The following is a 57,340-nucleotide window of genomic DNA, read 5'->3' as shown; positions in this document are numbered from 1 at the left end:
TAGCCGGGGACCTCGCCCACGATCAGTAGCCCGCCCGACGTCTGGGCATCGGCCAGCAGCAGCAGGTCGTCCTCGGTGACGTCCGATCCCGGGCGCAGGTGCGGACGCACCCAGTCCAGGTTGCGCCGCGTCCCGCCGGAGACAAACCCGTCACGCAGGGCGTCGAGTGCGCCGTCGACAAGCGGTACGGCGCCGCGGTCGAGCACCGCACCCACGCCGGAGGCCCGGCACATCTTGTACAGGTGGCCCAGCAGCCCGAAGCCGGTCACGTCGGTGGCAGCCCGAGCGCCCGAAGCCAGGGCGGCGTCGCAGGCGTCGCGGTTGAGTGCGGTCATCGAGGCGATGGCCGCGGCGAACACCTCACCGGTCTGTTTGTGCCGGTTGTTCAGCAGGCCCACGCCGATGGGCTTGGTCAGCGTCAACGGCAACCCGGGCGCGGCGGAGTCGTTGCGCAACAAACGCTTCGGATCGGCCACGCCCGTCACCGCCATGCCGTATTTGGGCTCGGGATCGTCGATGGAATGTCCGCCGATCACCGGGCAACCCGCTTCCGATGCCACCGCCAGGCCGCCGCGCAGCACTTCGGTCATCAGTTCCATGGGCAACGTGTCGCGGGGCCAGCCGACCAGGTTGATCGCGACCACCGGCCGTCCGCCCATGGCGTACACATCGGACAGGGCATTGGCCGCGGCGATGCGGCCCCAGTCGTAGGCGTCGTCGACCACGGGGGTGAAGAAATCGGCCGTCGACAGCACGGCAAGGTCGTCGCGCACGAGCACGGCGGCGGCGTCGTCACCGTCATCGAGCCCCACCAGGACGTTGTCCGCGGATTGGCCGACCAGCCCCCTGACCGCCTCTTCCAACTCACCCGGCGGAATCTTGCAGGCACACCCACCGCCGTGGGCGTAGCTGGTCAGGCGCTGCACACCAGTGGAACCCATGGCGCCAATGTAGCCGTCGGACGCTAGGTTTAGGGGCGGAGGTGTCTGGGTCCTGGTGGGCTCCCCGGTCTTCAAAACCGGTGAGGCCGAGTATCTCGGTCTGGCGGGTTCGATTCCCGTCCACCTCCGCCAGATGTCGTGGTGGGCACTTCAGGAGGGCACGTGAGCGAGCTGGACCCGCGTCGGCTCATTCCGCGTACCGATCAACTGCTTGCGCTCCCGGAGGTCCGCGACGCGCGAAACCGATTGGGCGACAGTGCCGTCCGGGCGGTCGTGACGCAGACGCAGGAACGGGCCCGGCGCGGTGAGTTGCCGCCTGACGAGGTTGTGAAAGTGGTGGTTGCCGCGCTGGCCGGGCGGGCGCCGGTGTCGCTGCGACCGGTGCTCAACGCCACGGGCGTCGTGGTGCACACCAATCTGGGCCGGGCGCCGCTGTCGGCTGCGGCAGTCGACGCCCTGGTCGCGGCCAGTGGGTACGTCGACGTCGAGATGGACCTGAGCACCGGCACCCGATCGAAGCGCGGTGTCGCGGCCCGGGCAGCACTGCTGGCGGCGTGCCCCGCGGCCGAGGACGCGCTCGTCGTTAACAACGGCGCCGCCGCGCTGGTCTTGGCGACCACGGCGCTGGCGGCGGGGCGTGACGTGGTGGTCAGTCGCGGCGAGCTCATCGAGATCGGCGCCGGTTTCCGGTTGCCCGACCTGATCGCGTCGACGGGAGCTCGGCTGCGCGAGGTGGGCACCACCAACCGCACCCACCTGCGGGACTACGCCGACGCCCTCGGGCCGGACACCGGCTGCGTTCTCAAGGTGCACCCGAGCAACTTCCGGGTGACGGGGTTCACCTCGGGGGTCTCGTTCGGTGAGCTTCGGAACATGTTGCAGGACAGGGGCGTACCTCTTGTCGTCGATCTGGGTAGCGGGCTGTTGGCGCCCGACCCGTTGCTACCCGACGAACCCGATGCCGCGACCGCCCTGGCCGCCGGCGCCGATGTCATCACGGGTAGCGGCGACAAACTGCTCGGCGGTCCGCAGGCCGGCATCGTGCTGGGGCGCGCCGACGTGGTCACCCGCATGGCTCGTCATCCGCTCGCGCGGGCCGTGCGCGCTGACAAGCTGACGCTCGCCGCGCTGGAGGCCACGCTGTGTGTCGGTCCGGTGCCGGTGATGCAGGCGCTGCACGCCGACGCGGACCGGCTGCGGGTCAGGGCTGACCGGATCGCTGATGCCGTCGGCGCGGACGTGGTGCCGCACGACGGGCGCGTCGGCGGCGGCGGCGCCCCCGGCGTACCGCTGCCCGGGTGGGCGGTCCGGTTGCCGGAGACGGTGGCGGCGGCGCTGCGGACGGGTGACCCCGCCGTGGTCGCCCGGGTGCACGACGGCGCGTGCCTGGTCGACTTGCGCTGTATTCCGGAGGACGACGACGCGCGCGTCCTCGCCGCCGTTCAGGCCGCACTGGGTGGCTGACGGTGACGTATGTCGTAGCAACAGCCGGTCACGTCGACCACGGCAAGAGCACCTTGGTACGTGCGCTCACCGGTATGGAACCGGACCGGTGGGCTGAGGAGCGCCGTCGCGGGCTGACCATCGACCTCGGCTTCGCGTGGACCACATTGCCGTCGGGCCGGGACGTGGCATTCGTCGACGTGCCCGGCCACGAACGATTCTTGGGCAACATGCTGGCCGGCCTCGGGCCTGCGCCGGTGGTGTGCTTCGTGGTCGCCGCCGACGAGGGGTGGCAGGCGCAGTCGAGCGATCACCGAGATGCATTGGCCGCGCTGGGGATTCAGCACGGACTGATCGTCGTCAGCCGCGCCGACCGGGCGCCGGACCGGGTGGACGCGACGCTCGCGCAGGCCCGCGAAGAACTCGCCGACACCGGGCTGCGCGACGCACCGGCCGTCGTGGTCTCGGCCATCAAGGGCACCGGTCTGCCGGAACTGCGCGTGGCCCTGGACGACGTGCTGGCTGCGGTGCCGGCGCCGTCGGCCACTGCGCGCGTGCGGTTGTGGGTCGACCGGTCGTTCACCATCACCGGCGCCGGGACCGTGGTGACCGGAACCCTGGCCGCCGGCACCGTGGCCGATGGCGACCGGCTGGCCTTGAACGGCCGTGACGTGGTGATCCGCGGGCTGCAATCGCGCGGCGAGTCCTCCGCCACGCTCGGGCCGGTGACCCGGGCCGCATTGAACCTGCGCGGCGTGTCCGCGGAACAGGTCCACCGCGGCGACGTGCTGCTGACGCCCGGAGCCTGGGAGACGACCCGCACGCTGGATGTCCGGCGCGTGAGCGGGGCGGCGTTCACCGACGTTCCCGAACAGCTCACCGCGCACGTGGGAACAGCGACGGTGGAGGCCAGGCTACGGCCGTTCGACGATGATCATGCCCGGCTGGTGCTGGACCGGGAGTTGCCGCTGGTGCTCGCCGATCGGCTCGTATTGCGACAGCCGGGTGGCCGCGTGCTGGGCGGCGCGCAGGTGCTGGACGCCGACCCGCCGCCGCTACGCCGTCGCGGCGACAGTGCCCGCCGTAATGCGGTGCTGGCCGCCATGGACACCCGCGGCGACGTGCTCGGTGAGGTGACCCGCCGCGGCATCGTGACGGTAGATCACCTGCGCCGGTTGGGATTTGACACGTCCGACCCGCCGGCCGGCGTTCACGTGAGCCACGGCTGGTGGATACTTGCCGCGACCTACGAGGCGTGGCAGCAGCGGCTGCGCACCGCGGTTCAGGACCTGCATGACCGGGATCCCCTGGCGGCAGGACTGTCCCGCGGCGCCGTCAGCGACTTCCTGGCCTTGCCTGATGCGGCACTGCTCGACGACATCAGCCGTGCGGCAGGCATAGAGCAGGCCGGGGGTCTTTTTCGGCTGCCAGGACGTTCGACCGATCTCGGCCCGGCCGAGGCGGCGCTCACCGAGCTCACAAAACGGCTGCAGGACAATCCCTTTCATGCACCGGAAGCCGATGACCTGACGGCCTTGCGGCTCGGTACGCGCGAGCTCGCGGCCGCCGAACGGGTCGGTCGCTTGCTCCGACTCGGCGACGGCGTCGTCCTGCTGCCCACCGCGCCCGCCCTGGCGATGCGCGAATTGGCCCGGCTGGCACAGCCTTTCACCACCAGTGCGGCGCGGCAAGCGCTCGGGACCAGCCGCCGCGTGGCGATCCCGCTGCTGGAACACCTGGATTCCCGTGGCTGGACCCATCGCGTCGACGCCGGCCATCGCGAGGTCGTCCGCCGCTGAGACCTACCCGAAGACGGGGAAGCTGCGGCGCTTGGCCAGCCGGTCCATGCCGGACTGGATGGCGAACTGCACCTCGTCGTACACCTTGTCGACGTAGGCGGCGTCGTTCGCGCGCTCGGGGTCGGTGTCGACGTAGATGGGGTCGAGCAGTTCGGTGCGAATCTTCGCGGGCAGCGGCAGGTGCATGGGCAGCACCTCGACGGCCAGCGGGAACGGGAAGCCGGCGATGATCGGCATGTTGGCGCCGCGCAACCGCTTGCCCAGGCCGCTCCACTTGGCCAGGAACTTGCCTTCGTTCAGCACGAAGACGGTGTCGTGGCCACCGATCGTCGCGACCGGCACGATCGGCACACCGGACCGGATCGCCTGTTTCACAAAGCCTTTGCGCCCGGCGAGGATCGCCTTGTCGCGGTCGCGCCAGTTGCGCATCGCGTCCAGTTCGCCGCCCGGCCACACCACGACGTCGCGGCCGGCGGCCAGCGCATTGGTGACTCCGTCGCGTGACGCGGGGATGACGCCGACGGCGCGGAAGTAGTCACCGAGACCGGGGGCACCCATCAGCACGTCGTGCGCGGTGCCGTGCAGGATGCGCTGTCCGTCGAAGTAGGCCGCACCACCGATGACAGTCATTCGACGGGTTGCCTCTCTGGTGCGGATTGTCGAGCCTGTTATAGCAGGTAGGAACCTTGCCGCTGGGGTCGATGGCTACGTTACGGAGGCCTGGGGACGGACGCGACATCCCCGGCAGCCGAAGATCCGACGCAATTACGCGGATATGTTGTCGCGAGAAGCCAACGTCAGTCCCCTGGTTTGACAGGTCGGAGGAACGTTGCTGCGGAGAGGCTAGGGCCGGTGCCGTGGGTCGTAGTTGTGCGTCAGTGTCTCGGGTTCAGCGACCGCGAAGTCCCCGTCGGAGAACGTGTACCGGTACCAGGGGGCGTCGTCGCAGCGGCCCAACTGGGGACGCAGATTGCTGAATGCCCGGTAGATGGTGGGGTAGGGCTGGCCGTTGAAATGCTCCAGGATTTCCTTCCACGCCCGCGGTTTCTCCCGGATGAGGTCGGCCATCGCGGCAGTCAGGTCGTCCTCTGGCAGCGTCACGACGTCGGCCGGCGGGTCGGGCAGCACGAATACCGAACTGCGGTCGAAGCTGGTGCGCGTGAACTGCGGTCCCATCGGGATGGTGCAGTCTAAGCCGATCTTCGACGCGGTGCCGGGTGCGACGTCGGACCCGATCATCGGGTCGACGGTCATGGTGTTGCCGCCCGGTAGCAGCACCGTGTCGAGGTGTGGCATGTAGCGGAACGCCATGGCGAGCTGTACGGCGTTGTCGTCCCAGATGTCGATGTCCTCGTCGAACACCATCGCGATCTTCGGCAGCGCCAGCTTGGAACAGGTCAGCATGATGCCGAGGGCCTGCTTGGCATCACCGCCGCCGTTGGGCTTGATCTTGGCGTAGGCGATGTTCGAGAGCCCACCGAGCGGGCAGCGGACCTCTTTGACGTCGATACCCGCGAACTTCAAGGCGCCGAAGATATCTGCCTCCACCGCCGGCAGCTGCAGCATGTTGTCGGTGTACCAGGGATGCGCGCCGCCGATGGTGGCGTGCTGGAAGATGCCGCCCTTGCGGTACGTCATGGCCTTCACCACGGCGCGGTAATTGTGTTTGATGCCACCGCCGTACATGCCGCTGAACTCGCCGTAGGGGCCCTCGTCGTGCGTCAGTCCTTCCGAGGCCATGAGCTCGCACTCCAGCACGATCTCGGCATTCGCGGGTACCAGGACGTCGATGGTCTCGCACTTCACCAGCCGGGCCGGGTGGCCGTAGAAGCTGCCCAGCACCTCGAAGTCGTCGGTGTCGGCGGGCACGCCCGTCAGCGACGCCACCTTGTCGAGGATGGGCCCACCGAGCACGATTGCGACCTCGAGGTTCTGCCCTTTCTCCTGTGCGGCAATGGCATTGATGCGTGCCCGGTGCGAGGTGCACGTCATGTCGAACATCTTCTCGGTCTTGGACCGGAACATGCTGCGGTAGATGCCCCAGTCGTGGATGCCGGTGTCCGGGTGCCGGCTGACCACCAGATTGTCGTTGGTGTACGCGTGCCCGTCGCGGTCGTGGTGCAGGAAGAGCGGCAGCCGCGTGAGGTCGACGTCATCCCCGGTCAGGATGACTTCCTTGCACGGTGCGGTGTCGACGATCTCCGGTTTGATGCGGCCTTTGGCGAGCTCGCTCATCATGAAGCCGCTCTGGCTCTTGTCACAGCCCAGGCCCCACGCGTACTGATCCTGGTTGGAATAGGCGTTGGCGAGGAACTGGAATTCGCAGTCCTTGACGTTCTCGACCAGCACGGCCGTCAGCGGGTTGGCCTCCATCACCGCGGGGAGTTCGTCGACGCGCTTCTCCTCGGTGACGCGAACCAGCAGGCCCGCCTTCTCCATGTCCTCGACGAACTCGGTCAGGGTCTGCTGGGGCATCTCACATCCTATTCAGAAGTGGTTGCGGGATGGGTCTTTTCGTCGAGTTCCGGGAAGTCGTATTCGCGCCACCCGGGCACGTCGGCGACCTCGACGACGCGGCCGCCGTGTTCCTCCAGTGCCGGCCCGCACACGTCGCCGACCTTCTTGACGATGGTGCCGTAGGGATACGTCGCATCCATACCGATGGCGGAACCGGTGCGCTGATCCTGGGGCAGTGATTCGTCGGCCGTCGGGTCCAGCGGGCCGCCGGGCAGGCTGTCGATGATGATGACGTCGCGCGCCGGCTGTGTGCGAAATGCCATGGCCCACTCGACCTGTTCGGAGTCGTAGACGTCGATGTCGGGGTCCACCACGACGACCTGCTTCGGCCGCAGGTTGCTGCCCATCGCGGCCAGGATGAGGCTGCGGGCCTCGCCGGCGTAGCGCTGGCGCATGGAGATGACCACACGGAAGTAGACGCCGCCCGAGGCGGGGATCGACACCTTCTCGATGGTGGGGAACTGCTGGCGCATCATGTCGAAGAACGATGCCTCGAACGAAAGCTGCTTGAGGATATGGTTTTCCGTGGTCGGTCGGCCGGTCAGCAGGGCCTGGAAGTACGCGCCGTTGCGATGCGTGATGGCCGTCGGCCGCACCAGAGGTTTCTGCGACGCCGGTGTGTAATAGCCGGTGTATTCACCGAGCGGTCCTTCGGTGACGGTCTCGGTGAAGTCGACCTCGAATTCGATGACGACCTCGGCATGTGCCGGCACCGATACGTCGTTGGTGCGGCATTTCACCAACTCCACTGCCGCGCCGCGCATTCCGCCGACGACCTCCCAGTCGTTGGTGTCCTCGGGCACCTGGATGGGTCCGGAGTAGGCGATCATCGGGTCGACCCCGATCACCAGCGACGCGCGGAAAGTCTTGTGCCCCATGGCCCGGGCCTTGGCCTGGTTCTTGGCGAAGCGGTGATTCGGGATCGCCATGAGCGTCATGGTCTTGCTGTCGATGATCTCGCAGCGGTAGTGCCCGATGTCCGGCACACCGGTCTCCGGATCGTGGCTGACGACGATGCCCGGCGTGATGTACGGGCCGCCGTCATCCGGGCTGTACTTCGGCACCGGCAGGATCGACAAGTCGATGTCGTCGCCGAGGATCACGTTCTCGTGCACCGGACCGTCGTCGACGTACTTCGGGGGAATGCGGGTCTTCAGCCGATTCACGATGTCGCCGAAGGCGTTCTCCTCGGTGCAGCCGTACGCCAGCAGCGCCTTGGCGCGTGAGTTGTAGATGCCACCGACCAGCGGGAACTGAGTGCCGTTGTTGTTGAACACGATTGCCGGGCCGCCGGTCGCTGCGCTCTTGCGCATGGCCTTGGCGACTTCCAGCTCCAGGGCCACCGGCCGGTCGACTTCGATGAGTTGCCCTTGTGCGCGCAGTGCCGTGAGAAAGGAGCGGAAATCGTCGAAGGGCATCGTTCAGTGCCATCCTTACTGTGGTCCTGCTCGGCTGCGGCAAATATCTGTCTACTACGACTAGCCAGGTCGGGCACCCGAACACCACAATTGGTCACCGTGCAGTTACCAGATTTTGCTCTGCGGGTGCATCGCCAAGACGGCGTCGAGCAGGCCTGCGTGCTGCTGCAGGACCGCTTCGGTCTTGATGTGAACGTGCTGCTGTTCGCGGCTCGGGTGGGCGTGGCCGGTCAGCTGACGACGGAGACGCTTGCGGCCGCGAGTGAGCGGGTGGCGCAGTGGCACGCAGAGGTCGTCCGCCCGCTGCGCGCTGTGCGACGGCGGCTCAAGTCAGGCCCGGCGCCCGCGCCCAGCCCGGCCACCACCGAGCTGCGGGAGCAGCTCAAGGACTTGGAGATCCGCTCCGAGCTGATCGAACTGTCCGAGTTGGATGCGCTGGTGCCCGATGTGGAGCCGGCTGGTGGTGACGCTGTGGTGCGGGTCGTCGAGGCACTGACGTTGGTGGTGCGGGCGCAGTCGGACCGGCCATTGACCAGCGACGAGGACGCTGCGGTGGCTACCATCGCGGCAGCGGCTGCAGGAGTAGGGGACTGATGAAGCGACTGATCGTGGCGATCTCCGGTGCGTCGGGCGCCATCTACGGCATCCGCGCGCTGGAGTTGTTGCGCGACGTCGCCGACGTGGAGACGCACGCCATCGTCACCACCGCGGCGCACCGCACCATCGCGCAAGAGACCAAGTACACGCACGAGTACGTCCGCGATCTCGCCGACGAGGTGCACAACCCGCGGGACATCGCCGCGACGGTGTCGTCGGGTTCGTTCGTCACGGCCGGCATGCTGGTGGCGCCCTGCTCGATCAAGACCCTCAGCGGAATTGCGCAGTCCTACAACGACTCTCTGGTGGTGCGGGCCGCCGATGTCTGCCTCAAGGAGCGGCGCCGCGTCGTGTTGCTGCTGCGCGAGACACCGCTGCACGCCGGGCACATCGAGTTGATGGCGCAGGCGACCCGCAACGGCGCCATCATCATGCCGCCCGTGCCGGCGTTCTACACCGTCCCGGAGACCCTCGACGACATCGTCAATCAGACCGTCGGCCGCGCCCTCGACCTGTTCGACATCGCGCTGCCGGACGTCAAGCGCTGGCATGGCATGACGGTTGAGTAGTCCCGCGAGCTGGAGGCCCGGCCTCGCGTTGATCGTGCGTCCAGGTTCGCCGCTACTCGTATTTCTTCTGCTTCAGCGCACAGTCAACGCCCACAAGGCATTTGCTTGCCAATTGCCCAGCAGGCGGAGACTCGCGACTGTGCCGCCGGAGCGTCTCAACCGTGGATGTGACGATCTGTACGCACCCTCGACTCGAAGCTCCCCGTGAGACGCAAAACTGCCCCTTCTCCAGAGAGAAGGGACAGTTTCACGTCTGCTCGCGCAGGAACTAGACGATGTAGCTCGTCGCAGCCTGCAGGTGCTCGATGGCCTCGGCGGCAATGCGCGGTATGAGTTCGGAGCAGGCTGGCAAATCCGCCACGATGCCGGCCACCTGGCCCGACGCCAGCACACCCGCCTCGGTGTTGCCTTCCACCAGACCGGCTTTCAGCAGCATCGGGGTGTTGGCCGCCATGACGACCTGCGACCAGGTCAGATCCTTGCCGTGGCGCATGGCCAGGCCGTCCTTGACCATCGACCGCCAGGTCATGCCCGACATCTTCTTGAACTTCTGTGCGTTGCCCACCGCGGCGACGAAACCGCGTACCGGAGAACCGCTTTCGAGCCTCTCGACCAGCCCGGTGCGCAGCACGCGGTGCGGCATGCCGTCGACGCGGGTCGACACCACGGTGCCGTCCAATGCGGCTTCCAGGTAGCGCTGCTTGACGGCATCGGGCACCGTCGAGTCCGAGGTCAGCAGGAACCGCGTGCCCATCGCGACGCCGGCCGCACCGTAGGACAGGGCGGCCGCCAGGCCACGGCCGTCGAAGAAACCACCCGCGGCGATCACCGGCATACCGGTGTCCTTCACGGCGTCGAGCACCGACGGCAGCAGCAGCGTGGTGGCGATCGGGCCGGTGTGGCCGCCGCCCTCGCCGCCCTGCACGATCACCGCGTCGGCGCCCCAGCTCGCCACTTTCTTGGCGTGCTTGGCCAGGCCGACCGACGGGATCACCACGACGCCGGCATCTTTGAGCTTGGCGATCAGCTCGGGCTTGGGGGCCAGGGCGAAGGAGGCGACTTTGACTCCTTCGCGGATCAGGAGGTCGCAGCGGGCGTCCGCATCGCCGGCGTCGGCACGCATGTTGATGCCGAACGGCTTATCGGTGGCCGCCTTGACCTTGGTGACGGCGGTCTGCAGCTCGTCCAGCGTCATCGTCGCCGACGCCAGGATGCCGAGACCGCCGGCGTTGGAGGTGGCCGCGACCAGTCGCGCGCCGGCCACCCAGCCCATGCCGGTCTGCACGACCGGGTACTCGATGCCGACCAGTTCGGTCAGCGGCGTCTTGAGGGTAGTCATTACGCCTTGACTGCTTTCACTTCTTTGTCCCGCAACGACTTCGGGTCGATGACCTCACGCAGCAGCTGCAGTTCCTCGGCGGTCGGCAGGCGGGTCTCGCCGGCGGCGTCCAGACCGTGCACCTCGAACGAGGTGTTGTCGGCGACCTCGTCGGCCGTCACACCCGGGTGCAGCGACACCGCGCGCATCTGGTGCTCGGGGCCGTTGAAGTCGAACACACCCAGGTTGGAGACCACCTGGTACACGTTCAGGAAGCGGTACGCCGGGTTGGCCGGATCGACCTTGTCCCAACCGATTCCGGAGACGATGTCGACCGACTCGGCGAACACGCGCTTGGTGTGGTTGCCCACGAAGTAGCTGGTGGCGTGGTTGATGCTGTTGCCGGGCGCGCCGCGGACACCGAACATCTGGCGCGTCGGCTGCTGGATGGGGCCGAAAGCCGACAGGTTCTGGTTGCCGTAGCGGTCGATCTGGTTGGCGCCCATGACCACATGACGACGGCCCCAGGCCAGCGTCTCGAAGACGCGGTTGAACGGCATCCAGCCCTCGACGGCGAACGGGGCGCCGATCGCCGGGGTGTCGGCCAGCATGCGGGCCTCGCCGTCGGTGATCACGATGTCGGGGGAGAAGGTCAGCCGGGCCAGACGGGCACCGATCTGCACGACGGTCGTCATGGGGCTGGCCATGATTTCCCCTGCGTCACGGAACAATTCGGCGCAGGCGACGGCACAGACCTCGGCGCGGGTTGCGTCACTCACTTGGCGGCCTCCTTCTGGGCCTCGGCGAACTTACGGACCGCGGCCTGGTAGTCGGCCTCGGTTCCGGACAGATAGGTCTTGACGAACTCGGCCCAGGTCTCGTCCGAGCCGGCGGCTTCGGCGTAGTGGCGCTGGAACTTCTCGTCGCGCCGGTAGTCGGGCTCGTTGGTGGTGAAGTGGGCGCCGTTCGGGGCCTCGACCACGGTGTCGACCATCATGCGGTTGATGATCTGCTGCTGCGGCACAACCGACTTCACCAGTTCCTCGGTGGAGACGATCTTCTCGACCGACAGGTGGCGGCGCTCGGCCGACATCAGGAACAGGTCGTCGAAGTAGGGGTCGATGCCGGTGTAGGCGGCGTTGCCCTTCACGTCGCCCAGGTTCATGTGCACGAACGCGGCGTCGAGGTTCAGCGCCGGCATGGCGATGAGTTCCTCGTGCGCACCGTCGGTCTCGTACGGCGAGGTGACGGTCTTGAGTTCGTCACCCCAGAAGGTGCGGACGTCGCTGCCCAGGCCGGCACGGATCGGCAGGAACGGAAGGCGTTGTGCGGCAGCCTGCAGGCCGCAGCGCAGCATGCCCTCGTCCATCTCGCGGGCCTCGATGGCGCCTTCGGTGCGGCGCCGCGCGAACCACGGGTCGTAGAACGGCGGCGAGTCCAGCGACACGAAACCGTAGTAGGCGCGCTTGACCTTGCCTGCGGCACAGAGCAATCCGAGATCTGGACCGCCGTAGGTGACGACGGTCAGGTCGGTCACGTCGGTGCGCAGCAGCGCGCGCACGAACGCCATCGGCTTGCGGCGCGAACCCCACCCACCGATGCCGATGGTCATGCCGCTTTCGATCTCGGCTACTGCCGCATCGAGAGTTGTTGTCTTGTCTGCCATATTATTTCGACCCCTTGTTGGTCCCCGCGAACTCGTCGCGGTGTTCGTCGGACACGCCGGACAGATTCAGTTCGAAGGTGAAGCCCTGCTCCATGCGGTAGCGCGCGTTGACGGGCTGCACGTCGATGAAGTTCAGCGCCTCCTTGGCGGCGCGGATGACGCGGGTGTCCTTGCTCGCGATGTCGCGGGCGACGCGCAGCGCGGCCTCGTCGAGCTCTTCGCGCGGGACGACCTCGTGCACCGAACCGAAGTGCTGCAGCGTCGTCGCGGGCACTGTGGCGGCGGTGAAGAACAGCCGGCGCATCATGTGCTGCGGGACCAGGCGCGACAGGTGGGTGGCCGCGCCGAGGGCGCCGCGCTCGACCTCAGGCAGACCGAACTTCGCATCGTCGGAGGCGACGATGACGTCGGCGTTGCCGACCAGGCCGATGCCGCCGCCGACGCAGAAGCCGTTGACGGCCGCGATGACCGGGACCTGGCATTCGTACACCGCGCGGAACGCCTCGTAGCAACCGCGGTTGGCGTCGATCAGGGCGCCGAAGCCCTCGGTGTTCTGCATTTCCTTGATGTCGACGCCGGCGTTGAAGCCACGTCCCTCGGCCCGCAGGATCACCACGTGGGTGCTCTTGTCGCGCCCGGCGGCGGTGATCTGGTCAGCCAGTTCGAACCAACCGGCCGACGGGATGGCATTGACCGGCGGGTAGTTCACGGTGACCGAGACGATGCCCGGTTCGACTGTCTTGGTGGTGATGGTCATCAGTCACTTCCTGGGGGACGGGTACCTAAGCAAGCACTTGCTTGGTACGCTAGCACAGTGACTGCTGGAATCAATCTGCAATTGGCCGGGCGCGTGGTGCTGGTCACCGGCGGTGTGCGCGGCGTCGGCGCCGGCATCAGCGCGGTGTTCGCCGAGCAGGGCGCCACCGTGATCACCTGCGCGCGGCGCGAGGTCGAGGGGTTGCCCTACGAGTTCCACGCCTGCGACGTCCGCGACGACGCCGCGGTCAAGGCGATGATCGACGCCATCGTGGCCAAGCACGGCCGGTTGGACATCGTGGTCAACAACGCCGGTGGCTCGCCGTTCGCGCTGGCCTCGGATGCGTCGGCCAAGTTCAGCACCAAGATCATCGAGCTCAACCTGATTGCGCCGCTGCTGGTTTCGACGCACGCCAACGCGGTGATGCAGCAGCAGGACACCGGCGGCGTGATCGTCAACATCTCCAGCGTCAGCGCGCACCGGCCGTCCCCGGGCACCGGTGCCTACGGCGCCGCCAAGGCCGGCATCGACAGCCTGACCACGACGCTCGCCGTCGAATGGTCGCCCAAGGTCCGGGTGAACTCCGTGATCGTCGGCATGGTCGAGACCGAGCAGTCCGAACTGTTCTACGGCGACGCCGAGTCGGTCGCTGCCGTGGCTGCCACGGTGCCGCTGGGGCGGCTGGCCAAGCCGGCCGACATCGGCTGGGCCGCAGCATTTTTGGCCTCCGAGGCCGCGTCGTACGTCAGCGGTGCGTCCCTCGAAGTGCATGGCGGCGGGGAGCCGCCGCAGTACCTGGAAGCGTCAAGCGCCAACAAATAAGGAGAGATCAATGGGATTGCTCGACGGCCGCGTGGTCATCGTGACGGGTGCCGGTGGCGGCATCGGGCGTGAGCATGCGCTCGCGTTCGCCGCGGAAGGTGCCCGCGTCGTGGTCAACGACATCGGCGTCGGCCTGGATGGTTCGCCCGCCGGCGGCGGCAGCGCCGCACAGAACGTGGTCGACGAGATCGTCGCGGCCGGCGGCGAGGCCGTCGCCAACGGCTCGAACGTCGCCGACTGGAACCAGGCCGCGGCGCTGATCCAGCAGGCCATTGATACATATGGCGACCTACACGTTCTGGTGAACAACGCCGGCATCGTCCGTGACCGCATGTTCGCCAACGCCACGGAAGAGGAATTCGACGCCGTCACCGCGGTGCACCTCAAGGGCCACTTCGCCACCATGAAGCATGCCGCCGCGTACTGGCGGGCGAAGGCCAAGGCCGGCGAGACCGTGGACGCGCGCATCATCAACACCAGCTCAGGCGCCGGCCTGCAGGGCAGCGTCGGCCAGGCCACCTACAGCGCCTCCAAGGCCGGCATCGCCGCGCTGACGCTGGTCGCCGCCACCGAGATGGGCCGCTACGGCGTCACCGCCAACGCCATCGCGCCGTCGGCTCGTACCCGCATGACCGAGACCGTCTTCGCGGATGCGATGAACACCCAGGACCAGGCGTTCGACTCCATGGCCCCCGAGAACATCTCCCCGCTGGTGGTGTGGCTGGGCAGCGTCGAGTCGCGCGACGTCACGGGCAAGGTGTTCGAGCTCGAGGGCGGCAAGATTCGTGTTGCCGAGGGTTGGGCGCACGGCCCCGAGATCGACAAGGGTGCCAAGTGGGATCCGGCCGAGCTGGGCCCCGTCGTGACCGACTTGCTGGCCAAGGCACGTCCCGCGGTGCCGGTCTACGGCTCGTAGTCGCCACGATCGCAAAAGCGTCCCCGCAACGAACGATGTTGCGGGGACGCTTTTTTGGTCTGCCTCACAGCGCGGCGGCGACATCCCAGATCGGTTCGAGCGCCGCGATGCCCGTGCGGACCAGGGGACTGAGCACGACATCGGTTGCGCCAGCATCGAGGTAGCGGCGCAGTTGTGCGGACACCTGAGCGGCGGTGCCGACCGCCGCGAGATCGATGACGGAGTCGACGCCTTCGCGTTCGATCACTTTCGCGTACGACGGGATGGTTGCGTAGAACTCGAGGGCCTCCGCGGCGGCGGTCCGGCCTTCGTCGACGTCGTCGGTCACCAGGACGGGTACCGCGGCAATCACTTTGGGTGCGGGCCTGCCGGCTGCGATGGCTGCTTCGGAGATGGTCGGCACGATGAATTCCTCGATGGTGCGCGGCCCGGCCAGATAGGGCAGGGTGCCGTCCGCCAATTCGCCCGTCACACGTAATGCCTTGGGGCCCATGGCCGCCACGTATACCGGGAGCGGAGTGCCGCCGGCGACAGTCACCGGAAACTCCGGGGCCGCGGTGAACTCTTCGCCGTGGAAGTCGACGGTGCCGGTGTCCAGGATCGACCGGAGCACCTGCAGGTGTTCGCGCAGCCGGCCGATGGTGTTCGGCCACGCGGTACCGAAAGCCACCTGCTCGGGAGCATGCGCGCCCAGCCCGAGGCCGAGGCTGAAGTTCCCGCCGGTGGCCGCTTGGGCGGTCAGCGCCTGCGAGGCGAGGGTGAGCGGGTGGCGCGGGTTGACCGGTACGACAAAGGTGCCGACGCCAAGGCCCGGCACCGCGGCACCGACGTATCCGGCGAGCGAGATCGCGTCGTGGTCGAACTGCTGGGCTATCCACACCTGGCCGACGCCGGCGTTGTAGGCGCGGCGGGCCTGGTCGATCGCGGCAGCGACATGATTGGCGGAAGTACGGTCGGGGTCCAGCACAACTCCGGTCGGCATGACAACGACAACGACCGGCGCGGGGCCACTAATCCCGCCTGGAGACAAAAGCTCCCCCAGAACGAAACCCGTTCTGGGGGAGCTTTTCTGGTGTAGCTACTTGGCGGCGTCAGCCTTGGCGGCCTTGTCCTTCTTCTGCTTCTTCGGCTTCTGGACCTTCTTCGGCTTGTCCTTCTTGACCTTGGTGCCGGTTGCGTCGTCACCCTTGTCGCCGGTGTTCGACTGCGGGGTGTCCTCGGCCTTGGTGTCGTCGGCCTTGGTGTCGACCTTGGTCTCCTCGACAGCCTTGACGGTGTTGTCCTTGGTACCGGTGACGGCGGTCTTGAGAGCGGACACCTGCTTGGTGAGCGTCGGCGTCACTGCCGGCTTGTCGGTGGTGTCGGTGTCCTTGGCCTCGACGGCGGCCGTGGTGGTCGGCGCGGGAGCCGGCGGCGGAGCGGCCTTGAACACGGTGCCGGTCTGGATGGACTTGACGATGCTCTTGGTGACAGCGACCGGGTAGTTGGCGACGGCCTTGACGGTGTCGAACACGCCGTCGCGGATGGCGCCGGCGATGGTCGCGATGTTGCGGGTGCCGAACGCCTGGATGACGTCGTACACGGCCATCTGGGGCACGGTCACCATCTTGCGGGTGTCGACGAACAGCTTGGTGAACAGCGCCGGATTCTGCGAGACGGCGGTGCCGTTCCAGTTGACCAGCGTCCAGCCGTCGGTGGGGTTGCCGTTGACGGTGACCACGGAGGTGTTGTCCAGCGGCTTTGTGAAGAACAGGCCGAAGTCGGGGTTGTCGACGTTCATCAGCGTCCAGGCCATGATCGCGAGACCGTGGGAGTAGACGACGGGGTTCTGGTCGCCCGAGTTGTAGACGTCCTCGACGGCGCCGTTGTAGCGGCTCTGGAAGTTGGCGCCGGTCAGGTCGGGGGAGCCCGGGATGGGCACGAAGTACATGCCGGCCGCCCAGGCCAGCGGGGTGAACGCGTACAGGATGCGCTGCAGGCCCGAGTTTTGCGGGGCACCTTCGTAGATGCCGGCCTGGACCTCGTGCAGGCCGTCGAGTTCAGTGCCGGTCATGCCCGTCAGGCCCTCGAACGGGGCCGCGGTCTGCTTGGTGCGGACCATGTTGGAGTAGTAGATGCCGTCGTAGGCGATGCCGTCGCTGTTGAGTTGCTGGGCGCGGTCCGCTGCCTGCTGGACGCCGGTCGGGGTCAGGTTCGGGCCGGGAATCGTGGTGTCGAGGCAGCACGAGACGTTGCCTTCCGACTCCCCGTGCCGGACGAACGTGATGGTGATGTTCTCCGCGGCCCAGGCTGAGAAGGCCGAGGTCAGGAACATGAAGGCGGCGCTGACCACGACGGTCAGGGCCTGTAGTGCCCGTTTGAGTGTTCGTCTCCGAGGAGTCCCCCGACGGAAGGTTGATGACATAGACGGCTCCATAGTGTTGCCCTGGATGTGTGCAGGGCCACACTATGTACAGATCTATCAATCTGTCTAGTCTGCGCCGTCAATTAATTGAAGAATTTGCTGACGCACCAATCCGGCCGCAAAAAACTCCCCTGGGACGACGTGCGTGCCAGGGGAGTCTTTTTGCGATCTGTGCTCAGGCCGGGTCGAGGAAGACGATCGGAATCTTCCGGTCCGTGTACGAGCGGTAGTCGACGAAGTCGGGGTACATGGCGTCGAGCTTCGGCCAGTACTCGTCGCGCTCGGCGTCGGTGGCCTCACGGGCTGTCAGCTGCAGCGTCTCGCCGCGAACCTGGAACTTCACCTTCGGGTTGGCGACCAGGTTCAGGTACCACATCGGGTTGGTGCTGCGTCCGCCCTGCGAGGCGACGACGACGATCCGGTCGCCTTCGCGCAGGTACAGCAGCGGGCTGTCGCGGGGCTCGCCCGACTTGCGCCCGGTGGTGGTCAGGATGCCGACGGGCGGCAGGGTGGCGACCGGCTTGGAGCCGAGCCGCCACTTGCCGCCCAGGCGGCCGTCGGTGGCGCGGAACGCCCAGGTGTTGATCTTGGACATCCACTTGAAGCCGACGAGCATCGGCTTCGAGTTCAGGACCTTGATCTGCTTGTCGTTCAGGGCCATCCCGGGGCCTAGATCCGCTCGATGATGGTGCCCGTCGACAGCGCGCCGCCGGCGCACATCGTGATGAGCGCCGTCGACTTGCCGGTGCGCTCCAGCTCGTGCAGCGCGGTGGTGATCAGCCGCGAGCCGGTGGAACCGACCGGGTGGCCCAGCGCGATGGCGCCGCCGTTGACGTTGACCTTGTCCATGTCGGCCTTGTGCACCTGCGCCCACGACAGCACGACGGACGCGAACGCCTCGTTGATCTCGACCAGGTCGATGTCGGCCATCGACATGCGCGCCTTCTCGAGCACCTTGGCGGTGGACTGCACCGGGCCGTCCAGGTGGTAGTAGGTCTCGGCGCCGACGTTGGCCTGCGCGATGATCCGGGCGCGGGGCGTGTAGCCGAGTGCCTTGGCCTTGTCCTCGTCCATCCACAGCACCGCGGCGGCGCCGTCGGAAATCTGCGACGAAGTACCGGCGGTGTGGATGCCACCCTCGATGACCGGCTTCAGCGCGGCCAGGCCCTCCAGAGTGGTGTCGCGCAGACCCTGGTCGCGGGTGACCCAGTTGAGCTCGGCGGTCGGCTGCTTGTTCTCGTCGATGACCGGCGCCTCGATGGGCGAGATCTCGCGGTCGAAGCGGCCCTCGGCCCAGGCCTGCTTGGCCTTGGCCTGCGAGGCGAAGCCCAGTGCGTCGATGTCGGCGCGCGTGATGCCCCGGCGATTGGCGATGCGCTCGGCGGCCTCGAACTGGTTGGGCAGGTCGATGTCCCACGACGCGGCACGGGCGCCACCGCCGTTGGCGCCCAGCGGCACCCGGCTCATGGCTTCGATACCGCAGGCGATGCCGATGTCGATGGCGCCGGTGGCGATCAGACCGGCGATCAGGTGATTGGCCTGCTGGGCGCTGCCGCACTGGCAGTCGATGGTGGTGGCACCGACATGCTCGGGCAGTCCGGCGACCAGCCAGGACTGCCGGGTGATGTTGTTGCCCTGCTCGCCGTACTGCGTGACGCAGCCGCCGATGAGCTGCTCGACCTCTCCGGCGTCGAGGCCCGCCTTCTCGACGAGAGCCTTCTGTGTGGCCCCCAGAAGTTCGGTCGCGTGCAGGCCGGACAGCCAGCCGCCCCGCTTGCCGATCGGACTACGAGTGGCTTCAACGATGACAGGATTACCCATGGCCTCAGGCTAGAACACGTTTCATTACTCTGACAAGCAATGATCCATAGGTGCCTTTTATCTGCGGTGAAGGCATGTTTCAATGGTCGCAACGCCGAACTAGAAGGATTTGTCTCGGAACCTCGTTCTGAGGCGTTGGATTCCCCAAGGAGACACCATGCCCTGCCCGATCCCGTCCGATCTCGACTTGCTCGACGCGAACCTGAACCTCCAGCGGCTGCCTGTCGAGGAGCTCGCCGAGCTCCGTAAGTCCGAGCCGGTGCACTGGGTTGACGTGCCCGGCGGCACCGGTGGCTTCGGTGACAAGGGCTACTGGATCGTCACCCGCTACGATGACGTCAAAGAGGTCTCGAAGCGCAACGATATCTTCGGCAGCGCGCCCGACGGTGCCATTCCGGTGTGGCCGCAGGCCATGACCCGCGACGCCGTCGACGTGCAGCGCGCCGTGCTGCTGAACATGGATGCCCCGCAGCACACCCGACTGCGCAAGATCATCTCCCGTGGCTTCACCCCGCGTGCCATCGGCCGGCTGCAGGCCGAGCTGAACGAGCGGGCCCAGAAGATCGCCGAGGCCGCCGCCGCGTCGGGTACCGGTGACTTCGTCGAGCAGGTGTCCTGTGAGCTGCCGCTGCAGGCCATCGCCGGGCTCCTCGGTGTGCCGCAGGAAGACCGCGACAAGCTGTTCAACTGGTCCAACGAGATGACCGCCGGCGAGGACCCGGAGTACGCGCACATCGACCCGGCCGCGTCGTCGTTCGAGCTCATCACCTACGCCATGAACATGGCCGCAGAGCGGGCCAAGAACCCGACCGACGACATCGTCACCCAGCTGGTGCAGGCCGACTTCGACGGCGAGAAGCTCTCGGACGACGAGTTCGGCTTCTTCGTGGTGATGCTCGCGGTGGCCGGTAACGAGACCACCCGTAACTCGATCACCCACGGCATGATCGCCTTCTCCCAGAACCCCGAGCAGTGGGAGCTGTACAAGAAGGAGCGCCCGGAGTCGGCCGCCGATGAGATCGTCCGTTGGGCCACACCGGTTACCGCGTTCCAGCGGACCGCCCTGGAGGACACCGAGCTCGGCGGCGTGAAGATCAAGAAGGGCGAGCGGGTCGTCATGTCGTACCGCTCAGCGAACTTCGATGAGGAAGTTTTCGAAAACCCGCATACCTTCGACATCATGCGCACACCGAACCAGCACGTCGGCTTCGGCGGCACGGGCGCGCACTACTGCATCGGCGCCAACCTGGCGCGCATGACCATCAACCTGATGTTCAACGCCATCGCCGACCACATGCCGGACCTGGCCTCGATCGGCGAGCCCGAGCGGCTGATGTCGGGCTGGCTCAACGGCATCAAGCACTGGCAGGTTGACTACTCGGGCAAGTGCCCCGTCCAGCACTAGAAGGCGACTGAGCGCAGTAGCCCGGTAACACGAATCAAGGAGGATTCGGGTGGATTTCACACCGAGCCCCGAGCAGCAGGCTGTCGCCGATGTGGTGACATCCGTGCTGGAACGGGAAAACACTTGGGACGCACTGGTTTCCGGTGGCGTCGTGGCACTCGCGGTGCCGGACCGCTTGGGCGGTGACGGGCTGGGGCTGCCGGAGGCGGCCACCGCACTGACCGAGATCGGTCGGCGCGGCACCACCGGACCGGCGCTGGCCACCATCGGGCTCGCCCTGGTGCCGCTGGTCGACCTGGCCACCGAAGCGCAGCAGGACCGGTACCTGGCGGGCGTCGCCGAGGGGACCGTGCTCTCCGCTGCCCTGAACGAGGCCGGCAACCAGCTGCCCGAGAAGCCGTCGACCAGCTACGCCGGCGGCAAGCTCAACGGCACCAAAATCGGTGTGCCCTATGCCGAGACGGCGCAGTGGCTGCTGGTCACCACCGACAGTGGTGTGGTCGTCGTGTCACCGAAGGCTGCCGGTGTGACCGTCGTCAAGACGCCGACCGCCAATGGGTCCGACGAGTACGTCGTCACATTCGCCGACGTCGCGGTGGCCGATGAGGACGTGCTGGCCGGTGCCACGGTGGCCCGGGCCAACGAGCTGGCGCTGGCCATGATCGGCGCGTTCGGTGCCGGCCTGGTGGCCGGTGCACTGCGGCTGACCGCCGACTACACCGCGACCCGCGAGCAGTTCGGCCGGCCGCTGTCCACCTTCCAGACCGTGGCGGCACAGCTGTCCGAGGTCTACATCGCTTCGCGGACAATCGATCTCGTCTCCACCTCGGTGGTGTGGCGGTTGTCCGAGGGCCTCGACGCCGCCGAGGATCTGGCGATCCTGGGCTACTGGCTGACCTCGCAGGCCCCGCCTGCCATGCGGCTGTGCCATCACCTGCACGGCGGCATGGGCATGGACATCACCTACCCGATGGACCGCTACTACTCCTCGATCAAGGACCTGAACCGCCTGCTCGGGGGTCCGTCGCACCGTCTCGACTTGGTGGGTGCCGGACTGGGCGAGCGAAGCGACGGGAGCTAAATATGTTTATCGACCTGACCGCGGAACAGCGCAAGCTGCAATCCGAACTGCGCGAGTACTTTTCGACGCTGATCACGCCCGAAGAGGCGGCGGCGATGGAGACCGACCGGCACAACGAGGCCTACCGCGCCGTCATCAAGCGCATGGGCAGCGACGGCAAGCTCGGTGTGGGCTGGCCCAAGGAGTACGGCGGCCTGGGCTTCGGGCCCATCGAGCAGCAGATCTTCATCAACGAGGCCAACCGCGCCGACATCCCGCTGCCGATGGTCACGCTGCAGACCGTGGGACCCACCCTGCAGCTGCTCGGCACCGAGGAACAGAAGAAGAAGTTCCTGCCCGGAATCCTTTCCGGTGAAGTGCATTTCGCGATCGGCTACTCCGAGCCCGAGGCCGGCACCGACCTGGCGTCGCTGCGCACCACCGCCGTGCGGCACGGCGACGAGTACATCGTCAACGGCCAGAAGATGTGGACCACCGGTGCCCACGACGCCGACTACGTGTGGCTGGCCTGCCGCACCGACCCGACCGCGGCCAAGCACAAGGGCATCTCGATCCTGATCGTCGACACCAAGGATCCGGGCTACTCCTGGACTCCGATCATCCTGTCCGACGGTGCCCACCACACCAACACGACGTACTACAACGACGTGCGGGTGCCCGCCGACATGCTGGTCGGTGAGGAGAACGGTGGCTGGAAGCTGATCACCACACAGCTCAACCACGAGCGCGTCGGTCTGGGCCCGGCCGGTCGCGTGGCCGGCATCTACGAGCAGGTCCACGGCTGGGCTTCCCAGCCCGGCTCCGATGGTGTTGTCCCGCTGGACGATCCGGAGGCCAAGCGGCTCCTGGGTCAGATCAAGACGATCATGCGTCTCAACGAACTGCTCAACTGGCAGGTTGCCTCCTCCGGTGAGAACATCGCCGTCGCCGACGCGGCAGCGACGAAAGTCTTTTCCACCGAGCGCATCCAGGAAGTCAGCCGGCTGGCCGAAGAGCTCGTCGGGCGCTTCGGCAACCCCGCCGACAAGCACACCGCCGACGTTCTGCAGTGGCTCGACACCATGGCCAAGCGCAACTTGGTCATCACCTTCGGTGGCGGGGTCAACGAGGTCATGCGCGAGATGATCGCGGCATCGGGCCTCAAGGTACCGCGGGTTTCGCGGTAAGGGAGAGAATCGATGACTGATCTTCAGGCCGGTATCGACGAGATCGTCGCATCCGGGCGCAGCAAGCCGACCCTGAGCCGGGATCCGGTGAACCAGCCCATGATTCATCACTGGACCGACGCCATCGGCGACAAGAACCCGATCTACGTCGACGAGGAAGCCGCGAAGGCCGCCGGGCACCCCGGTATCGTGGCGCCGCCGGCCATGATCCAGGTCTGGACCATGATGGGCCTGGGCCGCAGCCGGTCCGACGACGATCCGCTGGCCCGCATCATGAAGTTGTTCGACGAGGCCGGGTACGTCGGCGTCGTCGCCACCAACTGCGACCAGACCTACCACCGCTACCTGCAGCCGGGCGAGCGCGTCAGCATCAGCGCCGAGGTCACCGACGTGGTCGGCCCGAAGCAGACCGCGCTGGGTGAGGGCTATTTCGTCAACCAGAAGATCCGTTGGCATGTCGGCGACGAGGAAGTCGCCGACATGGACTGGCGGATCATGAAGTTCCTGCCCGCCAATAAGCAGGGCAAGGAGGCCGAGGAGAAGGATGTAACCGGTTCCGCTCTATCGGATCTGGACCCGGACAAGCTGATGCGCCCGGCGTCGTCGCGCGACACGCAGTTCTTCTGGGACGGTGTCAACGCCCACGAACTGCGGATCCAGAAGCGGCCCGACGGTTCGCTGCAGCACCCGCCGGTGCCGGCCATCTGGCAGGACCACAGAGAGCCTGTGGCTCCGTCCGATTATCTTGTTTCCTCGGGCCGCGGCACGGTGTTCAGCTACGTCGTGCATCACGCACCGAAGGTGCCCGGCCGCAGCCTGCCGTTCATCATCGCGCTCGTCGAACTCGAAGAGGGTGTGCGCATGCTCGGTGAGCTGCGCGGCGTCGAGCACGACGACGTGAAGATCGGAATGCCGGTCAGCGCAACGTTTCTCGACTTCCCGGACAGCGACGTCAGTCCGGCCTGGAGCCTGTACGCATGGGAGGCAGCGAAGTGACCGCCACCGTCAGTGCCACCGTGGGCACCAAGCTGCCAGAACTGTCGATCTACGGCGACCCGACGTTCATCGTCTCGACCGCCATCGCCACCCGGGACTACCAGGATGTGCACCATGACCGGGACAAGGCACAGGCCAAGGGTTCCAAGGACATCTTCGTCAACATCCTGACCGACACCGGTCTGGTGGGGCGGTACGTCACCGACTGGGCCGGTCCGAACGCCATCGTCAAGTCCATCAAGCTACGCCTCGGCGTGCCGTGGTACGCCTACGACACCATCACCTTCCGTGGTGAGGTGACCGCTGTCGAAGGTGATCTGGTGACGCTGAAAGTGGTGGGCAGCAACAGCCTTGGCGACCACGTCATCGCCACCTCGACGCTCACGATGGGAGCTGTGCAGTGAGCATCTCCGGCAAGGCCGTCATCGCCGGCATCGGCGCCACCGACTTCTCCAAGAACTCGGGCCGCAGTGAACTGCGGCTGGCCGCCGAGGCGGTCACCGACGCCCTGAACGACGCGGGCCTGTCGCCCAGGGACGTCGATGGTCTGGTGACGTTCACCATGGACTCCAACCTGGAGACCGCGGTGGCCCGCTCCACCGGTATCGGTGAGCTGAAGTTCTTCAGCCAGATCGGCTACGGCGGCGGCGCGGCCGCGGCAACGGTGCAGCAGGCTGTGCTGGCGGTGGCGTCCGGCATCGCGGAAGTCGTTGTGGCATACCGGGCGTTCAACGAGCGCTCGGAGCACCGCTTCGGTCAGGTGATGACGGGGCTGACCGTCAACGCTGATTCGCGCGGTGTCGAGTACAGCTGGTCCTACCCGCACGGGCTGAGCACCCCGGCTGCCTCGGTGGCCATGGTCGCACAGCGTTACATGCACGAATACGGCGCCACCAGTGCCGATTTCGGTGTGGTGTCGGTGGCTGACCGCAAGCACGCGGCGACCAACCCGAAGGCGCACTTCTACGGCAAGCCCATCACCATCGAGGACCACCAGAACTCGCGCTTCATCGCCGAGCCCCTGCGCCTGCTGGACTGCTGTCAGGAAACCGACGGCGGGGTGGCGATTGTCGTGACCACGCCCGAGCGCGCCAAGGACCTCAAGCAGCGTCCGGTTGTCGTCGAGGCGGCGGCGCAGGCTGCGGGTGAGGACCAGTTCACCATGTACTCGTACTACCGCGACGAGCTCGGCCTGCCCGAGATGGGTCTGGTGGGCAAGCAGCTCTGGGGCCAGAGTGGCTTGACGCCCAATGACATTCAGACCGCGATCCTGTACGACCACTTCACCCCGTACACGCTGATCCAGCTCGAAGAGCTCGGTTTCTGCGGCAAGGGCGAGGCCAAGGACTTCATCGCGAACGGTGCGATCGAGCTGGGCGGCAAGCTGCCGATCAACACGCACGGCGGCCAGCTCGGTGAGGCCTACATCCACGGGATGAACGGCATCGCCGAGGGCGTCCGCCAGCTGCGCGGGACGTCCGTCAACCAGGTGCCGGACGTCGAGCACGTGCTCGTCACCGCCGGCACCGGCGTTCCGACCTCGGGCCTGATCCTGGGCTGACTTCTCCGGCCCAGGGGAGCACAGCGCGCTCCAAGGATTCTCACAGGTGACATGTTCGCTGAAACTGCGTGACCATCGACAGCTTCGGCTCGGGTCTCGCTCTATGCGCTGTTGAGGCATACGGTTGCTGATGCGGACGATGTTCGCCAATATTAGCTAGGAACCGCCGTAGCGCTCGAAACGGGGACACATGGCACATCGACTTGCCGCGCCCGCCATCGAGATCGTCCGCGCCGGCCGCCTTGTGGAGCGCCGTCGTGGCCGATAGGGCTGATGGAGCTCGTGCGAACGTCCTGATTCTGTCCGCGGGTCGGCGCGTGGAACTCGTGCAGGAGTTCCAGGCGGCGACCCGACGCCTGTTGCCAGAATCGCGCGTGGTGGCCGCGGACGCGTTGCCGCACTGCTCGGCCGCCTGTCAGATCGCCGATGCATGTGCACAGTTGCCACGCGTGGGGGACGCAGCCTACGAAGACGAGTTGATCGCATTGTGCGACCGGCTGTCGATCGGTCTCATCGTGCCGACGATCGACACGGAATTGCCCACATTGGCGAGACTGCGCGACACGCTGGGCGCGCAGGGCACGTACGCGTGTGTGTCCGACGCGCATCTGGTGACGCACTGCCGGGACAAGCGGCTGACCGGAACGGTCTTCAATGCCATCGACATCCCGTACCCGCGAATCTACGAGCGTCACGACGTCGAGTTCCCGTGCTTCTGTAAGCCATTCGACGGCAGCAGCAGTGTTGGTGCGGAGGTATTGCACTCCGCGGATCACCTCACCGACCGCCAACTCGGTGATCCCAAACTGATGTTCATGGAGTTGATCGGCAGCGATTTTCGTGAGTACACCGCTGACGCCTACTACGACCGGACCGGGCAGCTGAAATGTCTGGTGCCCCGCGAAAGGCTCGAAGTTCGCAGCGGAGAGGTCAGCAAGGGGATCACCCACGGCAGCTTCGTCTACACGTTCCTCTGGCCGCGGCTGCAGCACCTGGACGGTGCGCGCGGTTGCTGCACCGTCCAGGTGTTCGGCAATCCCGTGACCGGTGCGGTCATCGGCCTCGAGATCAACCCGCGGTTCGGCGGCGGGTATCCGTTGACCGCGGCAGCGGGGGCGAACTACGCGGAGTGGCTGCTGCGCGAGTACTTCCACGGCGCCGACATCCCTGTATTCGAGGGCTGGCAGCGCAATCTCCTGATGCTGCGCTACGACGCGAAAGTTCTTGTCCATGTATCTGATTGACTCTTCGGCGTTCGTCGTCATGGACCTGGACGACACCCTGTACGCCGAAGCGGACTACCAGCGATCCGGCTTCACGCATGTTGCCGGGCTCGTCGCGGAACTCTTCGGCGTCGACGCCCTCCCGCTGCTCATGACCTGGCATCAGTCCGGCGACCCTGACGTATTCGGGACTCTCGCAGCGTATTTGGGCCTTCATCCCCGGGCCAAGGAGTCATTTCTGTGGTCCTACCGTCTGCACCGGCCGTCGATCACCTTGGCTGATGGCGCGGTCGACACGGTGAACAAACTCAAACACGCCTGTGCCGGCATCGCGGTTTTGACCGACGGGCGGTCGATCACCCAGCGCGCGAAACTCGCCGCGCTCGGCCTGACCGACATCGAGGCCTACATTTCCGAAGAATGGGGTGCGGCGGACAAACCGGACGCCCGCAGGTTCGAGGCGATCATGTGCCGGAACCCGGGCTGCGATTTCTTCTATGTCGCCGACAATCCAGCCAAGGATTTCCGGGCTCCTGCCAATCTCGGTTGGACGACTATTGGTGTGGGAGAAGGTCATTGTGAAACGCGCGCCATCGGCGAATACGACCATCAGCCGGATTTCTGGATAAGCGAGTTCCGTCATTTGGACGCACTGATCGCCCAAGCCGGTTAGTAGCGGCAGCTAGCCAAATTGTCGGCCGTCGCCGATGTTGCGAGCGTCGCTGGCGGGTGAATGTGGTCGCTGCTTCGCCGCAATTCTGGCCAACCAATTCGGCCCGTCGAAAAGCCAGCTGAAGCCTGTCCTGCGCAGCGCCGCCGACACCAGCAGGGATCCGGCGAGGCCGGCGATGAACGACAGCGTCAGGATCACCCACAGATTCTCCACGCCCAACTTGATCAGCACGATTCTGGCGCCGGAGGAAAGCACGATGTGTGCGAGATAGATATCGAGAGACCTTCGTCCGCACAGCGCCAGAAACCGGGAGTTTCGCGCGGCATGCCCGAAGAGCAGGATCGCCGGCGATGCCACCAATGCCAGCGCAATACCGATCACCACCCGCGCCGGGGTGTGCTGAAACCAGAAGTAGGTCGGCAGGATCGCCGTGGTGTGTACGCATAGGAAGCCCGTAAGCGGAAGCAGCACAACGCTGATCGCTGCCGCCTGGGTAGCTGAGAAACGATCGAGCACCGACTGCACAGTGGCGGTGCCCACGACCAGTCCAGCGACGAAGAACACCACCAAGCCGGTGCCCTGCGTACCGACGTACCCGCCGTCGAGGCCCCAGAAGGCGATGCTGACTGCTGCCGCGATCGCCAACGCCCACGGCGCACGGCCGGCGAGCCATGGCCGCATCGGGACGAAGATCAGCGTGACGAGGACCAGGAACGGCAGGTACCAAAGTTGTACGTCCGGGCGCCAGAGATTGAATGTGTCGATGGTCGAGCGGTGATGATTGGCGTCGCCGCCGGCAAGTACGCGGACGGTTCCCTGGATGACCTCCCAGATCAGATACACCACGACGAGGCTGGGGATCCGCGCTTTGAGGTACGGCTGTAGCCCATGCCGCTCGACCGCCCGGGGGACGAAAGTGCCACCCACGAAAGCGAAAACAGTAAGGCACCACAGGCCGACGCTTCTGGCGACCACGTCCGAATACGCACTGTCGAGGCGGCCGGAGGCCGTCAGTCCCCGGACCACGTGCACCAACGCGATCGCGACAATCGCCGAGCCCCGAGCGACGTCCAACCGGCTGTCCCGTGTCGCGGGGTCAGGTTTGTTCGTCATGGGTGGTCTTGCCTCCGCTGTAGGCAACTCCGAAGTCCTGCTCGGTATCCTTACTCCTTCTCGTCGAACAACACCACCCTTGGGCAATCAGGTATTGCACCGGCCAATTGAATCGGTCCGGATTGACGTGCTGGCAAATAATACCCTTCGTCGCTTATCGCGACGTTGTCAGTTAGCTGTGTTAGCTCGAAGTCTCGGTTCGGGTCAGCGGAACTAGTTCTCGCCGGTCGGGCGACGGGGGCCCGCAGTGCCGGTATTCGACGAATCCGTCAGTAGATCGGCGTATAAAAGGGCGCGCGCCGGGTGGTGAGAACCAGCTGCGCCCGCGGTCCTGGGTATGCCTGCATGCTGGGTGCTGCGAGCGGTTCTGGCCTGTGTTAACCAGTGTTTCGCGCCGATGTCCGTTGCTCAGCCTTCTGTGCCGCTGATGTCGATGTCAGAGGGAGCCCGTCTTCCGGTACTCCTGTCTGCGGTACCCGGCCTAGTCCGCGTCGTCCCGGGGACTAGGTCTGTCTAGTGCGGGTCCAGTCCGAATTCGGCTCTGAGGATCTATGTACGGTCCGGTCAAAGTTAGCCGATAGTTAGGCCACTGCCGATTGTGAGGGCAAACATGCTGCACTCAGCAATCAATCTGCAAATCGAGCAGGGAGATCGGCCATGTGCGGTGTGATCGCATGTCGGACAAGCGAACCGGCGATCGACTACTTGATCGCCGCGCTGCGCCGGCTGGAGTATCGCGGCTACGACTCGGTTGGTGTCGCGGTACGCACTGTCACGGGCGACATCGCCACCGTCCGAACCGTCGGGCGAGTCGGTGCTCTCGACAAACGCGTACGGGAGTGGGCTGGACCAGCTTTCGGTTCGGTGGGCATCGGTCATACCCGCTGGGCGACACATGGCACGGTCACAGAAGACAACGCACATCCGCATGTGGACTGCACGGGTCGTATTTGTGTGGTGCACAACGGGATCATCGAGAACGCCGACACACTGCGCACCGCATTGACCACCTCCGGTCACGTGTTCACCTCGTCGGTCGACAGCGAGGTGATCTGCCATCTGGTGGAAGAACAGCTGCAACTGGGCGGCGATCTCGTCGAGGCCGTGGAGGACGCACTGGCCGTGCTGGAAGGTTCGTGGGCACTGGCCGTATTGGAAAAGGACACCGGCCAGCTCGTGGTGGCCGCCAATCACTCACCATTACTGGTGGCGCACACGGTACTTGGCGATTTTGCGACCAGCGACATCGCAGCGATCGCCGATTGGACCGACCGGTTCCGGGTTCTCCACGACGGCGATGTCGTCGATCTCAGTGGTAGCGGCCGCTGGCGCAATCACGGGGTGGATGTCGTGCCCCAGGCGCTGACGCCCTGTCTGATGCGCGGCAATGATGTCGACCTGGCCGGCTACTCCGACTACATGGCCAAAGAGATCGACGAGCAACCCGAAGCAGTGGCCAGGGTGCTCGACGAGCTGGGCCGAGGGATCGCGGACGGCAAGCTGTGGAGCGATCTCGGGCTGATGCCATTCGACCGCATGCAGGTAATCGGTTGCGGCACATCACTGAATGCCGGGACGGTCGTTGCCAACTTCGTGCGTACCGTCGGCGGGTTTCCTGTCATGACCACGGTCGGCAGCGAAGCCGATGATGCCCTGCTCGAACCGCACACCCTGACTGTTGCGTTCAGTCAGTCCGGAGAGACAGCGGACGTCCTTCACGCGCTGAAATCCCGGGGAGCGTCGCAGCCACCCGTCCTTGCCATCACCAACAGCGCGCATTCCACGTTGGCCCGTCGCGCGGAGGCGGTGGTGACATGCGCGGCCGGTCCGGAGATCGGGGTGGCGGCGACGAAGACCTTCGTGTGCCAGATCGTCGCCGGTGTCGCGGTGATGATCTCCGCGCTCGTCGCCCGACGCCGTCTCTCGGAGCACGCCGCCGGCCAACTCGTCGACGATCTGCGGCGGCTTCCCGAGCAGCTGGCCGCTGCGTGCGCGACGGCCAAATACGTTGTGCCATCGCTCATCGACGGGCTGATGACCGCGTCGGGCTTCATCTTCATCGCCCGGGGTGCCGGTCTGCCGTATGCCGCTGAAGGAGCTTTGAAGCTCAAGGAGCTGACGTATCAGTGGGCCGAGCACTACCCGGCCGGCGAACTCAAGCATGGACCGCTGGCTCTTGTCGGGACCAGTACGCCGGTGGTGGTGATCGAGAGCGCAGACCGCAAACTGGCCGGCAACGTCGCCGAGGTGATGGCCCGCGGCGGCCAGATCATCAGCATCGGCGGGCCCGAGAGCACCCTGCCCGTCGTCGACGACCTGCTGTCGCTGTGGGGTCCGCTGGCGGCCGCGGTGCCGCTGCAGATCCTGGCGCGGCAACTCGCGCTCGCGCTCGGGCGTGATGTGGACAAGCCGCGCAACCTGGCCAAATCCGTGACGGTGGAGTGATCCGAATGCGAGCACTCGTCACCGGCGCCGCCGGGTTCATCGGGTCGACGCTTGTCGATCGTCTCCTCGCAGACGGTCATCAGGTGGTGGGCGTCGACAACATGAGTGCCGGCACCGTGGACAATCTCCAGGAAGCGCTCGCGGCGAACACGACCGACCCCCGCCGATTCACGTTGGTACCGCTCGATATTCAGGCACCCGAGTTGGTGGACGTCTTCGCGGGCGCCAACCCCGACATCATCTTCCACCTCGCGGCGCAGGTCGATCTGAGTGCCGCGGTGGCCGACCCGCACTTCGACGCACGGAACAACGTACTGGGCACCATCAACGTCTGCGAGGCGAGCCGGCTGGCCGGCGTGCGGCGGATCGTCTACGCGGCCTCGGGTGCCTCGAATTCACCTCACGCGGCGGCAAAACTGGCCGGTGAGTTCTACCTCGGCGCATACGCGGGAATGTACGGATTGGCGCCGATTTGCCTTGCGCTGGCTGATGTTTACGGTCCGCGGCAGAACCCGCACGGAGAAGCCGGAATGATAATGGCCTTCGGCAGCGCGCTCATCTCGGGTCGTCCGGTGACGATCTACGGTGAAGCAACCGCTGTCCACGACCTCGTCTACGTCGATGATGTCGTGGCTGCGTTTGTGCGCGCTGCCGAGGCGCCCATGCAGATCACCGGCACCTTCCAGGTCCGCGCCGGGCGTCAGGCGACCGTAGCGCAAGTACTGCAGATGATTTCGTCGGTACACGGCCAGCAGTGGTCCCCGAACGTCGCTTCGGCCTGCATCCCCGATATGCAGGCCGAAGCGGCCGGCGCGGCGTATGCGTGCGAAACCTTGGGCTGGCAGCCGGCCGTCGGCCTCATGGACGGCATGCAGCGTACGATGCAGTGGCTGCGCACCGTTGTCGATCCGGGCCTGGCGTTGTTGCCGATCAGTTGTGACAGCCGAGCCGTCCAGGAGACCCGCCGTGCTTCGTGACGGAATGCTGAACACACTGCCCCCCTTGGGAATTGCCGAACCCGGGACGGTGGCCGCCGACTGTGGTGATGTCGTGGCGGACTTCACCGCGGTCGCTCGGGTCCGGCACCAGAGCAGCGCCATGGTGCACAACGGTGTCCCGATCACCTACGGGGACCTTGCCGCACGTGTCGACCGCACCGCGGCGCAATACCGGGTACGCCGCGGCGGGCGTCCGGGTCTGATCGGCGTATTGGTCTCGCACACACCCGTTGTGGTGGAGCAGCTGCTCGCCGTCATGCAGGCGGGGGCCGCCTATTGCCCGATCGACGCCGCACTGCCTGCGGCTCGGCAACACACGTTGGCCGATGTGATGGGCCTGGACGAGTCGTTGACCGCGGATCTGGACTCCGAGGCCCCGGCGTACGTGCTGTGCACGTCAGGCTCGACCGGGGCGCCGAAGCCGGTGATGATCTCGCGCGGAGCCCTGGTCGCCACGGTGCGAGCATTGCGTCAGCTCTTCGGACTCACCCCGGATGACCGGGTACTGCAATTCGCTTCGCTCGGCTGGGACACCTGCCTGGAGGAGATCCTGCCCGCGCTCACCGCCGGCGCGACGTTGATCTTCGACGACGCCGCATACTGCGGTTCCTTCCCCCGGTTCGTCCGGATGCTGAGCGAACAAGCGGTCACTGTGCTCGACCTGCCCACGGCGTTCTGGCATGAACTGGTGCTGTACCTGCACGAGGAGGGTGCGGCGCTGCCCGAGAGCGTCCGTCTGGTCGTGATCGGCGGTGAACGGGTCGATCCGACCCGACTGCAACAGTGGCGCGACCTCGATGTCGGAAACATCCGATTGCTCAACACCTACGGCTGCACCGAGACGACCATGATCACGCACGCCGTGCAGCTCAGTGGACCCGAGACCGACCCCGAAACCATGGCCGGCGACGCCGAGGCGCCGCTGGGGCACCCCCTGCCCCATATCCGCGATCACGTCAGCGCCGACGGTGAATTGCTGGTGTCGGGCGCGTCGCTGGCCATGGGCTACCTCGGACTGCCGGACCGGACCGCCGCGGGATTCCGGGTCAGCGACCACGGCGACGGGCCGGCGCGGTGGTTCCACACCGGCGACATCGTCACCCGCGGTCGTGATGGCCTGCTGTATGGCCACGGCCGGATCGATGAACAGGTGAAAGTCCTTGGTGTGCGGGTACATCCGGCCGAGGTCGAGGCACACCTGAACGCGCACCCGGCGGTCGCCGGCGCCGTCGTGGTCGGTGAGCGGCTCGTGGGCCGGACTGCGCTCGCGGCGTATGTCGTGGCGGCCAAGCCCGTCACATCGGGCGAACTCAAACGGCATCTGGCGGAGCGACTCCCGCGCCAGTTCGTGCCGTCGCGAGTGAAATTCGTTACCGCGCTGGCATATACGGCCAGCGGGAAGGTTGATCGGGCGGCGACGCGCCGTGCCGCAATGGAGCACGACGGTGAAGGAGCCGATCAATGAACGCCGAGCACATCATCCGGATCTTCCAGAAGGTGCTGAACACATCTGCGGTGGCTGCGGGGTCCGACTTTTTCGATCTGGGCGGCGATTCCCTGCTGGCCACCCGCGTACTGAGCGCCATCGCACGGGACTTCGGAGTGGAACTGTCCTTCGAGGACTTCCTGGATCAGCCCACACCGGACGGGCTGACCGGCAAGGTCCGCGCACTGACGGTGGAAGAGGTGCTGGCGCAATGACAACACTCAGTCACATCGACGGACCGACCCGGACCGGTTTCACCGCGGCTGCGGATCAGCCGTATTCATATGTGCGGAAACCGTTGTCGGAGCCGGATTGGCGGCGTTACCCGGGCTGGGCGACGGTCAGCGAGACCGATTGGCACGACCCGCAGTGGCAGCGCGCGCACTCGATCAAGAACGTCAAGCAGCTGTATGCGGTGACGGGGGCGCTGCTCGACGACCTGTTCTATGAAGACCTGGTCGCCGATCAACAGCAGCGGGCCACCATGTCGATGTTGCTGCCGCCGCAGATGCTCAACACCATGGCACCGCACTGTGCGCCGGTTCGCCATGGTCTCACTGCCGCCTTCTACACCGACCCGATCCGTCGCTACATGCTGCCGGTGCTCAGTGATCGTGATCCGGTGTGGTGTTCGCACCCGTTCGCCGAGCGGGATTCGTTGCACGAGAGCGATATGTGGGTTGTCGAAGGGCTGACCCACCGGTATCCGACCAAGGTGCTCGCAGAGCTGCTGTCCACCTGTACGCAATACTGCGGGCACTGCACCCGGATGGATCTGGTCGGCAACTCCACCCCGACGGTCGCCAAGGCGAGGCTGTCCCTGCAGCCGGTCGACCGGCAGACCCGCATCCTGGAGTATCTGCGGGCCACGCCGACCGTGCGTGATGTCGTGGTGTCCGGTGGTGACGTGGCGAACGTGCCGTGGCCGCGGCTCGAAGCGTTCGTCACCCAACTGCTCGCCATCGACACCGTCCGCGATATCCGTTTGGCGACAAAGGCACTCGCGGCGCTGCCCCAGCACTGGCTGCAACCGAAGGTCGTCGAAGGCGCGGGCCGGGTGGCGCAGCTCGCCGCGAGCCGCGGTGTCAATCTCGCAGTGCATACGCACATCAACCACGTGCAGTCGGTGACGCCGCTGGTCGCGGCAGCGACGCGCGCACTGCTCGCCGCCGGAGTGCGAGACGTACGCAACCAGGGCGTGCTGATGCGCGGTGTGAACGCCACCGCAGGCGACCTGCTGGACCTGTGTTTTGCCCTTCAGGGCGAAGCCAACATCCTGCCGTACTACTTCTACATGTGCGACATGATCCCCAACGCCGAACATTGGCGGACGGCGCTGTGGGAAGCGCAGGAGCTGCAACTGGCGATCATGGGATATCTGCCCGGCTTTGCGACGCCGCGAATCGTGTGCGACGTGCCCTATGTCGGAAAACGCTGGGTCCATCAAGTGGTGCGGTACGACCGCACCCGTGGCATCTCGTACTGGAACAAGAACTACCGCACCGGTCTGGATTCGACAGAGGTCGACGCGTTGAACGACGTCTACCCGTTCTACGATCCGATCGGCAGCCTGCCGGCGTCGGGGCAGGAATGGTGGCGGAAGAGCTGCCAACATCCCCGTGGCGCAGCGGTTTCCACGACGGTGTTCGACGCACACGCCGAGCCGGTCTGGCGATGACCGTTCAACTGGCTCCGATCACGGACGCGGATGTGGCAGCGGTGGCGGAGTTTCTGCACACCCACCACGATCCCGGCGTCGACTGGGGCCAGGCATGCGCGGCGGCGTTGGGGACGGTGACGGCGCCCAACCATGGCTTCATGCTGCGGGACGGGCAGACCGTCGTAGGCACGCTGCTGGCCATCTACTCCGAGCGGCTGGTACAGGGGCGGGTGGAGCGATTCTGCAACATGGGGTCCTGGTGCGTGCTGCCGAACTACCGGGCCCGCAGCATCCTGCTGGTGAATGCGCTTCTGGCGCAAGAGGGTTACCACTTCACGGTGCTCTCACCCACCGTCGGGTCGCAGGAGATTCTGGCCTGGCTCAAGTTCGGGTTCTTCGACACGTCCGCAGTCCTCATCCCCAACCTGCCGTGGCCGTCGCTGCCGGGCCGAACGCGGATCACCACCGACCCGGATGTCATCGATGCCACGCTCACCGGTGCCGCACTGGACCTCTACCGTGACCATGCGCCGTCGCCCGTCGCGCAGCACCTCGTGCTGACCCACGGCCTGGACTCCTGCTACGTCATGTACCGCAAGGCGTGGCCGGCGCTCGCCAACATCCTGCACGTCAGCAATCCTGCTCTGTTCCAGCGGGCGCTGATCCCGTTGACCCGTCATCTCTTGATGCGGTGCGGGCTGGTGGCGACCCTCGCCGAACTCCGAATCATCGAGCGCGCACCACATCTGGCTTTCCGGCTGAACAGCTGGCCGAAGATGTATCGCAGTCCCAGCTTGGCACCGGCACAGATCGATTACCTCTACAGCGAACTCGTCTGCGTCTGAGAACGCCTGGGCAGGAAGGATCCGATGGCCATGATGGAGCTGCTGACCCCGCTGGTGATGCTGCTGGCCGGTGCGGTCCTGGCCGCATTCGTCATTCTCATCGCCGTCGACGTCGCGATCTTCCTCCGGCTTCGATCGAGCTTTCCGCAACACCCTGGCCAGTACCCGAAGGCGCACTAGGAATGTTCACCGCCGAGATGCTGCAGCATCGCCGATCCCTTCTCGGGGCTCGGCCACGCAACGTGGCGGACATATCCGGTGACGAGTTCCCGCGGATGCCCGACGCGGTCATGGTCGTCGCTCATCCCGACGATGAAATCCTTTGGTTCAGTTCGGTATTGCGGCAGTGCAAACGGGTCGTGGTCTGCTTCGGCGCGTCAGCGACGTCGACGGAGACCTGGGACGACGGTCGCGCGGTGATGATGGATACGTATCCACTGCGCAAGGTCCAGTTCTTGCGCGTACGGCAATCCGATGCCTTCGAGGCGTCGAACTGGAACAAGCCCATGGAGGATGACAGCGGGTTGCGGCTGTCGCGGCGGCCGAGCCCGAGTTATGAGAAGAACGCGGCGGAGCTGCGGCGAATTCTGGCAGTGGAATTGAGTGGGGAGAGCTTGGTGTTCACCCACAATCCGTGGGGCGAATACGGCAACGAAGAGCATGTCCAGGTTTTCCGCGTGCTCACCGCACTGAAGGACGAGCTCGGTTTCGATCTCTACGTGGACAGCTACGTCAGTGACCGCAGCGCCAAATTGATGTGCAAGTCCGCGCGGTCACTGGAGGGGAATCCTCTGGTGTGCCAGACCAACAGGACACTGGCACACACATTGCGCAACCAGTACCTGAAGAACAACTGCTGGACGTGGATGACCGACTACGAGTGGCCGGCATACGAATCCTTCTACCACGTTGCGACTGCGGTCGACGGGGCCGAATCCGGAATTCCCGCCGGTTACCCGTTGAATTATCTGACCTACAGCTTCAAGCGCGGTCCGATCAGAACGATCGCAGGCAAGGCGCTGCCCGCGTCGGTCAAATCTCGGATGAAGCGGGTCTGCCATGTTCGGTGAGCCCAGTCTGATCGGCGCAGGTATTCGACGACGTGCACCGCCGCGGTGGTGCTGGATATCCGGACAAAATGTATTCAAACCATCTGTGGCCCTTGCCAGACTGCGTATCGCTGGTAATCGGGGCGTTCTGAAAGCTTGCCATTTTCCCTGAGGTATTCATCATGTCGGGCCACTCGGTTATGTACAACATTCCTGCCTTCTCGATTCGAAAAGCAGCCGCTGCGATATATGCAAATCATTTTCCGAGGGAAACAGCGCAAGCGCGATCGATATCACCGTGGTGGGTGGCAGATGTCATCATCGCATTTGTTGCGGTATGGATCGCGACGTGGGCGCGATTCGATTTCGAACCGGACCACATGAGTTTGGGTTCCACGTTCAGAGTTGCCGTGGTTGCCGCCCTGCTGCTCGTGGCAGCCGGTAGCGCCAAAGGCATCTACCGACACCGGTACATTGTCGCGAGTTTCGACGAATGCACGGCGTTGGCAATGGTCGCCGCGGTCTCGTCCGCGCTGTTACTGGTGTTCGTCAGCGTGTCCCCGTCCCATCCGGTTCCGCGCGGTGTGCCGGTGCTGTCGGCGGCATTCACACTGGGCGGCATGCTGGCGGTCCGATGGCTCGGCCGCACGATGGCGCGCCGCCACCTGAAGAACGACACGGACCGGCGCAAGGTCGTGATCCTGGGGGCCGGTCGGATCGGTCAGAATCTGACGCGGCAGATGCAGCTCGACGAGCGGATGCCGTTCGATCCGGTGGCCTTGCTCGATGACGATCCGGCCAAGCGTCACCTGCATGTCGCCGGCGTGCAGGTGCGTGGGACGAGGCATGATCTGGCTTGTGTCGTAACGCGTTTCGGTGCCGATGCGGTGGTCATTGCGATCGCCGATCCGGATCCTGAACTGATCAGGGACATCTCTTCGCAAGCTGCGCTGCTGGGTATCGGAGCGCTGATCGTGCCACCCGTCGCCGAACAGATCCGAAGTGCGCGGCCGAGCGGCGACGTGCGGGACCTCAAACTCAACGATCTTCTCGGCCGGCCTCCGGCGCACCTGGACCAGGACGCGATCACCGCACAGATCATCGGCCGCCGGGTCCTGGTCACCGGCGCGGGCGGATCCATCGGCTCCGAACTGTGCCGTCAGATCCACCGGCTCGGCCCTGCGACACTGACCATGCTCGACCGCGATGAGTCCGCGCTGCACGCAACGCAACTGTCGATCTACGGCCGTGCGATGCTCGACAACGACGACACGGTGCTTGCCGACATCCGCGACCCGCTCGCGATGCGCCGGATATTCGAGGCGTACCGGCCCGAGGTGGTGATCCACGCGGCGGCGCTCAAACATCTTCCCCTGCTGGAGAAGTACCCGCTCGAGGCGTGGATGACCAACGTCGTCGGCACGTGGAACGTCCTGTCCGCGGCGCGCGCCGCGCGGGTCGGCACCTTCGTCAACATCTCGACGGACAAGGCTGCGAATCCGGTGAGCGTCCTCGGGTTCAGTAAACGAGTCACCGAACGTCTCACCGCATCGGTTGCCGGTTACGGGGAGGGCAGATATCTCAGCGTTCGCTTCGGCAATGTGCTGGGGTCCCGCGGCTCCGTTCTGGAGGCTTTCGCCCGGCAGATCGAAGGAGGCGGTCCCGTCACGGTCACGCATCCGGACGTCACCCGCTTCTTCATGACGATCCCCGAGGCCTGCCAACTGGTTCTGCAGGCGGCCGCGATCGGCCGAGGCGGTGAAGCCCTGGTGCTGGACATGGGGGAGCCGGTCAGGATTGCCGACGTCGCGCGGCTGCTGATTCGGCGAGCCGGGCGCGCCGATGTCGATATCGTGTGGACGGGCATGCGCGCAGGCGAGAAGCTGCACGAGGAACTGTTCGGGGCCAATGAAGTTCGTGACCACCGTCCGGCGCACCCACTCATCTCCCACGTGAGTGTGCCTCCGCTTGCATTGGCCGATGGCGACGCGAGCATGGTCCGCTTCGCCGACCACGCGGCTGCCCTGCGATGGCTGGCGTCCGAAGGCGGGATGAGCACTGCCGCACCGGTCGACCTCACGGCGCGCCTGGTGCCACCCGAACTCCGACTCGTCGGCGTGGCAGCCGAAGCTCAGCACTACGTGGCGTCATGAGCCGCATCTACCTCTCCGCTCCCGACGTCGGCCCTCGGGAAGAGGAGTGGTGTGTCGCGGCCCTGCGCTCAGGGTGGGTCGCGCCGCTGGGCCTGATGGTGGACAGCTTCGAAGAAGCGCTGGCCCATCAATGCGCGCGCAGATACGCGGTGGCCCTCAGTTCCGGCACCGCGGCGCTACATCTGGCACTGCTGGGGCTGGGCGTCGGACCCGAAGACGTGGTCATCGTCCCCACCATGACGTTCGCCGCCACCGCGAACGCCGTCGTGTACACCGGTGCCACACCGGTTTTCGTCGATTGCGATCCGACCTTCGGGAATCTTGATCCCGCCCTCCTCGACGAAGCGCTGCGGTCGCTCCGGCGTGCGGGCCATCACGTAGCGGCAGTGATCGCGGTGGATCTGCTGGGCCGCTGCGCGGACTACACTCAGATCACGAACATCTGTGAAAGTGCCGGGGTGCCACTGCTTTCCGATGCCGCGGAAGCTCTCGGCGCCGGTCACGTCGGCAGGCCCGCTGGCTCGTTCGGCATGGCTGCGGTGCTGAGTTTCAATGGCAACAAGGTGATTTCGACCAGCGGCGGTGGGGCGTTGCTCACTGATGATGAGCGGCTGGCCGAGCGAGCCAGGTATCTCAGTACGCAGGCGCGCGAACCGGTGGCGCACTACGAACACGTCGAGATCGGCTACAACTACCGGCTGAGCAACATTCTGGCCGCGCTGGGCCTCGCGCAATTGGAACGGCTGCCGGCCATGCTCGTGCGCCGCAGGCAGATACGCGAGGGCTACCGCGAGGTCTTCTCCGGCGTCGACGGCGTGCAGATCTTCCAGGGAGACGACGACATCGAGGACAACTGCTGGCTGACCGCGATTCTGGTGGATTCGCTTGCGGCGGAGTGGAAGCCGGAAGAACTCTCGGCCGTGTTGACCGCCGCGGACATCGAGAACCGCCCGCTGTGGAAGCCCATGCATCAACAGCCCGTTTTCGCCGGCGCTCGGGCGTTCGTTCGTGGAGACGCTGATCGGCTGTTCGCGACCGGCATCGCTCTGCCGAGCGGCTCGGCGCTTTCCTCCGACCAGATCGATCGGGTCCACACCGTCATCCGATCGTTCCTCGTCTCACGTCTGGACCGGGGAGGAGTGGATCATGCGGCCTGACCGCGCTCCTGGCTCACTGTTGAAGCGAGGCTTCGATGTGGCGGCGGCGTCCGCGCTTCTCATCGTCTTCTCGCCACTGCTCGCGCTCATCGCGTTACTGATCCGATTCACCGCCGGTGCGCCCGTCCTCTTCCGGCAGCGCCGGCCCGGCCGGCACGGACAGATCTTCACGATGTACAAGTTCCGGACGATGCGTCCGCCCTCGCCTGGTGAAAACCCCTGGACCACAGACGATTTGCGGTCCACCCGGATCGGGAAGTTCCTGCGGCGGACGAGCCTCGACGAACTGCCCCAGCTCGTCAACGTCGTCGGCGGGCAGATGAGCCTGGTCGGACCCCGCCCCTTGCTCATCGAGTACCTCGACAAGTACTCGGCTCACCATGCCCGCCGTCACGATGTCCGGCCCGGAATCACCGGTCTGGCGCAGGTGAGTGGCCGGAAGTCAGTCGCCTATTCGGAAAAGCTCGATTTCGATGTGCGCTATGTGTATGAGTGGTCGTTCCGGCTCGATCTGCGCATCCTGTTCCAGACGCTGACAGAGCCGTTCAAACGCCCCGAGACGCGCGGATACGAGGAGTTCGACGACCTGGGACTGACCGTGGGGTTGGGCCCGGAGGGCCGTGCTCATGTCTGAGCTCCACGTCTGTGTCGTCGGTGGCACGTTCGACCGCCCCGATGATGCGCGGCGCCGATCGACACCCGAGACTGTTCTGGCGGAGGGACTTGTCGCGCGGGGCGTCCACGTCACGACGGTTGGTCATCGGTCGTTCGTGCCGAGCGAGCGCTATCAGGTCGTTCACGTCCATCACCTGGGCCGGGCCGCACTGTGGATGGCCACGGCGGCGACCGCCGCGCGATTTGTCTATACGCCGCACCATGATCCCGCGCTGCTCGATCCGTCGCGCCATGGTGACCGGCTTCGGGCCAGGATTCGCGCCACCGCGATGATCACGGCCCGGGCCGACGCCGTCGTCGCCCTCAGCGGCATCGAGCGCGAGACGCTCCGGGCACATCTCGACTGCGCGCCGGACAAGATGCACGTGATCCCCAACGGCATCTCGTCGCGGACCTTCCATCCGGCCGGCCGACAACCTCTCCTGGAGCCGAAGCGCCGTGCCCGCCTGCTCTACGTCGGACAACTCATCGAGCTCAAGGGAGTGGATGTCCTCCTGCGCGCGCTGGCGCGGGTCGAGGATGCCGAACTTCTGCTGGTCTACCAGGACGCCGCCCTGGAGGCCGCCCTCCGGGCGCTGGCCGCAGACCTCAATGTCAGCGACCGCGTGCAGTTCCTCGGGATCCGTGCCGCCGCCCAACTGGCCGACCTGTATCGCGAGGTGGATCTGTTCGTGCTGCCGAGCCGGTCGGAGGCACTGCCGAGTGTGATCAGCGAGGCGATGCTCACGGGGCTGCCGGTTGTGGCTTCGGCCGTCGGCGGTATCCCGGAGCAGGTCGGGGAATACGGGCGGCTTGTCCCGCCCGATGATGTCGAGCGGCTGGCCACCGCGCTGCGATCGACGATTCGCGACCTGCGCGCCAACCGAATCGACCACGTTGCGATCCATACGGCTGCCCTCGGCCGGTTCGGCGTGTCGAACATGGTCGAGCGCCACCTTCAGCTGTACCGGCGCCTGCTCGCCGCCGCAGAACCACCGGCCCGGCGTCATGTCCGCTACGGGCCCGCCAATGCGGCAGCGCGGCTGGCACTGCGAACCGTGGGCGACCGGCTCACCGGCCGCGGGCTGCTCGAGCGGGACCTACCCCGGCTCGTCGGAATCTCCTGACGCACCGATCACTTTCCCGGCTGCATCGCGTATACGTGGACGCCGAACGGCGGAACTGTCGCATCGACGACCACTTCGCCACCCGCAACGATCGAGCTCGTCACCGGGGTGTCCCCGGTCCACTCCGACACGGCCGCGGACTTCGTATTGGTCCGGAAGCGCAACCGGCCGCGCCACTCGGAGCCACCGATATCGGTGTTGATCAACGTCACGACGGTGCTCGTGCCGACGGTGTTGACGAGGTACTGCAGCGGCGGGCCGTCGACGGTCACCGTCGCGGCAGAGCTGTAGAGCTCGTCGAGGAGCCGCTGGCACGCCGTGAGCACGCCACCCTGGCCCGTGTTGTCGAGTAGTGCAGCCGTCAGATAGACCGTGCCGGTGCCGATCTTGCTGCGGACGATGAGTGGATCACCATCCGACGTCGTGGCGACGATCTCGGCGTCCTTTCCGGGGGTGATCCGGGAGTAGCTGAACGCCTTCTCCGCCATGACCGTGCCGTCCGACCACGTGACGGAATTCGTCGTACCCCGGTCCGCCGAGATCCCGCTGTCGGTCAGCGAATCGGCGCCGGGCGTCAGCTGGCCGGCGGTGGCCACAACGGTCCCGCCCCGCCGCACATACTCCCTTAGGTCTGCCAGCAGGTCTGCGGCGATGGGGCCGCTGCCTGCGAGAACCACGACCCGGTACCGCAGCAGTGCGTCGAGCCGGGCGTGATCGGTGATCACATCGATCGACTCGCCCCACCGGGTGTTTCCCATGGGTTCCCAGATCCGCGGATCGACGTTCCGCGCAGCCAACGCGCGGCGATACGCCGCTTGAGTGGCGTCGACATCCACGGTGCCGTCGGCGCCGCTGATCCGCCACGGGGCGTTCGGCACTATCGTCCCCCACGATTGATGGCCCGGATACGCCACGTCGAGCAGGCTGCTCAACATGCGGTCACCCTGTGTGTAGGGGTTTTGGCGGTACCACTTGTACGGGTCCTGGTCGAATTCGCCGAACGGCGGCTCGTACCCCGAAAAGTGGTCCTGCAGAATCGCGATCGGAACTTCGGGGGAGCCCCGCACCGGATGCCGCTGCAAGCTGAAATCGGCAAAGTCGCGCACGACCACGCCGAGGGGGTTGAGGCCGTGCGGTGCGGCGGTGGAGTAGAAATTGGCGGCTTCGTTCAGGATCACATCGGCGCCGGCCATGTACGCCGCGTAGAGGTTTCGCGCGAGCATCGACGGTGACCAGCCGGTGACGAGCCGGCCGGACGTGTCGAACACGGTGGGACCGCCGTTCCAGTAGCGGTACGCCGACATGTCGATGCCCCATGGGCGGTTCCCATGCTGTCGGGCCGCGCCCCGGACCATCGCGAGGCCCGGACTCATCCCGCTCACCTCGTCGATGTTGCGCTCGAGGAGCACGACGTCGGAGCCGAGGTCATATGCGTACTGCGGACAGAATGCGAAGACGCACACCGACATCCACTTGTATCCGCGTTGTTCCGCGGACTGTTCGAGATAGGGCCGAAGGGCTTTCGCGTCGAGGTAGAAACGCGACCACGTCGTGTACGCCTGCGCGTCGGCCATGCCCGTGATGTTCGGCCGGTTCTGAGCCCAGCATCCGCCGGCCTGGTCGAACTCCGGCATTCCCAGGCGCCATGCCGCCGACTGCGCCGTGACGCCGAGATCAGCGAGTGTCGTGGCGGCACCCGGATCGGTCGAATCCGGGTAGCAGCCCGCCACATTCGCTTCAGGGGGAACGGCGAAGTAGGCGAATGGCCGACCGGTTCCCGTCACGACGCGCCGGTCCTGTTCGTCGAGAACCGGGTGCAGACTGGCGCCATTGGCCAGCTGGTCGTGCAGCCGTTGCGTCAGGAGCCGCCCGCCCTGGCCGTACACCTCGGTCAGCAGAGCGAACGGGCCCGCGTCAGAGGGCGGGTCCAGCTGTGCGGATCCGGGTACGGGGCTGCGCGGTGCGGATCCGTCGGAGCGTGACCCGGGTAGCGGAAAGACATTGCATGCGGTGAGCCCGCCGGCAAGGGCGATCGCGAGCAGCCGCGTCACCCGGGCCCGAACGCAGGGGCCGGGCGGCCCTGACTTCATGGCTCGGTCAACTCCGCCCATAAGGCGGCCCACGTGGCGATTTCGGACGGCGAGGCGAGCCGGTTGCGGCGGTCGAGCACGAGGTCCTGCCGACGTGCCAGCACCGCCACGGTGTCACGGGCAGCCCTTCCCAGCTGGCCGGCCGAACCGATCAGACTCGACAGCACCTGGCGATGCCGAGTTCCGTAGCGCAGCAGGAACATCATCTGGTGTTGGCGCGCCTCGATGCTCCCGCGCAGCTTGATCCGATCCTCCCGATAGCCGAGCAGTACGTCCGGAAGGCTGGCGTAGCGGCTCGCGGTGTGGGCGCGCAGCAGCACCTCCCAGTCCTCACAACGGCGGGCACGCGGGTCGTAGGGAAACCTCAGGAACCACGAACGCCGTCCCATCCAGGTCGGGTGTGCCAAGCCGATCTCGCTGCGGAGTGGGTCCGCGGTGAGGTCCTCATGCCCGCCGAGTCGTGAACGCGGACCACGAGGTGTTCCGTCAGAGGTGAACACCATCATTCCCGCGCCCACGACGTCGACGTCCGGATTCTCGCGCAGGAAGGTGAGTTGGGTCTCGAGCCGGTCGGGATAGCAGACGTCGTCGCCGTCCATCCGCGCGATGATGGGCGCGCGGCTGTGCCGTACCCCTTGGTTCAGCCGGGTCGGAAGTCCGAGCGGTCGGCCGTCGATGAACGGCCGGATCCGATCGTCGAGATCGGCGAATTCCCGGAGCCGCTGCGCGGTGCCGTCGGTGGACCCGTCGTCCAGGACGACGAGTTCCCACGCTTCGCATGTCTGCGCCAAAATCGAGCGAATTGCCGGGACCAGGGTGCTCTGCACATTTCGGACCGGCATGACGATGCTGACGGCGGGTTCCATGATGTGGTCAACTCCCGGCGCGTGCGAGAAGGCGGGCAGGCAATCGGAAACGGGCGAGATACCCGATGGCGGACATCACGAATATCGGCCAGAAGAAATAGACGACGATCTGCGCGAGGATCGAGATCGAATTTATGACGAGCAACGCCACCCAGGTACCGCAATACGACCAGTTGTAGGCCGCCAGCGGATCGGGTGCCGCCTCGACGCAGTCGTCGAATCTGCGTACCGCCAGACCGAGCAGGAAGTAGCCGACGACAATCCCGGGTATGCCGAAGTTCCAGTACAGTTCGGCGCCGAATCCCAGGATCTGGTCGATGATTTCGGGCTCGCCGTAGATCAGCGCGTTGTACTCGACGGGCGCGCTGTCATTCCGGAAAGACTTCCCGAGCGCAGGAACGGGATACAGCGCGGAACCGATGACGGAATCGCCCTCACGCGTTCCCGACCGGTCGACTTCCTGGACCACGACGGCCCAGAACTGCGGCCCGTTTCCATAGCTCTGCAGATAGTCGGCGAATGACGGCCGGGGGCGGTCCAGTCCCGCGGCGGACGCGGAGATGGTCCCGCCCCGGGTGCCCTGATAGATGTCCCGGTATCCGCCGAACAAGAAACCGACGAACGCCACGACCCCGAGAAACGCGACGATGCGAACCGCCGACAGTCGTCGTCCGAAGAGTCCGAACGCGGTGACGAGGGCCAGCAGCGGAATGACCGCGGACGCACGGTTGTAGTCGTAGACCGCCGATGCGGCGACGGCGACGACCACCAGGCCCGCTTCACTTGGTTGCAGGCGCGCCCCGGGCCGTCGGCGCGCGATCCGCAATGCCCACAGAATGATCACGCCGTACGCCAGGAACGGGCGCAGGAACTGGGCGGCGGCGTTGGCGATGGTCGTCGGTTCCGGGGCGGCGAGGATGCTGGCCTGTCCGCTGAAGTAGTTGACCAGCGCGCCGAAGGACCGGAATGCGAGCGCGAGCCCGAGCGCGCCGAATGCGATGTAGCAGAAGGCAACTCCGGTGGTGAACCGCAGTTCGAGCAGAAAGGGTTGTGGCCGTGCGGGTTTCGCCCAGGCGACGTAGCCCACGGCGTAGCACGCGTATGCCGCTGCCTGTAGCAACATGGCGGTGTTGATGTACTGGTCCGACGGACGGAATCGGAGCGTGCCGAGAATGGGGCCGGAGAGCAGGAACAGCGTCGGGATGACGACGAGCTGCAGGAAGAAGAGCAGCGCGGCGACATTACCCGGCCCGAGGACCCGGTCGGTGTTCCACCGGACTCGCGGAGCCAGCAGTTGAACGCCGAGGAAGACCGCGAAAGCTATTGGCACCGTTGGGTATCTCGTGGCGTAGCCGTCTTTCTGCAGCGATACCGCCCACACGACCGCGGCCGCGCAGACGGCGGCGACGACTGGCCAGACGCTGGGCCGGCGACCGGCTGCCGCGTTCACGTCTGCTCTCCTTTGGGCACCCGGGCCGCCAGTGCGACCGGCAGCTGGACGAGGCAACTCGCGGCGTACGCAACGAGATACGCCGCGGCCAGGCCGTCGTCGTTCAGTGGGGGCACCAACGCGATGGCGCCACCGGCGAGCGTCGTGGCGAGTGCGATGTCGCTCCACACCCAGATCGCGACTCGTCCTTCGGCCAGGGCGCGGCTGCCGAGAACGTTGTTCAGCGCGGCCGGCACGGTGGCGACAGCGAGTATGACGAGCACCCGCGACGCCGATGTGTACTCGGCGCCCTGCAGACCCATGATCGGGCCGGCGAATGCGATGAGACCGAGGCCGGTCGCCGTCGAGAACGCCGCGGTCAGCGCGCCGTACCGGACGAACAACGCACGAGCGTCCATGTCGCGGCCGGTGGCCCGCAGCCGGCCGAGCATGGGTAACAGGACCGAACCCATGGTCGCAGGCACGAAGAGGGCTATCGAGTGCCATCGCATGGCCACGGCGAAGGCACCGACATGTTCCAGACCGTCTGGTTGCCGGCTCAACAGCACCTGGCCGAGCCACAACGATGGTTGCAGAGAGACGCTGGCGACCAACGCGGGTGCCGAGATTCGCAGCATCGCCTTCGCCGGGGCGAGATGGTCCACGCCGCGGGAGTGACCGTTCGACCGGGGGCCGCGGGCCGATCTGACCAGCCGGAGTCCGAATGCGCACGTCAGTGCCTCGGCGCCGGCCAACGCCCAGAGTGCCGCCCCGGCGCCGGATGTCTCGAGCAGAACGACGACCAGCACGGCGCCGCACAAGCATCCGTGAACGGCGCGGAACAGTCCGACCATGTCGAACCGCTCCAACGCGGCCAACAGGGCGGCGATCACTTCCACCATCGGTGTGGTGAGGATGAATATCGATGCGACGGCCACGAGCGGCCCGACAGCGGACTGGTTCAGTATCCGGTCCGCCACCCATCCGCTGGTCAGCACGCCGCCGATCATGGTGACGAAACCGACCGACGCTGTCAGTCCGAGTGCCAGACCGATCAACCGGTCCCGGCGGTCCGCATCGACCTCTCGCGCCTCGGCAACCAGCTTCTGGACCGCGACCGGTAAACCGAGGGCACTCACCGACGTGACGACCAATGCCGTCGACAAGGCCAGTGACAGTCCGCCGAACTGCTCGCTACCCAACTGTCTGGCCGCGAGCAGCAGCGCGGCGACGTGTGCGACACGGCCGACGGAGGTGCCGGCAAGCGCCCAGCTGCCACTGCGCAACGCGGTGCGTAGCGTCGTATCGCGAAGGGGCCGGGACAGGGCGACCGTCCAGGGTCGGGTCACGCCAGCACCTCGCGATACAGCGTCTCGGCCCGGTCGGCGATGGCGGTCCAGGTGAACTTGCCGGCCTCACCCGGCGCCGCCGCAGCCAACCGTGCCAGTGCGGCGCGGTCGTCGCACAGGGCGATCAGTTCATCGGCCAGTGCCGCCGCGTTGTCCGGCTGGACAAGGACACCGGCCGAGGGGGGCACCACTTCAGGCAACCCGCCGAGGTTGGAACACACGACGGGCGTCCCGGACGCCAGCGCCTCCGCGGCAGCCATGCCGAACATCTCGTCCTGGCGGGTCGGCATGGCACAGATGTCGAGTGAGCGGAATACGTCGGCGACCTCATCCTCAGGTACCGGACCGAGCCAGCGTCCACCCAACTCCTCGATCTGATCGGTGAGCGGCGTCCGGCGCGTCTGTCCGAAGAATTCGGTCGGACCCGCGACGAGCAGTGCGGTGTCGGGATGTGCTGCCTTCACCGCCCGGAACGCCTCGGCCAGTGTGTCGGATCCCTTTTGTTCGCATACGCGGCCGACGTATCCGATGACCAGCTGCGTATCCAGCGCGTACCTCGCCCGCGCGGCTTCGCGCCGCGATTCGTCGGGGCTGAACTGTTCGACGTTGACGCCGTTGGGAAGTACCCGGAAGTCGGCGAGCGGCAGGGACCAGAATTCGGCGGCCTCGCGAGCGCAGAAATCCGAGACGGGCATGAGTCCGTCGAACGCCTGCAGCGCGCGCCGGTAGGCGGCCTTCGCGATCCGATGGTCGGAGCCGCGATAGCGGAAGTAGTCGAATGTGAGGACCTTCGGGGCCGCAAGCCCGGCCAGGCACAGCGCCGCTGTCGGGCTGTTGTGGACGTGAATGATGTCCGGGGCGAAGTCGCGAATTCCGGGGCGGGCCCTGATCAGTAACTCGATGTCGCGCAGTGGGCGTCGCGTTCGGCATGACACATCCAGAATCGGCACCTCGGCAGCGGTGCCATCGGGGCGCACCGCCGTCCCGAGGGACACGATCAGAACATGGTCACCGCGATGTTGTTGTGCTGCAGCCAATTCGAGCATCCGCCGCTCGACCGCACCGCCGAACGCAGACCCCACGGGCAACACCGCGGGTCCGATGTGAGCGATTCGCATGTCGCCACCTGTCGATCAACCGACGTCGGTGGCCGGCGCGTGGGGATCGCTGAGCGATTGCGACCGCCGGTGTGATCCGGTTGCCTCGGCATACCCGTTGTCCCGTCGCGCAGTCGGTGCGTTGGTCTGCGACCGGTGGTCGGTCGGGGATTCAGCGCGCAGTCTGGCATCGCGGCTTCGCCGCGGCATGGCGAACACGCAACCGAGGGTGTTTGCCGATACCGCACTCAGCGCAGTGACGGCGTCTGTGACTTCCGAATCAGCTGTGCGTCCCTTCACCAGCAACAGCGCCGCGTCGCACCAGTGCGCGAGCACGCTGCCATCGGCCACCGCCAGTAACGCCGGCGAATCGATCAGCACCAGGTCGTACTGGCTCTCGACTTCGGCGAGCACCAGGCCCATGGAGCCGAGGAGCTCGCCCGGGTTCTCGGGTAGGGGCCCGCTGGTCATGACGTCGAATCGTCCTTCGTTCCACCGGCTGATGGCGTCGCGCGGAGCGCACTCGCGGCGCAGGACTGTGCTGAGGCCCGACGACGGATCCATCCCGAGGTACTTGCCGATCCTTGGCCGACGGAGGTCCGCGTCGATCAGGAGGACTCGCTCGCCTTCCAAGGCGAACGCGGCGGCGAGGTTGCACACCAACGCCGTCTTGCCTTCCCGGGCGACCGCGCTCGTCACGACCAGGCTGCTACAGCTGCTGGCTGTCCCGGCGGAACGAAGATTGATCCGTAGCTGCCGCATGGCCTCGGCCACCTGCCCGCGGGGTTTCTCCGTGATGAGAACCGGGGTCCGCCGGGACGACCGATCGTAGGGAATGGTCCCCAGTAGAGGTAGGGCAGTGAGCTCCTCCACGAAGTCGGGAGTGCGTACCGACCGGTCGAGACTGCGCCGGATGACAGCAACCGACAGCCCGAGAAAAGTGCCGATCAGCGTGCCCACCGTGATGTCGACTTTGCGGTTGGGAGACGAGGGCGTGGTCGGCACGGCAGCGGGTGCGAGTACCCGCAGCGTCACCACCGTGGACAGTATGGGATCGCGGGGGCGCTCGAGATCTCCGACGAGGTTGACGCTCCGCGCGGCGATGGCGTCGGCCACCTTCGCCGCCCGTTCCGCGGAAGGGGCGGCAACCTTCACCGTCAGCGTCGGGGTTCCCGCCGTGGACTGAACAGTGATCGCGTTTCTCGGAACAGGCGCGCCGACGTCGAACGCGACTTCGGCCAGCACTCGATCACTGACTATCAGCTCGGAATACGTGTGGGCCTTCACCACCGCGAGCTGTGCCCCTTGGTAGGCCTGTCCGGGCTCACCGCCGCCCTCGATCGCCGCGAAATACAGTGTCGTGCTTGCGATGTAGGTCGGGGCGGTGTTCTCTGCAACGAAGTGGCCACCGAGCGCGCCCAAGATCAGTCCTGCGACGATCCACCATTTGCCGTCGCGAAGAAGCTCTAGATATTCACGCAGGGACAAGACGCCCCCTTCGTCCGCATGACACATTTCACTGTGGTCAGACGCTCGTGACAGCAATGGCGTTGTGATTTGCCAGCGATGTCGACGAAACCAGGTACATACTCGACGTTTGCCACGCTAGCATTGGGGCATTCGGTCCGCAAGCAAAATATGCCGAGCGGTAACACAATTCGGGTTCCGATTGGACGCGGTCCTGAGAAAATGGTCTCGAGCTGCATAAATGATGCGTACGGCAATAATTGTCGTGATGGTGATGTCAGGGTCTCAACGTTTTATGAAGCGGGAAATTTTGCCGTAGCGGCAATTATCGGCAACCCCGCGCCGGAGCGGCCCGGAATCGACGAGTAGTGATTGCCAAAATTCTCTTCAGCAATTTTGAGCGGTCTGCTGCATCAGCGTCGGCCGGTCCGGCTCCAGGGCGCCACCGACAGCAGCATTCCGAACGCGAAGCCGCTGACCAGTCCGAGGACGTTGTCGACGACGTCGGCGCTCTGGCATCCGCGTCCGAACATCGGGAGCAGTGACTGGATGCCTTCGATGGTCGGCGACAGGGCTGCTGCCACCGCGAGTAGCCGGATGGTGGCCGGCGACCGGCCGAGAAGCCCGATGGCCAGGCCGAGCGGTATGAACAGGGCGACGTTGAGACTGGCCTCGCCGAGGTGGACGTAGTCGGAGAGGGGTGCCGGCCCGATACGGCCGAGATCGCACCGGCCCAGTGGGAGATGCGGGTCTCCGAACTGGCCGGCTACGGGAGTGAGCGTCGCCGCGAGGACGGCCCCCAGGCTCACCGTCAGAACGAACGCGATCCAGCTCTCGGTACGCACGCGCCGCGCGACGCGGCCGGCAACGGCGAATGCGATCACGGCGGTGATGGCCAGCCCGGGGACAAACCACGGAAGGGTCTGCATCAGCGACATCACGTCGGAACACTCTCGTCGGACTGATCGGCGATATGGCCGGTCTGCACCGGCTCGCGATGGGTCAGGAGCGGGGGCATTGTGGTAGCTGCGAAATAGAACGCGGACCTGATTGTGAGGTAGTACCATACGCCATGTGGGGGGGCGGCCTTTGCCGGATCGGCTGACCTCTGCTCCTGCATCATCTTGGAGAGTGAGCAGGTATGACAACGAAGACATGGTGTCTCGTGTCGATACGGCCGTGCGTGTCGATCTGATCGAGCCGACCGATCAGCGTTGGCGAGACGCGCTGGCGATGATCCGGCACGACTTCTATCACCTGCCCGAGTACGTCTCGCTCGAATCGGATCGACTGGGTGGCACCGCGGTTGGCGTCTACATCGATGAACCCGGCGTGCGGCTGCTCATGCCGCTCATTCGGCGAACGATTCCCGGCAGCGCAGCTTGCGACCTGATCGCCCCCTATGGTTATGCCTCCCCGATCGCGCAGTTCGACGACGCCGCAATCTTGAGGCGTGCGTTCGCCGCCGCGGTGCAGAACCTGCGTGACAGCGGATTCGTCTCCGTGTTCGTGCGGTTGCATCCGATCCTGGAATTACCCGACGGCGCCTTCGAGGATGTCGGCACCCTTGTCGAACACGGGCAGACGGTGTCAATCAATTTGCGCCAGAACGACACTCGGCAATGGAACAGCATCCGGTACAGCCACAGGCGGTCGGTCGGCCAGAGCGAGCGGTTGGGACACCGGGTGTTCATCGATGACACCGGGGAGCACTTCGACAGGTTCATCGCTCTCTATCTCGACACCATGCGGCGCAAGAACGCTGCTGCCGAGTATTTCTTCTCACGGGACTACTTCTCGAGGCTCTGGCAGGGACTGCGCGGCAATCTGCACCTGTGCGTCGTCGAGATCGACGGGTCCATCGCGTGCGCGGGCCTGTTCAGCGAGACCAACGGAATCGTGCAGTACCACCTGTCGGGCGACGACGGGCAGATGGTGAAGCTCAGTCCGTCGAAATTCATGATCAACCACGTGCGGCAATGGGCGACCGGGCGAGGCGCGGAAGTTCTCCATCTGGGCGGCGGGGTCGGCGGTACCAACGATTCACTGATGTTCTTCAAGGCAGGTTTCTCTGATTGCCGGCGCCCCTTCAAGACGTGGCGCGTGGTGCTCGACGAGCGGCTGTACGCAGAACTCTCGGGCTCCGCCCCCGACGCGACCGGTTTCTTTCCCGCCTATCGCGGGGGACATTCCCATGCGTCGTGACCACGGATGATGACGGGGTGGATGCGGTATGGCCGCATAGGTCGCACGCGGATCGCCTTCGTCGTTTCGGATCCCAGCACGGCGACGCATTTCCTCGCCGGGCATCTGCGAGCCCTCGCCGCACTGTATGACGTGACTCTGATCGCCAACACCGACGATGCCGAGCTGCTGCGCTCGCTCGGCGTCGATGGCGAGACCATCGGTGTCCGAATCGAACGGCGCATCCGGCCGGTCCGGGATCTGCGGGCCCTGGTGGGCCTCGCCGTGCTGTTCCGTCGCCGCGGTTTCGACGCCGTACATTCGCTGACCCCCAAGGCGGGCCTGCTGTCGATGGCAGCGGCGATGCTGGCGCGCGTGCCGCTGCGGACCCACACCTTCACCGGCCAGGTCTGGGTCACGCTCGACGGTCCGAAGCGGGCGCTGCTGCGGTTCCTCGACAAGGTGAACCATCGGTGCAGCAGTTTCAGCCTGGTCGACAGTGCCTCCCAACGCGCGTTTCTGATCCGCGAGCGCGTCGTTCGGGCAGAGAAGTCGGGTGTGTTGGCCGACGGTTCGATCTGCGGTGTGGACACCGAGCGTTTTCGGCCCGATCCGGTGAGCCGGACGCGGGTACGCGCCGAACTGGGTCTGAGCGAGGATGAGCTCGTATTCTTGTTTCTCGGGCGCCTCACGGTCGACAAGGGCGTGCTCGATCTCGCCGAGGCCTTCGCGCATGCGCGCGAGCGCCATCGCGACATCAGTCTGGTGATTGTGGGGCCCGACGAGGAAGCGCTGCGTCCGCGGATCCTGGCCGAGCTCGGGCAGCATGCCGGCGCGTGCCGTCTGGTCGATGTCACCCCCGATCCCGAACGTTACCTGGCCGCCTGCGACGTCTTCTGCCTCCCGAGCTACCGCGAGGGTTTCGGCTCTGTGCTCATCGAGGCGGCAGCGGCAGGCGTTCCGTCGCTCGCGTCGGACATCTACGGCATCGATGACGCCGTCATCGACGGGACGACCGGACTGCTGCACCCGCCCGGAGACATCGAGGCCATTTCCGGCCAGATGGAGCGGCTGATCGCGTCGCCGAGGCTGCGGACGCAGCTCGGGGACGCGGGCCGGCGACGGGCCCTGGAGAGCTTTCCGGCAGCGCGGGTGGTCCAGGCCATGGTCGATTACTACGCTGACAGACTGCCCGTGAGGATCGGGTAGTCCTACTCATCCGAACGCCGGTGCGGCGGCGCGATGATGGCCTGCATGACCGAACCGCAGCGGGCGATGGTGGCCCGGCTCTCCCAGGATGTCGCGGCGATTTCCCACCACCTGGCATGGGTATCGACGTGCCTCACCGAACTCGATCGGTCGCTGGCCTACCCGCAGCAGCCCGCCGCATACGCTGTGCCGCAACAGTATTGGCAGCCACCGCACGCGCAGCAGCCGCCGGCAGCCCCGCTGCCGCAACCGCAGCCACCGCGCCCTCGCCCCGAGCGTTCGGACGGCTGGATCGGCAAGGCGCTGGCGGCAGCCGGTGTCGCGGTGACGCTGATCGGCGTCGCCCTGCTGTTGGTGCTGGCCGCTCAGGCCGGCCTGTTGCGCCCCGAGTTCCGGGTCGGCGCGGGGGCGGTGCTGGCGGCGGGTCTGGTGGTCGGCGCGACGCGCCTCAAGACGCGGCCCGGCGGAATCGTGGGTGCGGTGGCGCTGGCCGCGACCGGTATCGCCGCCGCCTACATCGACGTCGTCGCGGTCACGACGATCTATGAATGGCTCTCTCCGCCAGTCGGATTGGTTCTGGCGGCGATGATCGGCGGCGGCGGCCTGACCTTGGCCCGACGCTGGGATTCACAGCAGCTCGCGTTGTTGGTGCTGGTGCCCCTCGCCGTGCTGGCGCCCGTGGTGGCCGACGGCGTCTCACTGTTGCTGATCGGGTTCATGCTGGCGTTGTCCGCGGCGTCGCTGCCGGTGCAGGTCGGCAAGGACTGGGTCTGGATGTATGTGGCCCGGACCGTCGTCTGCACCTTCCCGTTGCTGATCGCTCTGGCCTCGGTGTCGTTCGGCGCGGGCCGAGACCCGGGGCTCGCGGCCGCCTGCGCGGCGGCGGCAGTCCTGGCCGTCGCCGGCGCGTTGATCCTGTTGCCCAAGACGACCAATCGTCCCCTGCTGGCATTGGCCACGGCGGCCGGCACCGTGCCGGTGCTGTTCGTCTCCGGGACCGTGCGGCCGATGATCGCCGCGGCGGTCATCGCGGCGGTGGCGCTCCTCTTCCTGGCGATCGTCCTCGTCGGCAACCGACTGCCCGGCGTCGACGGTGCGGTGCGCCAAATCTGGTCGGCGGTGTCGGCAGTCTGCGCGCTGGTGGCGGTGATGGTGGCGTTCGACGGCAGGACAGGCGGCGCGGTGCTCCTCGCGATGTCCGTCGTGGTCGCCGTCGCCGGCCGCCAGGACGCGACCGCCCGCTGGGTGGCCGCCGGATTCGGGGCCGTCGGCGGGGCGGTCTATCTCAGCTACTCGCCGCCGGATCTGCTGTTCCGCGCGGTGGAACTGAGTACCCGCAGCGCCGTCTCGGCCATCGTCTCCAGCATCTTGGCGGTGGCCGCCGTGGTGGCGATCGTGTGGTCTTGGACCGGTCGCCACAGCGATGACGAAGTCCGGCTGATGTGGGCGGGTGCGGTCGTGGTCGCCGCCTACGCGTCCACCATGCTGACCGTCACCGCCGGCGTGCTGATCGGTGGCGGGAAGGGCGGATTCTTCGCCGGTCACATGGCCGCGACCATTGGCTGGATCGCGGTGGCGGCCGCGTTGTTCGGGTACGCCGCGCGCCGGCCGAAGGCGCAGCGATCACTGCCCATCGGTGGCGGCCTGGCCCTGGTGGCCGCGGCGACGGCCAAGTTGTTCCTGTTCGATCTCGGCACCCTGGGTGGCATGTTCCGGGTGGCGGTGTTCATCGTCGTCGGCCTGGTGCTGCTGGCCATGGGGACCGGCTACGCCCGGCTGCTGGCGCGGCAGGATCAGCCGAATCCGTAGGCCCGCCGCACCGTCAGTTTGCGTCGGGTGGGTACCCGCCGGGGCGGTAGGCTCGATTCGACGCGGTATGTCTGGGGAAGGGGGCCGTGTCTATGGGGATTCAGCCTGACAGCAGTCCGTTCGGATCGCAGACGGTGACGGGGCCGGGGTGGCCCAACGTCGATGAGGAACAGCTCGAAGAAGCGGCCGCGCACTATACGAAGCTGGCCACCAAGATCAGCGGATCGGTGGTGCCCCAGCAGACCAGCCAGTTGATGAGCCTGACCGACCAGTGGCAGGGCGCGGGTTCTGTGGCGGCGGCGGGCGAGGCCGGCACCATCATCGGCGGCCATGAGGCCAACGGCGCGCAGGCGGCGGCCATCGCCGCCAAGCTGCAGTCCATGGTGGCCGCGGTGATCAAGACGAAGAACCTGGTCAACGCCACCGCCGAGGAAGTCCAGGCCGAGTGCATGGCCCTGTCGGCGGCGCCGTTCCCGAACGTGCAGGAGCTGATCCAGAGCCGGATCAAGATGGGCCTGTCCCAGAACATCGCCGCGGTGACGGCCAGTGCCACCGAGGTGGCCAACTTCGTCGGCGCACCCCCGAGCATCCCGACGGCCGGCATGCCGCCGCAGGTGGCGCAGACCGCGCAGAAGACCGCGGAGTCGGCGGGCAAGGGCGGCGATCAGATGGGTCAGATGATGGGCCAGATGATGCAGATGGCCGGTCAGGTCCCGCAGATGCTCGGACAGTTGCCGCAGCAGGCCATGCAACCGCTGCAACAACTTTCGCAGCCGCTGCAGCAGTTGACGTCCCTGTTTTCCGGCGGCGGTCAGGGCAAGGCCGGACTCGGTGCCTCGCCGTTCGGCGCCTTCTCCAACCATCCGTTGGCCGGCGGTTCCGGTGCATCCGGCGGCGCCGGTCTCATGAAGGGCGGCATGCCCGGTGGCGGCGGCGTGGGCGCGGCCTCCGTGCAGACGCCGCTCCTGGCCAAGATGGTCGGCCCCGGCCCGGGTGGGCCCGGGGTGATGCCGGCGAGCGCGGCGGGTGGCATGGGGGTAGGTGGCCTGGCCCCGGTCGCGGCTGCCGCTGGTGCCGGTGGCGCGATGGGTGCCATGGGGGGCATGGGGCAGCGTGACGGTGGCGGCGGTGGCCGGATCACGCAGTTGGCGGTGCCTCAGGCGCTCGAGCACGGCTCGTATGACGACGACACCGATGACGACTGGTGAGTAGGGGGGATATCTGATGTCGATGATGCAGACACCGGACAACATCAGCTGGAACGCGGCTTCCGTCGAGTTGCCCGAGATGCCGATGATCCAGCCCGGCGAGGACGCCATGAGCGCGACCATCGCCGCCGTGCTGCCGGCCATGGCGGCCGATATGACCGCCAATGTGGCCTCGCTGCAGGCCAAGGAGGGCATGTTCTCCGGCAAGGTGGGCATGGCCCAGTCGGCATACGACAACGCCGACAGCAAGGGTGGCGAGGGCGTCGGCCAGATGGGTCAGATGCTCGGCCAGCTGGGCCAGATGGGTCAGCAGGCGGGGCAGATGGCCGGCCAGGGCGGCGGCATGGGGCAGATGGGTCAGCAGGCGGGCCAGTTCGGCCAGATGATCCAGCAGGCCATGGGCAAGGGCGGCGGCAAGGAAAGTGGCGGCATGCCGGGCGGCGAACCCGCGGCGGGTCAGCCTGGCGGGCCGGCCGGCGGCGGTGCCGCCATGTCACCGGAGCAACGGCAGGCGCAGCAGGATGCCCGCGAGAACCAGCAGAACGACCGGCAGGCCCAGCAGGACAACCGCCAGCAGCAACAGGATCGGCGGGAGGCTCAGCAGGATGCTCGCGACTCCCGCCAGCACACGGCGGCTCCGGCCCAGCCGCCCATGGCCGGTCCGAGCGCGGGCTCACACAACGCCGGACCCGCGCCGGTCGCCCCCGTGGCGCCGCCGCCACAGCGTGGCGGTGATATCGGCCGGCAGATGTAGTTACGCCAAACAACAAGCCGGACAAAGAAATTGGGGCCAGTCGCGATGATCGCGACTGGCCCCAATTCGATGTTCGACCGTCAGGAAGCCGGTGCCGT

At 66.4% G+C, this 57,340-nt stretch carries 51 protein-coding genes and 1 tRNA gene (1 of these 52 cut by a window edge); 32 read left to right on the top strand and 20 right to left on the bottom strand.

Annotation, left to right across the window (positions count from 1 at the left end; all coding sequences use genetic code 11):
• Nucleotides 1–941 carry the 5' portion of a selenide, water dikinase SelD gene (gene selD / locus EB75_RS23990; protein WP_073697762.1) on the bottom strand. Its footprint begins 49 nt before the window's first position, so the window shows 941 of its 990 coding nt (coding positions 1–941); the start codon lies at nt 939–941; the stop codon falls past the left edge of the window.
• A gap of 37 nt (nt 942–978) precedes the next feature.
• Here selD and EB75_RS23985 point away from each other — a divergent pair.
• The 3 genes from EB75_RS23985 (at nt 979) to selB (ending at nt 4,183) form a co-directional block, all read left to right on the top strand.
• Nucleotides 979–1,073 (top strand) — tRNA-Sec (locus EB75_RS23985).
• Nucleotides 1,074–1,103: 30 nt separating this feature from the next.
• On the top strand, nt 1,104–2,405 hold the full coding sequence (selA, locus tag EB75_RS23980) for an L-seryl-tRNA(Sec) selenium transferase (protein WP_073697761.1): 1,302 nt from the start codon (nt 1,104–1,106) through the stop codon (nt 2,403–2,405).
• A 2-nt stretch (nt 2,406–2,407) separates the two neighbouring features.
• The gene (selB, locus tag EB75_RS23975; RefSeq protein ID WP_073697760.1) at nt 2,408–4,183 is read left to right on the top strand and encodes a selenocysteine-specific translation elongation factor; all 1,776 of its coding nucleotides are present in this window, start codon (nt 2,408–2,410) and stop codon (nt 4,181–4,183) included.
• Nucleotides 4,184–4,186: 3 nt separating this feature from the next.
• Here selB and EB75_RS23970 read toward each other — a convergent pair whose 3' ends face one another.
• The 3 genes from EB75_RS23970 to EB75_RS23960 all read right to left on the bottom strand — a co-directional run bounded on the left by EB75_RS23970 (nt 4,187) and on the right by EB75_RS23960 (nt 8,118).
• Nucleotides 4,187–4,813, bottom strand: a complete 627-nt coding sequence (locus EB75_RS23970; RefSeq protein WP_286150309.1) for a 1-acyl-sn-glycerol-3-phosphate acyltransferase — start codon at nt 4,811–4,813, stop codon at nt 4,187–4,189.
• A 213-nt stretch (nt 4,814–5,026) separates the two neighbouring features.
• Nucleotides 5,027–6,658, bottom strand: a complete 1,632-nt coding sequence (locus EB75_RS23965; RefSeq protein WP_073697759.1) for a UbiD family decarboxylase — start codon at nt 6,656–6,658, stop codon at nt 5,027–5,029.
• A gap of 8 nt (nt 6,659–6,666) precedes the next feature.
• Nucleotides 6,667–8,118: a UbiD family decarboxylase gene (locus tag EB75_RS23960; RefSeq protein ID WP_073697758.1), complete on the bottom strand. Its 1,452-nt coding sequence runs from the start codon at nt 8,116–8,118 to the stop codon at nt 6,667–6,669.
• A 99-nt stretch (nt 8,119–8,217) separates the two neighbouring features.
• Here EB75_RS23960 and EB75_RS23955 point away from each other — a divergent pair, with 99 nt between their 5' ends.
• Nucleotides 8,218–8,712, top strand: coding sequence for a TIGR02444 family protein (locus EB75_RS23955; protein ID WP_168176114.1), 495 nt, complete (start codon nt 8,218–8,220; stop codon nt 8,710–8,712).
• The gene (locus EB75_RS23950; RefSeq protein ID WP_073697756.1) at nt 8,712–9,284 is read left to right on the top strand and encodes a UbiX family flavin prenyltransferase; all 573 of its coding nucleotides are present in this window, start codon (nt 8,712–8,714) and stop codon (nt 9,282–9,284) included. The genes EB75_RS23955 and EB75_RS23950 overlap by 1 nt, the downstream gene beginning before the upstream one ends.
• 268 nt (nt 9,285–9,552) lie before the next feature.
• Here the strand turns inward: EB75_RS23950 and ipdC are convergent, their stop codons facing one another.
• The 4 genes from ipdC to echA20 are packed head-to-tail and all read right to left on the bottom strand — an operon-like array spanning nt 9,553 to nt 13,025.
• The gene (ipdC, locus tag EB75_RS23945; protein WP_073697755.1) at nt 9,553–10,623 is read right to left on the bottom strand and encodes a (3aS,4S,5R,7aS)-5-hydroxy-7a-methyl-1-oxo-octahydro-1H-indene-4-carboxyl-CoA dehydrogenase; all 1,071 of its coding nucleotides are present in this window, start codon (nt 10,621–10,623) and stop codon (nt 9,553–9,555) included.
• Nucleotides 10,623–11,381: a cholesterol ring-cleaving hydrolase subunit IpdB gene (ipdB, locus tag EB75_RS23940; protein WP_073697754.1), complete on the bottom strand. Its 759-nt coding sequence runs from the start codon at nt 11,379–11,381 to the stop codon at nt 10,623–10,625. The genes ipdC and ipdB overlap by 1 nt, the downstream gene beginning before the upstream one ends.
• On the bottom strand, nt 11,378–12,268 hold the full coding sequence (gene ipdA / locus EB75_RS23935; RefSeq protein ID WP_073697753.1) for a cholesterol ring-cleaving hydrolase subunit IpdA: 891 nt from the start codon (nt 12,266–12,268) through the stop codon (nt 11,378–11,380). Before ipdA ends, ipdB begins: the two co-directional genes overlap by 4 nt.
• A 1-nt stretch (nt 12,269) precedes the next feature.
• The gene (echA20, locus tag EB75_RS23930; protein ID WP_064859676.1) at nt 12,270–13,025 is read right to left on the bottom strand and encodes a (7aS)-7a-methyl-1,5-dioxo-2,3,5,6,7,7a-hexahydro-1H-indene-carboxyl-CoA hydrolase; all 756 of its coding nucleotides are present in this window, start codon (nt 13,023–13,025) and stop codon (nt 12,270–12,272) included.
• A 57-nt stretch (nt 13,026–13,082) separates the two neighbouring features.
• Between echA20 and EB75_RS23925 the strand changes: the two genes are divergently transcribed.
• Together EB75_RS23925 and EB75_RS23920 are read left to right on the top strand one after the other, a co-directional pair.
• Nucleotides 13,083–13,847: an SDR family oxidoreductase gene (locus EB75_RS23925; protein ID WP_073697752.1), complete on the top strand. Its 765-nt coding sequence runs from the start codon at nt 13,083–13,085 to the stop codon at nt 13,845–13,847.
• Between the two features lie 10 nt (nt 13,848–13,857).
• Nucleotides 13,858–14,763, top strand: coding sequence for an SDR family oxidoreductase (locus tag EB75_RS23920; protein WP_073697751.1), 906 nt, complete (start codon nt 13,858–13,860; stop codon nt 14,761–14,763).
• 64 nt (nt 14,764–14,827) lie between these two features.
• Here EB75_RS23920 and EB75_RS23915 read toward each other — a convergent pair whose 3' ends face one another.
• From EB75_RS23915 to EB75_RS23900, 4 genes are all read right to left on the bottom strand, one after another.
• A complete protein-coding gene (locus EB75_RS23915; RefSeq protein WP_073697750.1) occupies nt 14,828–15,745 on the bottom strand; it encodes an LLM class F420-dependent oxidoreductase in 918 nt (305 codons plus the stop codon).
• 96 nt (nt 15,746–15,841) lie between these two features.
• Complete coding sequence (locus EB75_RS23910) at nt 15,842–17,167, bottom strand: histidine phosphatase family protein (protein ID WP_168176113.1); 1,326 nt, start codon at nt 17,165–17,167, stop codon at nt 15,842–15,844.
• A 175-nt stretch (nt 17,168–17,342) separates the two neighbouring features.
• Complete coding sequence (locus tag EB75_RS23905) at nt 17,343–17,828, bottom strand: nitroreductase family deazaflavin-dependent oxidoreductase (protein WP_073697748.1); 486 nt, start codon at nt 17,826–17,828, stop codon at nt 17,343–17,345.
• Between the two features lie 8 nt (nt 17,829–17,836).
• Nucleotides 17,837–18,988: a steroid 3-ketoacyl-CoA thiolase gene (locus EB75_RS23900; RefSeq protein ID WP_073697747.1), complete on the bottom strand. Its 1,152-nt coding sequence runs from the start codon at nt 18,986–18,988 to the stop codon at nt 17,837–17,839.
• Between the two features lie 157 nt (nt 18,989–19,145).
• Between EB75_RS23900 and EB75_RS23895 the strand changes: the two genes are divergently transcribed.
• The 8 genes from EB75_RS23895 (at nt 19,146) to EB75_RS23860 (ending at nt 27,093) form a co-directional block, all read left to right on the top strand.
• Complete coding sequence (locus EB75_RS23895) at nt 19,146–20,393, top strand: cytochrome P450 (RefSeq protein ID WP_073697746.1); 1,248 nt, start codon at nt 19,146–19,148, stop codon at nt 20,391–20,393.
• Nucleotides 20,394–20,442: 49 nt separating this feature from the next.
• Nucleotides 20,443–21,474 (top strand): acyl-CoA dehydrogenase family protein, encoded by a 1,032-nt coding sequence (locus EB75_RS23890; RefSeq protein WP_073697745.1) that lies wholly within the window; start codon nt 20,443–20,445, stop codon nt 21,472–21,474.
• 2 nt (nt 21,475–21,476) lie between these two features.
• Nucleotides 21,477–22,640, top strand: coding sequence for an acyl-CoA dehydrogenase FadE29 (gene fadE29 / locus EB75_RS23885; protein ID WP_073697744.1), 1,164 nt, complete (start codon nt 21,477–21,479; stop codon nt 22,638–22,640).
• 12 nt (nt 22,641–22,652) lie between these two features.
• Nucleotides 22,653–23,636, top strand: coding sequence for a bifunctional MaoC family dehydratase N-terminal/OB-fold nucleic acid binding domain-containing protein (locus EB75_RS23880; protein WP_073697743.1), 984 nt, complete (start codon nt 22,653–22,655; stop codon nt 23,634–23,636).
• Nucleotides 23,618–24,040, top strand: a complete 423-nt coding sequence (locus EB75_RS23875; RefSeq protein ID WP_073697742.1) for a MaoC family dehydratase — start codon at nt 23,618–23,620, stop codon at nt 24,038–24,040. Before EB75_RS23880 ends, EB75_RS23875 begins: the two co-directional genes overlap by 19 nt.
• A gap of 2 nt (nt 24,041–24,042) precedes the next feature.
• Nucleotides 24,043–25,197 (top strand): 17-hydroxy-3-oxo-4-pregnene-20-carboxyl-CoA lyase, encoded by a 1,155-nt coding sequence (gene ltp2 / locus EB75_RS23870; RefSeq protein WP_174557716.1) that lies wholly within the window; start codon nt 24,043–24,045, stop codon nt 25,195–25,197.
• A gap of 257 nt (nt 25,198–25,454) precedes the next feature.
• The gene (locus tag EB75_RS23865) at nt 25,455–26,441 is read left to right on the top strand and encodes an ATP-grasp domain-containing protein (RefSeq protein ID WP_073697740.1); all 987 of its coding nucleotides are present in this window, start codon (nt 25,455–25,457) and stop codon (nt 26,439–26,441) included.
• Complete coding sequence (locus EB75_RS23860) at nt 26,428–27,093, top strand: HAD family hydrolase (RefSeq protein WP_073697739.1); 666 nt, start codon at nt 26,428–26,430, stop codon at nt 27,091–27,093. The genes EB75_RS23865 and EB75_RS23860 overlap by 14 nt, the downstream gene beginning before the upstream one ends.
• Before the next feature lie 9 nt (nt 27,094–27,102).
• Here the strand turns inward: EB75_RS23860 and EB75_RS23855 are convergent, their stop codons facing one another.
• Nucleotides 27,103–28,206, bottom strand: coding sequence for an acyltransferase family protein (locus tag EB75_RS23855; protein ID WP_073697738.1), 1,104 nt, complete (start codon nt 28,204–28,206; stop codon nt 27,103–27,105).
• A gap of 657 nt (nt 28,207–28,863) precedes the next feature.
• Here EB75_RS23855 and glmS point away from each other — a divergent pair.
• The 12 genes from glmS to EB75_RS23800 all read left to right on the top strand — a co-directional run bounded on the left by glmS (nt 28,864) and on the right by EB75_RS23800 (nt 41,780).
• A complete protein-coding gene (gene glmS / locus EB75_RS23850) occupies nt 28,864–30,651 on the top strand; it encodes a glutamine--fructose-6-phosphate transaminase (isomerizing) (RefSeq protein WP_073697737.1) in 1,788 nt (595 codons plus the stop codon).
• Between the two features lie 5 nt (nt 30,652–30,656).
• Nucleotides 30,657–31,628: an NAD-dependent epimerase/dehydratase family protein gene (locus EB75_RS23845; protein ID WP_073697736.1), complete on the top strand. Its 972-nt coding sequence runs from the start codon at nt 30,657–30,659 to the stop codon at nt 31,626–31,628.
• A gap of 25 nt (nt 31,629–31,653) precedes the next feature.
• On the top strand, nt 31,654–33,114 hold the full coding sequence (locus tag EB75_RS23840; protein ID WP_286150308.1) for an AMP-binding protein: 1,461 nt from the start codon (nt 31,654–31,656) through the stop codon (nt 33,112–33,114).
• On the top strand, nt 33,111–33,350 hold the full coding sequence (locus EB75_RS23835; RefSeq protein ID WP_073697734.1) for an acyl carrier protein: 240 nt from the start codon (nt 33,111–33,113) through the stop codon (nt 33,348–33,350). Before EB75_RS23840 ends, EB75_RS23835 begins: the two co-directional genes overlap by 4 nt.
• Nucleotides 33,347–34,813 (top strand): KamA family radical SAM protein, encoded by a 1,467-nt coding sequence (locus tag EB75_RS23830; RefSeq protein ID WP_073697733.1) that lies wholly within the window; start codon nt 33,347–33,349, stop codon nt 34,811–34,813. Before EB75_RS23835 ends, EB75_RS23830 begins: the two co-directional genes overlap by 4 nt.
• The gene (locus tag EB75_RS23825; RefSeq protein WP_073697732.1) at nt 34,810–35,640 is read left to right on the top strand and encodes a hypothetical protein; all 831 of its coding nucleotides are present in this window, start codon (nt 34,810–34,812) and stop codon (nt 35,638–35,640) included. Before EB75_RS23830 ends, EB75_RS23825 begins: the two co-directional genes overlap by 4 nt.
• Before the next feature lie 24 nt (nt 35,641–35,664).
• The gene (locus tag EB75_RS29430; RefSeq protein WP_168176112.1) at nt 35,665–35,820 is read left to right on the top strand and encodes a hypothetical protein; all 156 of its coding nucleotides are present in this window, start codon (nt 35,665–35,667) and stop codon (nt 35,818–35,820) included.
• A 2-nt stretch (nt 35,821–35,822) separates the two neighbouring features.
• Entirely contained in the window at nt 35,823–36,710 is an 888-nt protein-coding gene (locus tag EB75_RS23820) for a PIG-L family deacetylase (protein WP_286150307.1), read from the top strand.
• A 284-nt stretch (nt 36,711–36,994) separates the two neighbouring features.
• Nucleotides 36,995–38,842: a nucleoside-diphosphate sugar epimerase/dehydratase gene (locus tag EB75_RS23815; RefSeq protein WP_073697731.1), complete on the top strand. Its 1,848-nt coding sequence runs from the start codon at nt 36,995–36,997 to the stop codon at nt 38,840–38,842.
• Nucleotides 38,839–39,999 (top strand): DegT/DnrJ/EryC1/StrS family aminotransferase, encoded by a 1,161-nt coding sequence (locus EB75_RS23810; RefSeq protein ID WP_073697730.1) that lies wholly within the window; start codon nt 38,839–38,841, stop codon nt 39,997–39,999. Before EB75_RS23815 ends, EB75_RS23810 begins: the two co-directional genes overlap by 4 nt.
• The gene (locus EB75_RS23805) at nt 39,989–40,633 is read left to right on the top strand and encodes a sugar transferase (RefSeq protein ID WP_083612537.1); all 645 of its coding nucleotides are present in this window, start codon (nt 39,989–39,991) and stop codon (nt 40,631–40,633) included. Before EB75_RS23810 ends, EB75_RS23805 begins: the two co-directional genes overlap by 11 nt.
• Nucleotides 40,626–41,780, top strand: a complete 1,155-nt coding sequence (locus tag EB75_RS23800) for a glycosyltransferase family 4 protein (protein ID WP_073697728.1) — start codon at nt 40,626–40,628, stop codon at nt 41,778–41,780. The genes EB75_RS23805 and EB75_RS23800 overlap by 8 nt, the downstream gene beginning before the upstream one ends.
• Before the next feature lie 8 nt (nt 41,781–41,788).
• On the opposite strand, the gene EB75_RS23795 is transcribed toward EB75_RS23800, so the two are convergent.
• The 7 genes from EB75_RS23795 to EB75_RS23765 form a co-directional block, all read right to left on the bottom strand.
• Nucleotides 41,789–43,870: a type 1 glutamine amidotransferase family protein gene (locus tag EB75_RS23795; protein ID WP_142239790.1), complete on the bottom strand. Its 2,082-nt coding sequence runs from the start codon at nt 43,868–43,870 to the stop codon at nt 41,789–41,791.
• Nucleotides 43,867–44,736, bottom strand: a complete 870-nt coding sequence (locus EB75_RS23790; protein ID WP_073697726.1) for a glycosyltransferase family 2 protein — start codon at nt 44,734–44,736, stop codon at nt 43,867–43,869. The genes EB75_RS23795 and EB75_RS23790 overlap by 4 nt, the downstream gene beginning before the upstream one ends.
• A gap of 7 nt (nt 44,737–44,743) precedes the next feature.
• Nucleotides 44,744–46,186, bottom strand: a complete 1,443-nt coding sequence (locus EB75_RS23785) for a hypothetical protein (protein WP_073697725.1) — start codon at nt 46,184–46,186, stop codon at nt 44,744–44,746.
• Nucleotides 46,183–47,514: an oligosaccharide flippase family protein gene (locus EB75_RS23780; RefSeq protein ID WP_073697724.1), complete on the bottom strand. Its 1,332-nt coding sequence runs from the start codon at nt 47,512–47,514 to the stop codon at nt 46,183–46,185. The genes EB75_RS23785 and EB75_RS23780 overlap by 4 nt, the downstream gene beginning before the upstream one ends.
• Complete coding sequence (locus tag EB75_RS23775) at nt 47,511–48,632, bottom strand: glycosyltransferase family 4 protein (RefSeq protein ID WP_073697723.1); 1,122 nt, start codon at nt 48,630–48,632, stop codon at nt 47,511–47,513. The genes EB75_RS23780 and EB75_RS23775 overlap by 4 nt, the downstream gene beginning before the upstream one ends.
• A gap of 15 nt (nt 48,633–48,647) precedes the next feature.
• A complete protein-coding gene (locus EB75_RS23770; RefSeq protein WP_168176111.1) occupies nt 48,648–50,099 on the bottom strand; it encodes a tyrosine-protein kinase domain-containing protein in 1,452 nt (483 codons plus the stop codon).
• 392 nt (nt 50,100–50,491) lie between these two features.
• Entirely contained in the window at nt 50,492–51,007 is a 516-nt protein-coding gene (locus EB75_RS23765; protein WP_168176110.1) for a VanZ family protein, read from the bottom strand.
• A gap of 160 nt (nt 51,008–51,167) precedes the next feature.
• Here EB75_RS23765 and EB75_RS23755 point away from each other — a divergent pair, with 160 nt between their 5' ends.
• From EB75_RS23755 to EB75_RS23735, 5 genes are all read left to right on the top strand, one after another.
• On the top strand, nt 51,168–52,283 hold the full coding sequence (locus tag EB75_RS23755) for a GNAT family N-acetyltransferase (protein WP_142239789.1): 1,116 nt from the start codon (nt 51,168–51,170) through the stop codon (nt 52,281–52,283).
• Between the two features lie 21 nt (nt 52,284–52,304).
• A complete protein-coding gene (locus tag EB75_RS23750; RefSeq protein WP_168176109.1) occupies nt 52,305–53,471 on the top strand; it encodes a glycosyltransferase family 4 protein in 1,167 nt (388 codons plus the stop codon).
• Between the two features lie 45 nt (nt 53,472–53,516).
• Complete coding sequence (locus EB75_RS23745) at nt 53,517–55,280, top strand: DUF2339 domain-containing protein (protein WP_073697777.1); 1,764 nt, start codon at nt 53,517–53,519, stop codon at nt 55,278–55,280.
• 92 nt (nt 55,281–55,372) lie between these two features.
• On the top strand, nt 55,373–56,488 hold the full coding sequence (locus tag EB75_RS23740) for a hypothetical protein (RefSeq protein WP_073697718.1): 1,116 nt from the start codon (nt 55,373–55,375) through the stop codon (nt 56,486–56,488).
• A gap of 16 nt (nt 56,489–56,504) precedes the next feature.
• Nucleotides 56,505–57,242 carry a hypothetical protein gene (locus tag EB75_RS23735; protein WP_073697717.1) on the top strand — a complete coding sequence of 246 codons (738 nt, stop codon included), beginning with the start codon at nt 56,505–56,507 and terminating at the stop codon, nt 57,240–57,242.
• Nucleotides 57,243–57,340 lie beyond the last annotated feature (98 nt).

The sequence above is a fragment of the Mycobacterium sp. ST-F2 genome (assembly GCF_001905655.1).
In the GTDB taxonomy this organism is placed as follows: Bacteria; Actinomycetota; Actinomycetes; order Mycobacteriales; family Mycobacteriaceae; genus Mycobacterium.
This window is presented reverse-complemented; position numbering and strand designations above follow the sequence as displayed.

Bases quoted from the DNA above. Each gene is read 5' to 3' on its own strand.
- EB75_RS23825 (WP_073697732.1), top strand. From the start codon at position 34,810: ATGACCGTTCAACTGGCTCCGATCACGGACGCGGATGTGGCAGCGGTG.
- EB75_RS29430 (WP_168176112.1), top strand. From the start codon at position 35,665: ATGGCCATGATGGAGCTGCTGACCCCGCTGGTGATGCTGCTGGCCGGT.
- EB75_RS23965 (WP_073697759.1), bottom strand. From the start codon at position 6,658: ATGCCCCAGCAGACCCTGACCGAGTTCGTCGAGGACATGGAGAAGGCG.
- EB75_RS23745 (WP_073697777.1), top strand. From the start codon at position 53,517: ATGACCGAACCGCAGCGGGCGATGGTGGCCCGGCTCTCCCAGGATGTC.
- EB75_RS23750 (WP_168176109.1), top strand. From the start codon at position 52,305: ATGCGGTATGGCCGCATAGGTCGCACGCGGATCGCCTTCGTCGTTTCG.
- EB75_RS23855 (WP_073697738.1), bottom strand. From the start codon at position 28,206: ATGACGAACAAACCTGACCCCGCGACACGGGACAGCCGGTTGGACGTC.
- EB75_RS23950 (WP_073697756.1), top strand. From the start codon at position 8,712: ATGAAGCGACTGATCGTGGCGATCTCCGGTGCGTCGGGCGCCATCTAC.
- EB75_RS23920 (WP_073697751.1), top strand. From the start codon at position 13,858: ATGGGATTGCTCGACGGCCGCGTGGTCATCGTGACGGGTGCCGGTGGC.
- fadE29 (WP_073697744.1), top strand. From the start codon at position 21,477: ATGTTTATCGACCTGACCGCGGAACAGCGCAAGCTGCAATCCGAACTG.
- glmS (WP_073697737.1), top strand. From the start codon at position 28,864: ATGTGCGGTGTGATCGCATGTCGGACAAGCGAACCGGCGATCGACTAC.
- echA20 (WP_064859676.1), bottom strand. From the start codon at position 13,025: ATGACCATCACCACCAAGACAGTCGAACCGGGCATCGTCTCGGTCACC.
- EB75_RS23775 (WP_073697723.1), bottom strand. From the start codon at position 48,632: ATGCGAATCGCTCACATCGGACCCGCGGTGTTGCCCGTGGGGTCTGCG.
- EB75_RS23835 (WP_073697734.1), top strand. From the start codon at position 33,111: ATGAACGCCGAGCACATCATCCGGATCTTCCAGAAGGTGCTGAACACA.
- EB75_RS23800 (WP_073697728.1), top strand. From the start codon at position 40,626: ATGTCTGAGCTCCACGTCTGTGTCGTCGGTGGCACGTTCGACCGCCCC.
- EB75_RS23895 (WP_073697746.1), top strand. From the start codon at position 19,146: ATGCCCTGCCCGATCCCGTCCGATCTCGACTTGCTCGACGCGAACCTG.
- ipdC (WP_073697755.1), bottom strand. From the start codon at position 10,623: ATGACTACCCTCAAGACGCCGCTGACCGAACTGGTCGGCATCGAGTAC.
- EB75_RS23970 (WP_286150309.1), bottom strand. From the start codon at position 4,813: ATGACTGTCATCGGTGGTGCGGCCTACTTCGACGGACAGCGCATCCTG.
- EB75_RS23805 (WP_083612537.1), top strand. From the start codon at position 39,989: ATGCGGCCTGACCGCGCTCCTGGCTCACTGTTGAAGCGAGGCTTCGAT.
- EB75_RS23905 (WP_073697748.1), bottom strand. From the start codon at position 17,828: ATGGCCCTGAACGACAAGCAGATCAAGGTCCTGAACTCGAAGCCGATG.
- EB75_RS23735 (WP_073697717.1), top strand. From the start codon at position 56,505: ATGTCGATGATGCAGACACCGGACAACATCAGCTGGAACGCGGCTTCC.
- EB75_RS23830 (WP_073697733.1), top strand. From the start codon at position 33,347: ATGACAACACTCAGTCACATCGACGGACCGACCCGGACCGGTTTCACC.
- EB75_RS23960 (WP_073697758.1), bottom strand. From the start codon at position 8,118: ATGCCCTTCGACGATTTCCGCTCCTTTCTCACGGCACTGCGCGCACAA.
- EB75_RS23740 (WP_073697718.1), top strand. From the start codon at position 55,373: ATGGGGATTCAGCCTGACAGCAGTCCGTTCGGATCGCAGACGGTGACG.
- EB75_RS23880 (WP_073697743.1), top strand. From the start codon at position 22,653: ATGACTGATCTTCAGGCCGGTATCGACGAGATCGTCGCATCCGGGCGC.
- EB75_RS23765 (WP_168176110.1), bottom strand. From the start codon at position 51,007: ATGCAGACCCTTCCGTGGTTTGTCCCCGGGCTGGCCATCACCGCCGTG.
- EB75_RS23820 (WP_286150307.1), top strand. From the start codon at position 35,823: ATGTTCACCGCCGAGATGCTGCAGCATCGCCGATCCCTTCTCGGGGCT.
- EB75_RS23810 (WP_073697730.1), top strand. From the start codon at position 38,839: ATGAGCCGCATCTACCTCTCCGCTCCCGACGTCGGCCCTCGGGAAGAG.
- EB75_RS23875 (WP_073697742.1), top strand. From the start codon at position 23,618: ATGGGAGGCAGCGAAGTGACCGCCACCGTCAGTGCCACCGTGGGCACC.
- EB75_RS23860 (WP_073697739.1), top strand. From the start codon at position 26,428: ATGTATCTGATTGACTCTTCGGCGTTCGTCGTCATGGACCTGGACGAC.
- EB75_RS23845 (WP_073697736.1), top strand. From the start codon at position 30,657: ATGCGAGCACTCGTCACCGGCGCCGCCGGGTTCATCGGGTCGACGCTT.
- EB75_RS23910 (WP_168176113.1), bottom strand. From the start codon at position 17,167: ATGTCATCAACCTTCCGTCGGGGGACTCCTCGGAGACGAACACTCAAA.
- EB75_RS23900 (WP_073697747.1), bottom strand. From the start codon at position 18,988: ATGGGTAATCCTGTCATCGTTGAAGCCACTCGTAGTCCGATCGGCAAG.
- ipdA (WP_073697753.1), bottom strand. From the start codon at position 12,268: ATGGCAGACAAGACAACAACTCTCGATGCGGCAGTAGCCGAGATCGAA.
- EB75_RS23795 (WP_142239790.1), bottom strand. From the start codon at position 43,870: ATGAAGTCAGGGCCGCCCGGCCCCTGCGTTCGGGCCCGGGTGACGCGG.
- EB75_RS23790 (WP_073697726.1), bottom strand. From the start codon at position 44,736: ATGGAACCCGCCGTCAGCATCGTCATGCCGGTCCGAAATGTGCAGAGC.
- EB75_RS23915 (WP_073697750.1), bottom strand. From the start codon at position 15,745: ATGCCGACCGGAGTTGTGCTGGACCCCGACCGTACTTCCGCCAATCAT.